The sequence below is a fragment of the Paenibacillus sp. FSL R10-2778 genome (assembly GCF_038593035.1).
Taxonomy (GTDB): domain Bacteria; phylum Bacillota; class Bacilli; order Paenibacillales; family Paenibacillaceae; genus Paenibacillus_AQ; species Paenibacillus_AQ odorifer.
On record NZ_CP151956.1, the window covers coordinates 403700 to 461370 of the forward strand.

Annotated in this window: 52 protein-coding genes and 1 riboswitch (2 of these 53 running past the window's edge); of the genes, 36 read left to right on the plus strand and 16 right to left on the minus strand. The window is 46.9% G+C overall.

Annotated features, from left to right (window positions below; genetic code table 11):
- Window positions 1–506, minus strand: the 5' portion of a protein-coding gene (locus NST40_RS01805) for a nucleotidyltransferase family protein (RefSeq protein ID WP_342410363.1). Its footprint begins 67 nt before the window's first position; 506 of the gene's 573 nt are visible here — the first part of the coding sequence; the start codon lies at window positions 504–506; its stop codon lies off the left edge, out of view.
- Window positions 507–710: 204 nt separating this feature from the next.
- On the opposite strand from NST40_RS01805, the gene NST40_RS01810 reads away from it, so the two are divergent.
- The 3 genes from NST40_RS01810 to NST40_RS01820 all read left to right on the plus strand — a co-directional run bounded on the left by NST40_RS01810 (window position 711) and on the right by NST40_RS01820 (window position 4423).
- Window positions 711–2315, plus strand: coding sequence for a sensor histidine kinase (locus NST40_RS01810; RefSeq protein WP_303047248.1), 1605 nt, complete (start codon window positions 711–713; stop codon window positions 2313–2315).
- Window positions 2312–3040 carry a LytTR family DNA-binding domain-containing protein gene (locus tag NST40_RS01815; RefSeq protein ID WP_076275969.1) on the plus strand — a complete coding sequence of 243 codons (729 nt, stop codon included), beginning with the start codon at window positions 2312–2314 and terminating at the stop codon, window positions 3038–3040. Before NST40_RS01810 ends, NST40_RS01815 begins: the two co-directional genes overlap by 4 nt.
- A 126-nt stretch (window positions 3041–3166) precedes the next feature.
- Window positions 3167–4423 (plus strand): OFA family MFS transporter, encoded by a 1257-nt coding sequence (locus NST40_RS01820; protein WP_139330079.1) that lies wholly within the window; start codon window positions 3167–3169, stop codon window positions 4421–4423.
- Window positions 4424–4766: 343 nt separating this feature from the next.
- Here NST40_RS01820 and NST40_RS01825 read toward each other — a convergent pair whose 3' ends face one another.
- Together NST40_RS01825 and NST40_RS01830 are read right to left on the minus strand one after the other, a co-directional pair.
- Window positions 4767–5210, minus strand: coding sequence for a hypothetical protein (locus tag NST40_RS01825; protein WP_342410364.1), 444 nt, complete (start codon window positions 5208–5210; stop codon window positions 4767–4769).
- Between the two features lie 161 nt (window positions 5211–5371).
- Window positions 5372–6283, minus strand: coding sequence for an AraC family transcriptional regulator (locus NST40_RS01830; protein WP_076275970.1), 912 nt, complete (start codon window positions 6281–6283; stop codon window positions 5372–5374).
- 190 nt (window positions 6284–6473) lie between these two features.
- Between NST40_RS01830 and NST40_RS01835 the strand changes: the two genes are divergently transcribed.
- The 17 genes from NST40_RS01835 to NST40_RS01915 all read left to right on the plus strand — a co-directional run bounded on the left by NST40_RS01835 (window position 6474) and on the right by NST40_RS01915 (window position 28296).
- Window positions 6474–7589, plus strand: coding sequence for a glycoside hydrolase family 88 protein (locus NST40_RS01835; protein WP_076275971.1), 1116 nt, complete (start codon window positions 6474–6476; stop codon window positions 7587–7589).
- 127 nt (window positions 7590–7716) lie between these two features.
- Window positions 7717–8763, plus strand: a complete 1047-nt coding sequence (iolG, locus tag NST40_RS01840; protein WP_339246024.1) for an inositol 2-dehydrogenase — start codon at window positions 7717–7719, stop codon at window positions 8761–8763.
- A gap of 42 nt (window positions 8764–8805) precedes the next feature.
- Window positions 8806–9636 (plus strand): 5-deoxy-glucuronate isomerase, encoded by an 831-nt coding sequence (iolB, locus tag NST40_RS01845; protein ID WP_076219003.1) that lies wholly within the window; start codon window positions 8806–8808, stop codon window positions 9634–9636.
- Window positions 9637–9817: 181 nt separating this feature from the next.
- Window positions 9818–10828: a LacI family DNA-binding transcriptional regulator gene (locus tag NST40_RS01850; protein WP_076219002.1), complete on the plus strand. Its 1011-nt coding sequence runs from the start codon at window positions 9818–9820 to the stop codon at window positions 10826–10828.
- A gap of 240 nt (window positions 10829–11068) precedes the next feature.
- A complete protein-coding gene (gene iolC / locus NST40_RS01855; protein WP_076219001.1) occupies window positions 11069–12079 on the plus strand; it encodes a 5-dehydro-2-deoxygluconokinase in 1011 nt (336 codons plus the stop codon).
- A 130-nt stretch (window positions 12080–12209) separates the two neighbouring features.
- Window positions 12210–13670 (plus strand): CoA-acylating methylmalonate-semialdehyde dehydrogenase, encoded by a 1461-nt coding sequence (locus NST40_RS01860; protein ID WP_076185626.1) that lies wholly within the window; start codon window positions 12210–12212, stop codon window positions 13668–13670.
- A gap of 26 nt (window positions 13671–13696) precedes the next feature.
- Complete coding sequence (iolD, locus tag NST40_RS01865; protein WP_339246031.1) at window positions 13697–15661, plus strand: 3D-(3,5/4)-trihydroxycyclohexane-1,2-dione acylhydrolase (decyclizing); 1965 nt, start codon at window positions 13697–13699, stop codon at window positions 15659–15661.
- A 39-nt stretch (window positions 15662–15700) separates the two neighbouring features.
- Window positions 15701–16597, plus strand: a complete 897-nt coding sequence (gene iolE / locus NST40_RS01870; protein ID WP_076185696.1) for a myo-inosose-2 dehydratase — start codon at window positions 15701–15703, stop codon at window positions 16595–16597.
- A 281-nt stretch (window positions 16598–16878) separates the two neighbouring features.
- Window positions 16879–19128, plus strand: coding sequence for a helix-turn-helix domain-containing protein (locus NST40_RS01875; protein WP_339246033.1), 2250 nt, complete (start codon window positions 16879–16881; stop codon window positions 19126–19128).
- 376 nt (window positions 19129–19504) lie between these two features.
- Window positions 19505–21115, plus strand: a complete 1611-nt coding sequence (locus tag NST40_RS01880; RefSeq protein WP_076124659.1) for an extracellular solute-binding protein — start codon at window positions 19505–19507, stop codon at window positions 21113–21115.
- Between the two features lie 74 nt (window positions 21116–21189).
- Entirely contained in the window at window positions 21190–22092 is a 903-nt protein-coding gene (locus NST40_RS01885) for an ABC transporter permease subunit (protein ID WP_038568353.1), read from the plus strand.
- Between the two features lie 25 nt (window positions 22093–22117).
- Window positions 22118–22990 (plus strand): carbohydrate ABC transporter permease, encoded by an 873-nt coding sequence (locus NST40_RS01890; RefSeq protein ID WP_038568356.1) that lies wholly within the window; start codon window positions 22118–22120, stop codon window positions 22988–22990.
- Window positions 22991–23024: 34 nt separating this feature from the next.
- Window positions 23025–23975 carry a TIM barrel protein gene (locus NST40_RS01895; RefSeq protein ID WP_076275977.1) on the plus strand — a complete coding sequence of 317 codons (951 nt, stop codon included), beginning with the start codon at window positions 23025–23027 and terminating at the stop codon, window positions 23973–23975.
- On the plus strand, window positions 23975–24661 hold the full coding sequence (locus NST40_RS01900; protein ID WP_339246037.1) for a hypothetical protein: 687 nt from the start codon (window positions 23975–23977) through the stop codon (window positions 24659–24661). The genes NST40_RS01895 and NST40_RS01900 overlap by 1 nt, the downstream gene beginning before the upstream one ends.
- A 28-nt stretch (window positions 24662–24689) precedes the next feature.
- Entirely contained in the window at window positions 24690–26438 is a 1749-nt protein-coding gene (locus NST40_RS01905) for a hypothetical protein (RefSeq protein ID WP_341000972.1), read from the plus strand.
- Window positions 26439–26764: 326 nt separating this feature from the next.
- Window positions 26765–27373 carry an RNA polymerase sigma factor gene (locus NST40_RS01910; RefSeq protein WP_076192703.1) on the plus strand — a complete coding sequence of 203 codons (609 nt, stop codon included), beginning with the start codon at window positions 26765–26767 and terminating at the stop codon, window positions 27371–27373.
- On the plus strand, window positions 27334–28296 hold the full coding sequence (locus NST40_RS01915) for a hypothetical protein (protein WP_342410365.1): 963 nt from the start codon (window positions 27334–27336) through the stop codon (window positions 28294–28296). Before NST40_RS01910 ends, NST40_RS01915 begins: the two co-directional genes overlap by 40 nt.
- Before the next feature lie 402 nt (window positions 28297–28698).
- Here the strand turns inward: NST40_RS01915 and odhB are convergent, their stop codons facing one another.
- Window positions 28699–29985 carry a 2-oxoglutarate dehydrogenase complex dihydrolipoyllysine-residue succinyltransferase gene (gene odhB, locus NST40_RS01920; protein WP_076219722.1) on the minus strand — a complete coding sequence of 429 codons (1287 nt, stop codon included), beginning with the start codon at window positions 29983–29985 and terminating at the stop codon, window positions 28699–28701.
- A gap of 52 nt (window positions 29986–30037) precedes the next feature.
- Complete coding sequence (locus NST40_RS01925; protein WP_339246043.1) at window positions 30038–32905, minus strand: 2-oxoglutarate dehydrogenase E1 component; 2868 nt, start codon at window positions 32903–32905, stop codon at window positions 30038–30040.
- Between the two features lie 470 nt (window positions 32906–33375).
- A riboswitch (cyclic di-GMP riboswitch) is annotated at window positions 33376–33460 on the plus strand.
- 27 nt (window positions 33461–33487) lie between these two features.
- Between NST40_RS01925 and NST40_RS01930 the strand changes: the two genes are divergently transcribed.
- A complete protein-coding gene (locus tag NST40_RS01930; protein WP_232061118.1) occupies window positions 33488–33643 on the plus strand; it encodes an anti-repressor SinI family protein in 156 nt (51 codons plus the stop codon).
- 107 nt (window positions 33644–33750) lie between these two features.
- On the opposite strand, the gene NST40_RS01935 is transcribed toward NST40_RS01930, so the two are convergent.
- The 8 genes from NST40_RS01935 to NST40_RS01970 all read right to left on the minus strand — a co-directional run bounded on the left by NST40_RS01935 (window position 33751) and on the right by NST40_RS01970 (window position 40545).
- The gene (locus tag NST40_RS01935) at window positions 33751–34080 is read right to left on the minus strand and encodes a helix-turn-helix domain-containing protein (RefSeq protein ID WP_036682795.1); all 330 of its coding nucleotides are present in this window, start codon (window positions 34078–34080) and stop codon (window positions 33751–33753) included.
- 169 nt (window positions 34081–34249) lie between these two features.
- The gene (locus NST40_RS01940; RefSeq protein WP_036682781.1) at window positions 34250–34858 is read right to left on the minus strand and encodes a TasA family protein; all 609 of its coding nucleotides are present in this window, start codon (window positions 34856–34858) and stop codon (window positions 34250–34252) included.
- Between the two features lie 90 nt (window positions 34859–34948).
- Entirely contained in the window at window positions 34949–35539 is a 591-nt protein-coding gene (locus NST40_RS01945; protein ID WP_076124645.1) for a signal peptidase I, read from the minus strand.
- Between the two features lies 1 nt (window position 35540).
- Complete coding sequence (locus tag NST40_RS01950; RefSeq protein ID WP_076219723.1) at window positions 35541–36716, minus strand: hypothetical protein; 1176 nt, start codon at window positions 36714–36716, stop codon at window positions 35541–35543.
- A gap of 400 nt (window positions 36717–37116) precedes the next feature.
- Window positions 37117–38094, minus strand: a complete 978-nt coding sequence (locus NST40_RS01955; RefSeq protein WP_076124641.1) for an aldo/keto reductase — start codon at window positions 38092–38094, stop codon at window positions 37117–37119.
- Between the two features lie 52 nt (window positions 38095–38146).
- Window positions 38147–38362, minus strand: a complete 216-nt coding sequence (locus NST40_RS01960; RefSeq protein WP_051491260.1) for a hypothetical protein — start codon at window positions 38360–38362, stop codon at window positions 38147–38149.
- 90 nt (window positions 38363–38452) lie between these two features.
- Window positions 38453–39019 carry a PadR family transcriptional regulator gene (locus NST40_RS01965; protein ID WP_036682773.1) on the minus strand — a complete coding sequence of 189 codons (567 nt, stop codon included), beginning with the start codon at window positions 39017–39019 and terminating at the stop codon, window positions 38453–38455.
- 5 nt (window positions 39020–39024) lie between these two features.
- Window positions 39025–40545, minus strand: a complete 1521-nt coding sequence (locus NST40_RS01970; RefSeq protein WP_036682771.1) for an MDR family MFS transporter — start codon at window positions 40543–40545, stop codon at window positions 39025–39027.
- Window positions 40546–40811: 266 nt separating this feature from the next.
- On the opposite strand from NST40_RS01970, the gene NST40_RS01975 reads away from it, so the two are divergent.
- The 9 genes from NST40_RS01975 (at window position 40812) to NST40_RS02015 (ending at window position 49092) form a co-directional block, all read left to right on the plus strand.
- Window positions 40812–41159: a metal-sensitive transcriptional regulator gene (locus NST40_RS01975; RefSeq protein ID WP_076124636.1), complete on the plus strand. Its 348-nt coding sequence runs from the start codon at window positions 40812–40814 to the stop codon at window positions 41157–41159.
- A gap of 53 nt (window positions 41160–41212) precedes the next feature.
- Complete coding sequence (locus tag NST40_RS01980) at window positions 41213–41413, plus strand: copper ion binding protein (RefSeq protein ID WP_076124634.1); 201 nt, start codon at window positions 41213–41215, stop codon at window positions 41411–41413.
- 113 nt (window positions 41414–41526) lie between these two features.
- Window positions 41527–43989, plus strand: a complete 2463-nt coding sequence (locus NST40_RS01985; RefSeq protein ID WP_076192712.1) for a heavy metal translocating P-type ATPase — start codon at window positions 41527–41529, stop codon at window positions 43987–43989.
- Window positions 43990–44020: 31 nt separating this feature from the next.
- Window positions 44021–44773 carry an oxygen-insensitive NADPH nitroreductase gene (gene nfsA / locus NST40_RS01990; RefSeq protein ID WP_076304312.1) on the plus strand — a complete coding sequence of 251 codons (753 nt, stop codon included), beginning with the start codon at window positions 44021–44023 and terminating at the stop codon, window positions 44771–44773.
- A gap of 195 nt (window positions 44774–44968) precedes the next feature.
- Entirely contained in the window at window positions 44969–45877 is a 909-nt protein-coding gene (locus NST40_RS01995; RefSeq protein ID WP_076124631.1) for an ABC transporter ATP-binding protein, read from the plus strand.
- Between the two features lie 2 nt (window positions 45878–45879).
- Entirely contained in the window at window positions 45880–46614 is a 735-nt protein-coding gene (locus NST40_RS02000; protein WP_036682760.1) for an ABC transporter permease, read from the plus strand.
- Between the two features lie 4 nt (window positions 46615–46618).
- Window positions 46619–47773, plus strand: a complete 1155-nt coding sequence (locus NST40_RS02005) for a sensor histidine kinase (RefSeq protein ID WP_312149648.1) — start codon at window positions 46619–46621, stop codon at window positions 47771–47773.
- On the plus strand, window positions 47770–48372 hold the full coding sequence (locus NST40_RS02010) for a response regulator transcription factor (RefSeq protein ID WP_036682756.1): 603 nt from the start codon (window positions 47770–47772) through the stop codon (window positions 48370–48372). Before NST40_RS02005 ends, NST40_RS02010 begins: the two co-directional genes overlap by 4 nt.
- 18 nt (window positions 48373–48390) lie before the next feature.
- Window positions 48391–49092, plus strand: a complete 702-nt coding sequence (locus NST40_RS02015; protein WP_076124628.1) for a histidine phosphatase family protein — start codon at window positions 48391–48393, stop codon at window positions 49090–49092.
- 521 nt (window positions 49093–49613) lie between these two features.
- On the opposite strand, the gene infC is transcribed toward NST40_RS02015, so the two are convergent.
- Window positions 49614–50132, minus strand: a complete 519-nt coding sequence (gene infC, locus NST40_RS02020) for a translation initiation factor IF-3 (protein ID WP_342410366.1) — start codon at window positions 50130–50132, stop codon at window positions 49614–49616.
- A 61-nt stretch (window positions 50133–50193) separates the two neighbouring features.
- The gene (locus tag NST40_RS02025) at window positions 50194–51099 is read right to left on the minus strand and encodes a LysR family transcriptional regulator (protein ID WP_342410367.1); all 906 of its coding nucleotides are present in this window, start codon (window positions 51097–51099) and stop codon (window positions 50194–50196) included.
- A gap of 109 nt (window positions 51100–51208) precedes the next feature.
- On the opposite strand from NST40_RS02025, the gene NST40_RS02030 reads away from it, so the two are divergent.
- From NST40_RS02030 to NST40_RS02055, 6 genes are all read left to right on the plus strand, one after another.
- Entirely contained in the window at window positions 51209–51613 is a 405-nt protein-coding gene (locus NST40_RS02030; protein WP_076185657.1) for a tautomerase family protein, read from the plus strand.
- 1 nt (window position 51614) lies between these two features.
- Window positions 51615–51944 (plus strand): carboxymuconolactone decarboxylase family protein, encoded by a 330-nt coding sequence (locus NST40_RS02035; protein ID WP_076124622.1) that lies wholly within the window; start codon window positions 51615–51617, stop codon window positions 51942–51944.
- A gap of 84 nt (window positions 51945–52028) precedes the next feature.
- Window positions 52029–53603 carry a sigma-70 family RNA polymerase sigma factor gene (locus tag NST40_RS02040; RefSeq protein ID WP_312149643.1) on the plus strand — a complete coding sequence of 525 codons (1575 nt, stop codon included), beginning with the start codon at window positions 52029–52031 and terminating at the stop codon, window positions 53601–53603.
- Between the two features lie 265 nt (window positions 53604–53868).
- Window positions 53869–54585 carry a hypothetical protein gene (locus NST40_RS02045; protein WP_342410368.1) on the plus strand — a complete coding sequence of 239 codons (717 nt, stop codon included), beginning with the start codon at window positions 53869–53871 and terminating at the stop codon, window positions 54583–54585.
- Between the two features lie 66 nt (window positions 54586–54651).
- Window positions 54652–56259, plus strand: coding sequence for an FtsX-like permease family protein (locus tag NST40_RS02050; protein WP_342410882.1), 1608 nt, complete (start codon window positions 54652–54654; stop codon window positions 56257–56259).
- Window positions 56260–56361: 102 nt separating this feature from the next.
- Window positions 56362–57339 (plus strand): phosphotransferase, encoded by a 978-nt coding sequence (locus NST40_RS02055; RefSeq protein WP_339246063.1) that lies wholly within the window; start codon window positions 56362–56364, stop codon window positions 57337–57339.
- Window positions 57340–57386: 47 nt separating this feature from the next.
- Here NST40_RS02055 and NST40_RS02060 read toward each other — a convergent pair whose 3' ends face one another.
- A protein-coding gene (locus NST40_RS02060) for an AraC family transcriptional regulator (protein ID WP_342410369.1) crosses the window boundary here: on the minus strand, window positions 57387–57671 show its 3' portion. The gene runs 609 nt beyond the window's last position; only the last 285 of its 894 coding nucleotides appear in the window; its start codon lies beyond the right edge, outside the window — the gene reads right to left on this strand; the stop codon is at window positions 57387–57389.

The following is a 57671-nucleotide window of genomic DNA, read 5'->3' on the forward strand; positions in this document are numbered from 1 at the left end:
TAAATAGGGAGTAAGTTCGGATTATTGTTGAAATGAGGGGTAGCCCGTAACACTACATTAATAACATCTGCAATCCCATGCGGAGCGGTTAGGATAACCTTACCGTATTCATCTAAGGAAAGCCCAAGCGCTGTAGCTGTTTCCGGAAACTTGGAGATGGCATCTACAGATGACGTATAGGGCGCAAGGTTGTTAATGGTATGCATTCTTGCTTCATTCTTAACGGACCATGGCACATGGGGATTTAAATTTCTTAGTTTTGCCTCCCATTGCTTTTCCACTTCCTCATGAAGATTGCTGCCGTCATAATAAATAACATCAATATCTGGCAAAGGGGTCCGCTCTTCAAAGCCATGTAAGGTATCCCAGATTTTTGAACGTACAAACCCAGCACAAACCCACCAGTCAGGTAACTGTAGCGATCTGGCATTTTCTAAAATATCCATCATCCAGGGATCATTATGTACAAGCTGAATGATATCTGCCTCGAGTTCTATCTTGTGCAAACTGCCACCTCCGAATATTCATGCTTCCAATCTGTTAATATCATACAACAAGAGTTTCAATAGAGGTATAAAGGGACAGGCTGAATGGACAGAGGCATGAACTATCTTTATAATGAATCGACATCGAGACCTTTGGAGGCGGTGACCGTGCAATATACGTTTACTATATTACTGCAATTGTTGGAAAGAGCTGCGTTATTGCTGATGTGTCTGTTTGTATTGACTCGTCTGCCGCGGTTTAAAGAGGTTTTTCAAAAAGGGAGTTACGCTCCGCAAGAGCTTGCTATTGCAACGATGATCTTCAGCTTATTTGCCATTTTCGGCACTTATAGCGGGATTAATGTGGAAGGTTCGCTTGTGAATGTGCGAATTATCGCCATCGTATCTGGCGGGATTTTGTTCGGACCATGGGTTGGACTTATAACAGGCATCATCTCAGGGGTTCACCGTTTTCTGATTGATATCGGAGGGGTAACCTCTCTTCCTTGTCTGATTACGAGTATCACCGCAGGCATAGTGTCTGGGATAATCTATCGCCGCACCTCTGGTGAACGTCGCTGGATAGCAGGGATTTTGGCGGGAATGGCCTGTGAGGCACTGACGATGCTGCTCATTCTAGCGATGGCTCAGCCGATGTCGCTGGGTGTGGATATCGTGTCCAAGATCGCTTTTCCGATGATTATGAGCCAGATTAGTGTCGGCCTGATTGTTGTGCTAGTGCAGAGCGTGGAAGGTGAGAAGGAACGGATCGCGGCTAAGCAGTCCAAGCTGGCGCTTGATATTGCCAATAAGACCTTGCCGTATTTTCGCAATATTAATCAGGAGTCGCTGCACACCATCTGCCAGATCATCAAAGAGGATATCGGTGCAGACGCTGTAGCCATTACCGATACTCGGTTTATTCGTGCCTATGTTGGCGTGGGTGAGGAGGATTATGAGACAACTAACGATATTATCAGTGAGGAAACTAAAGTAACGTTGTCCAGTGGTGAAATTACCATCCGTAACGATGATAGTGATTACGTGAATCCGCAGATCAAGTCGCTGATCATTATTCCTTTGAAGGAAAAGGGTGAGGTGACGGGAGCGCTCAAAATCTATTACACCAAAGCCCACAAGATTACCTATTCGCTTCAAGCTATGGCCGTGGGTCTGTCGCAAATGATCTCTACCTTGATGGAAGTGTCGCGGGTGGAAGGCATTAAGGAAATGGCGAACAAAGCGGAGCTGAAGGCACTGCAGACCAGCATTAACCCGCATTTTTTGTTCAATGCACTGAATGCGATTGCGTCCTCGATTCGAATTAATCCGGATAAGGCACGCGAGCTGATTGTGAATCTGTCCGGTTATATGAGATACAATCTGGAGCTTACCGATGAATTCATTGATATCAAACGAGAGCTACAGCAGGTCCAGCAATACGTAGAGATCGAAAAGGCGCGTTTTGGAAGCCGGCTTAACGTGCTTTATGATATTGATGAGGTTCAGGTTCGGATTCCGAGTCTGATCATTCAGCCGCTTGTAGAAAATGCGATTATACATGGCATACTGAAGGTAAGAGGGACAGGAACAGTAACGATTTCTGTAAAAGACCAAGGGGATACCGTACGGGTGGGCATTCGCGATACCGGAGCTGGCATCAGCGAGGAAACGATAGAGAAGGTCTATACTGGCGATATGCCGGAGAATAAAATCGGGCTGTTTAATGTACACCAACGGGTAAAGCTGATCTATGGGACTGGACTTACCATTCAGAGATTGGATAAAGGGACGAACATCTTTTTTGATGTTAAAAAGGAGGACCAATGAGAGCGATCATTGTAGAAGATGAAGAGCTGGCAAGACAGGAGCTGGCTTATTTAATAGAGACGCACAGCGGGATCGATATAACGGCACAGTTTGAAGATGGGCTGGACGCGCTTAAATTTTTGCAGAGTGATACGGTAGATGTGATTTTTCTGGATATTAATATTCCTTCCATCGATGGGGTGCTTTTGGCACAAAATATCAGTAGATTCTCGGTAAAACCCTACATAGTGTTCATCACTGCGTATAAGGAGCATGCCGCTGAGGCGTTTGAGATTGAAGCTTTTGACTATATTCTTAAGCCTTATAGCGAGGTACGCATCAAAGCCATGCTGCACAAGCTGGAAAATGCGTTTGCCAGCCGTGGACGACAGGGGGAAGAAGAGCGTAATCCGGTCAGTGACAAGGTTAATCTGTGGAAAAATGAAAAGATTATCGTAGTGAATGCCGACGATATTTATTACGCCTCCGCGCAGGAAAAAAGTACAAGTGTGATGACTAAAGGTGAGGAATACAGCATGGCACTTAGTATTAGCGATTTCTTTCAGCGGCTGCCGCAGGATCGTTTTTTTCGCTGCCATCGTTCCTATATTGTTAACCTGTCCAAGATCAAGGAAATCATCCCGTGGTTCAACAATACGTATTTGCTGCGCCTGCATGATTTAGGTTTTGAAGTGCCGGTAAGTCGTAGTAAGGTAAAGGAATTCAGGCAGATTATGCGCTTATAAATGCAATTCATTCTTCATTTCCGTCATCTCATGCCGGATTTCTCTCAACATCGGCTGGTTTAGCTACAATAAAGAGGCGATAGAAGCTCTTGTAGCAGACAACGAGAGAGAAAGAAGGAAAAGACCATGACTACGACAATGGACAGCAAAAGCACCAAACGGTGGCTAATCGTATTAGGTACAGTAATTATGCAAATGGGCCTAGGTACCATCTATACATGGAGTTTATTTAATGCGCATCTGGTAACAAAATTTGGCTGGGAGCTTAACTCCGTTTCGATTACTTTTTCTATAACGAGCTTTGCACTCGCTTTCGCGACTTTGTTCGCAGGGAAGCTGCAGGATCGTTTCGGGCTTCGCCGTTTGACTGCTACTGCTGGGATTGTGCTCGGACTAGGGTTGATTCTTAGCTCTCAAGCCAATTCACTCTTCATGTTCTATTTATTGGTTGGGGTGATCGTTGGTTTTGCGGATGGGACAGCTTATATCACTTCATTATCTAATTTAATTAAATGGTTTCCGAATAATAAAGGTTTAATCTCCGGCGTGTCCGTTGGTGCTTATGGAACGGGGAGTTTGATCTTTAAATATATTAACGGCGGGTTGATTGACTCAGTGGGTGTGTCTAATACATTTATGTATTGGGGTTTGATTGTTATGGGCATGATTGTAATCGGTTCCTTGCTCGTAAGAGAAGCTCCGGTTCAAGCGGCCCCAGCACCAGCGGGTTCAACGACAGCTACAGTAATGAGTTCACCGAAAGACTATACGGTCAAAGAAATGCTGCGGACAAAAGAAGCTTATCTGCTATTTATCATCTTTTTCACCGCTTGTATGTGTGGTCTGTATTTGATCGGTATTGTAAAAGATATCGGCGTGCAGCTGGCTGGACTTGATGTACAGACAGCAGCTAGTGCGGTGGCTATGATTGCGATCTTTAATACAGCGGGACGTTTAATTCTGGGTGCTTTATCTGACAAAATGAGTCGCTTGAAGCTGGTAGGCGCATCGCTTGCTGTAACTGCGGCGGCTATGCTGACCCTCAGCTACGCGACCCTGAATTTCGGACTTTTCTTCACTTGTGTAGCAGCCATTGCGTTCTGCTTTGGCGGGAATATCACGGTGTTCCCCGCCATTGTCAGCGACTTCTTCGGACTGAAAAATCACAGTAAGAACTACGGAATCGTTTACCAAGGTTTTGGTATTGGTGCCCTTTCCGGTTCGTTTATCGCCGTCTTCCTAGGCGGATTTAAACCAACCTTTGTTATCTTTGGCCTCTTGTGCCTGCTGGCCTGCATCATCGCGATTTCTCTGAAACCGCCAGTGGCGAAGTCGAAAGAGAAAAAAGCGCTGCGTCTCAAAGCAACGGAACGTACGGCTTAAGATGTAATTGAAGTTAGAACCAGGCAGTGATTCTCCCGTTAGTGGAGAATCGCTGCCTGGTTTTTTTGATTTGTGGTGGCTTGCTGAGCTGTGACTTGTTTGGGCGGATTATCTTCAATTGGGAGAAGGAGTTTTGATGGGATCTGAGAAGTAACTGCATTCAGTGCAACTATTCCGTATGAAATAGTGAATCTTCGGATTTTAGTTGTATTCTGTACAACTAAAAACTCGAGATGTAGCTTATAGGCGAAAAAACCAAGGAAATAGTTGCACCAAATACAGCTATATCTAATGGTGGCGTGATGCGTGAAAAAATAGTTGTATGAAATACAGTTAAACGTGACTACCCTTGCACCAGCACCAGCACCAGCACCAGCACCAGCACCAGCACCAGCACCAGCACCAGCACCAGCACCAGCACCAGCACCAGCACCAGCACCAGCACCAGCACCAGCACCAGCACCAGCACCAGCACCAGCACCAGCACCAGCACCAGCACCAGCACCAGCACCAGCACCAGCACCAGCACCAGCACCAGCACCAGCACCAGCACCAGCACCAGCACCAGCACCAGCACCAGCACCAGCACCAGCACCAGCACCAGCACCAGCACCAGCACCAGCACCAGCACCAGCACCAGCACCAGCACCAGCACCAGCACCAGCACCAGCACCAGCACCAGCACCAGCACCAGCACCAGCACCAGCACCAGCACCAGCACCAGCACCAGCACCAGCACCAGCACCAGCACCAGCACCAGCACCAGCACCAGCACCAGTACCTGCATCTATACCAACATGTGTGTGCCTGCACCATCACTTTTGCTATCCCTTCGTCTCTCTTTTGCGTCTAAACATTGCCTCTGTTACTGCTCAATATAGTTACTTAGAGGGTAGATAGATTTGTCGGACGCACAGCGGATTTTTTGTAACTAGGTAAGCAAGTACATCAATAGGAAAATGTGGTTGAAGCAGTGTTGGATATGACCTGGTTCTTGCGGAACTCGGATGGGGACATCCCGCTAAGTTTATTGAATATGCGGTTGAACTGGGAGAAGCTGTTGAATCCGCATTGCCCGGCGATCTCGGAAATCTTCAGGCGGGTGTAGATCAGCAATTGCTGGGCATTACGGACCCGGGTCATCTGAATATATTCTGTCAGCGTGGAGCCGGTAATTAACTTAAATTGGTGTGATAAGTAATAGGAGCTGATAAAGAACTCTTTAGCGAGGAAATCAAGGGACAACTCGCTGCTGTAATGGCTATGGATGTATGCGGTGATCGAGTAGATTTTTTGCATAATGGCATTTCCAATCTCCTCTGGGACATAGCTGTTCTGGTCTCTACGCTGGTATAAAGCACAGAGGAACTGTTGGAAAAGGCTGTGAATCAGTACTGGATTTAACGGTGAAGTGCTGTGTGACAAGGTGAAGATAGCGTTAAGAGGATCAAACACGGCTTTGCGCAACTCTTTTGGCAAACGGTAGATCGGTATTTCTTCCCAAAATGAGAGAAACATACTTTTGTAAGCGTTATCTAAACCGGGTATATCCTTGGGCATGGCGAAGTTTATGATCAGCCGCTTAAACGGCGGCCCTTCCGGATATTGTGTCTTATGCAACCGATAAGGACGCAGGAGCACGATGTCATACTGCTGGAGGGCGCAGACATTCCCATCGATAATATGAGTGGCTCGGGAATCCATCAAGATATGAATCTCGTAAAAATCATGAAAATGCTGAAACTCCATATTGATATCGTGAGAACGCTGGTCATAATCAAAATAATAAAAAAGGGGATCTACGGGCGTGTTGATACGTACGCTATACCCTTGTTCGTACAGTAAGTCGCTTTCAAGCAAATGCTCTCACCGCCTTATTCTGTAATATGCACTTATTATAGGTTCAGAAAAGCAAGATTTGCAATATATGAGGGTTATTACAGCAAATATAAAGTAGTTTTTGTATGGAATGGTTTGATATATTACGGGTGAATGGAACTACCCAACATGAGGGAAGACCCAAAATGGCAGGCGAAGGGGCGCAAAACAGATGAACAACAGCCGGATTAGTAAAGTTGAGATCATTGAAAAGCTGAACCGCGTGACGGATAAGCTGCTGAAGCTGGAGCGGCCGGAAAACGAAGCCGAACTGCAAAATTTAGGGGAGGATGCGGGACGAAGGGGGTATTTTGCCCGTGATTTTGGCATGGAGGAATGGGATTGGCCGCAGGGAGTGGGGCTTTACGGACTTCAAAAGCTTGAGCAGCATTTCAAGGATGAGCGTTATCAAGAATATGCCAAGCTTTGGATGAGCAAGCAATTGGGCAAGGGACTGCCGAGCCGGAATATCAATACAACAGCACCGTTGCTGTCATTAATGGAACTGAAGGAAGCGGAGGAATTAAGCCTGGAATGGGTACAGTGGTTGATGCATGGCCTGCCGCGGACGGAGGAGTCTGGTTATCAGCATGTTACAACAGGAGCGAGCAAGGATGAAGTTACGCTCAATGATAATGAAATCTGGATTGATACGTTATTTATGGCTATTTTGTTCACGGCAAAAATGGGTGTCAAATACGATAATTCCGCATGGCGGCAAGCGTCGCTTTACCAACTGCTGCTGCATATCAAATACCTGTATGATAAAAAGACGGGGCTGTTTTTTCATGGCTGGCATTTTGGCGGCCGGCATAATTTCAGCGAAGCCTTCTGGTGCCGGGGCAATAGCTGGTTTACACTCGGCCTGCCTGAATACCTGGAGTTGATGGGGCCGTATCTGGACAGTGGAGTGTTTGAATATCTTCAACAGATCCTGAACGCACAGGCAACAGCTTTATTAGCCTGCCAGAGCGGAGACGGATTATGGCATACGCTGCTGGACGACTCTAACAGTTATACTGAAACGTCAGGCTCAGCAGCTATCGCAGCGGGTATTTTGCGTAGCGTACGCAGGGGGTTGTTGCCGGAATCGTATGCAGATCATGCCCTGAAAGCGATCCGGGCGGTGCTGGACAGAATTGACGATGAAGGCACGGTGCTTGGTGTATCCGGCGGCACTCCGATTGGTGCTGCAAAAGAAGATTATAAGGAAATCATTATTGCCCCTATGGCCTACGGGCAGGCCATGGTTTTAGTCGCACTAGGTGAAGCGTTACATTACTGTTGAGGAGGAGTAGATAGCTAAGGAGAGAGTTAAAAAAGCTGGAGAAATATTTGCTTGTAACTTCACTTGTGCTTGGAGTATACTATTTTCGGAATGGTTAAGCGCTTACCTTGAAGGAGGATAAGCAAACATGGTAAATCCGATCGTAGTTGGCATTATTGGGGCAGGCAGAATTGGCCGGCTTCATGCAGATAATCTGCGTGTGATGCCGTCGTTTAAGTTGAAATCCATTGCGGAGGCTGTGGTAAGTGAGGAATTGCTGGTCTGGGCAGAGAGCCGGAATCTTGGCTCTGCATTTGTGAATGGGCAAGACATTCTGAATGACCCTGAGATTGAGGCTGTGTTTATCTGCACACCTACGGATACCCACGCCTCTTGGATTGAGCTAGCGGCCCGGGCTGGAAAACATATTTTCTGTGAAAAGCCGATCAGCCTGTCGTCAGAGTTTACCCACCAGGCACTGAAGATAGTGGAGGATGAGGGTGTATTGCTACAGGTCGGCTTCAACCGGCGAATGGACCCTAGCTTCCGCAAACTTAAGCAACTGGTTCAATCAGGAGAGCTAGGCAGTCCACATATTGTGAAGATCACATCACGTGATCCGCAGCCTCCGGGTGAGGCTTATGTGCGGTCTTCCGGCGGGATGTTTATGGATATGACGATTCACGATTTTGATATGGCCCGTTATCTGATGGGTGAGGAAGTAACAGAAGTTTATACCCGAGGTGCCAATCTCGTTGATCCGATGTTTGGGCGCTGCGATGATGTGGATACAGCTGTCATCACGCTGACCTTTGCCAGTGGCGCAATCTGCGTCATTGATAACAGCCGTAAGGCTGTATATGGTTATGATCAACGCGTGGAGGTGTTCGGTTCCTGCGGCTCAGCCACCGCCGATAACTGCCGTCCAACAACTGTAGAAGTTTCAACCGCTGCTTCGGTCACACGCGATCAACCGCTTCATTTCTTTCTCGAGCGGTATAACCAGGCTTTCGTGGAAGAGGTTGCCGCATTTGCCCGGGCAATCCGCCTGCAGGAGCCTATCATTTGCAGCGGGCTTGACGGGCGACAGGCGGAACGGATTGCCGAAGCCGCTAAGGAATCCTATCTTACCGGGCTTCCGGTCAAGTTGTCTTCTTGTGCCGGAGAGGGAATATCGGCGACACAAGCTTTGTAAGCGGATGCAGATGCTGAAGGAAGATGGGTGAGGTCTGTGAAGATGTCCAATCTAATCATAAAAGCCGGAGCACCCGGCAAAGATGGACTTGTAGCGGCAGTTAGCAAGGAGAGCGCTGGATGGGAGTATGTAGGTTTTGAAGTGTACCAGCTGCAGGTTGGGGATACGCTGAGCCGCAGCGCGGAAGGGAATGAAATCTGTCTGGTGCTGCTGGCGGGCAAGGCGGATGTGAGAGCAGGCGCCCAGTTGTTCGCCGGGATCGGTGAACGTATGTCTGTATTTGAGGATTTGCCGCCGTATGCGGTGTATATTCCGGCGGGAGGGCATTATGAAGTTACGGCCTTGACGGAGCTGGAACTTGCGGTTTGCCTTGCACCAGGAACGGGTAAATATGCGCCGCGTTTGATCGCTCCGTGCGATACTGTGGCCGAAGCACGCGGTTCTGGCAGTATGTCACGGCGAGTGGTCAACATTTTGCCTGAGCAGAGTGAAGCCGAGAGCCTGCTGGTCGTGGAAGTACGTACGGGTGGCGGCAATTGGTCCAGCTATCCTCCGCACAAGCATGACTGTGACAATCTACCTGCTGAGTCTTACCTGGAAGAGACATACTACCACCGGGTTAACCCGGCTCATGGTTTTGTAGTGCAGCGGGTGTATAATGACGATCGCAGCCTTGATGAGACGATGGCCGTGTCTGACCGCAGTATTGTATTGGTTCCGGAGGGCTATCATCCTGTATCGGCACCGCCGGGTTATGATTCTTATTATCTCAATGTGATGGCAGGTCCGGTCCGCACATGGGTTTTTCATAATGATCCGGAACATGAATGGCTGTTCGAGATGCAGCAACACCAGAAGGATAAGAAGAAATAGTGTAGCAGCACGCACGAAAAGGGGGCTTCCGCAAGGCGGAGGCTCCTTCTTTGTGTCGATGTATTGACCAAATGCTCGCCACAGTAACAGAGTCTCTTGCACCGCTGAATAGACACTGTCAGAAGAGTTCCTTATAATCTAGGTATAGGATTGTACGAACGTAAAGGCGGGCTCACTAACGATGAAACCTACGATATATGATGTGGCACGGGAAGCGGGAGTCTCCATCGCTACGGTGTCCAAGGTGTTGAACAAGAATGGGAGAATTAGCGATAAGACACGGGAGAAGGTTCATCGGATCATGGAGGAGCTGAATTACCAGCCGAGTCTGGTGGCCTCTGCGCTGACGAGTCGCCGAACGGGAACGATCGGGCTGATGATTCCCGATATTTCCAACCCTTTTTTTGCTGAGGCGGCCCGAGGTATTGAGGATTATGCTCAGGAGCAGGGAAGCGACTTGATTGTATGCAGTACTGACCGGGATGATGAGAAGGCGGCCCGGTATATCTCACTGCTCCTGCGTAAACGGGTGGACGGTATAATCATTGCTTCTCATACAGGGAATCCGGATATGGTCCGCCGCCTGCTGGCTGATCACGTACCGCTTGTGTTATTTTCGGCTGATATCCGGAGGATGGAGAGCAACAGCGTCACGGTGGATGACTATAAGGGAGGCTATCAGGCGACAGAATATCTGTTGTCCTTGGGCCATCGCAGGCTCGGCATTATCTCTGACAATTTACCGGGGAGTAAGCTGCGCGTGGAAGGCTTTATGGATGCGCTCAAGGCAGCGGGTGTTGGCTTTGACAATCCGGCTAATCTCACGCATACCTCAGCCACACTGGAGAACGGCCGCAAAGCGGCTGCCGCGATGCTGGCTCAGGCGCAGGAAGACCGGCCGACCGCCATATTCGCCTGCAATGATCTGCTCGCGATTGGGATATTGAAGGAGGCGCGCAGCGCAGGCTTGTCAATTCCCCGTGATCTGTCCGTAGTGGGTTTTGACAATACAATGCTGGCTGAAATTTGCCATCCCACCTTGACCAGCATTGCTCAGCCTCTGCGTGAGATGACGGAACAGGCGATGATTCTGCTGAACCAATCTATCGACAATCCCGATAGTCCTAAGCGCAAGATCATGCTGATGCCGGAACTGATAGTCCGCCATTCCACCGGACCGGCACCGAATTAGGAAGACACAAACTCTACAAACGGAGTAAGAACGCCGACTCCTATCTGAAGACCTGTACCTCGCTTAGCGGCGAGGTACAGGTCTTTTCTTTGTTTTTTTCTGGTACATAAGTTCAGGATTGCCAAACTCCAATTTCTAAACTATACTAATGGAAATTAGGTTAAGCGCTTAACCCATTCCCCGATGATTGTTGTATCTCATTAATCCATTTTACTGAAGTTTTCTCAAGGAGGCCTCATAATGAACGGTTTACAGTTCGATCCTGCACGACCGCTGGATTTAATCGCTGTCGGTCGGCTCTGTATTGACTTAAACGCTAATGAAACCGGAAGACCAATGGAAGAGACACTGACGTTTACCAAATATGTCGGCGGCTCTCCCGCCAATATCGTAATTGGAGCAGCACGGCTAGGGATGCGCACTGGCTTTATCGGTAAGATATCCGATGATCAGATGGGCCGTTTTATCCGAACTTATCTGCAAAGGAATGGCATTGACGATAGCCAGGTGAGTGTTGACCAGACCGGTGCAGTGACTGGGCTTGCTTTTACTGAAATAAAGAGTCCTCAGGAGTGCAGCATTCTGATGTACCGGGATCATGTGGCTGATTTGCTGCTGAGTACGGAGGAGATCTCGGAAGAGTATATTCGGAAGTCCAAGGCACTGCTGATCTCAGGTACTGCACTGGCACAAAGTCCGTCCCGTGAGGCTGTGTTTGTCGCTTTGGAGTTCGCCCGCAAGCACAATGTCACTGTATTTTTTGATCTGGATTATCGCCCCTATACTTGGAAGTCAGCCGCAGAAACAGCGGTCTATTATAATCTAGCAGCTGAGAAATGCGATTGTATCATCGGTACCCGTGAGGAATTTAATATGATGGAGAGCCTGTACAATGTGACAGATGCAGATGACGAAGCAACAGTTAACCGCTGGTTCTCGCACCAAGCAAAGCTGGTCGTTATCAAGCATGGCGGGAGTGGTTCAATCTCCTACACGGCGGATGGGCAGAAGCATCGGAGCGGTATTTTTCCCGCTAAAGTATTGAAGACATTTGGAGCCGGAGATTCTTACGCCTCAGCCTTCATTCACAGTCTAATGCGGGGAGAAAGCGTCGGTGAGGCCATGCGCCGCGGCAGCGCGTCGGCATCCATTGTCATCTCCCGCCACAGCTGTTCGGATGCCATGCCAACCTCGGACGAATTGGAAGCGTTTTTATTGTCTAACGAGGAAATCACTTCAGGTGCAGAGTAAGTAGGCAGAGGTTGGAGAGGACACAACTCAAACAACCCCAGATCGAATAGCTATGCAAGATTAGATTAGATTAGATTAGATTAGATTAGATTCGCGGGATCGCATTAATAGAGATGAAGGAGTGAGTAGAATGGCACAGCAAACCGTGCAAGTGCTGAACAACTATATTGACGGGCAGTGGGTAGAGGCGGCTACGGAGCACTCAGAAACGGTATACAATCCAGCGTCTGGAGAGGAGATGGCAAGGGTTCCGCTGTCCAGCAGAGTCGATGTTGATCGGGCGGTGGCGGCGGCAAAGGCGGCTTTTGCAGGCTGGTCCAAGACACCGGTGCCGCGCAGAGCGCGGATCTTGTTCAAATATCAGCAGCTGCTGGTGGACCATTGGGATGAACTGGCGAAGACGATCACGCTGGAGAATGGAAAAAGCTTCAAAGAGGCCTACGGAGAGGTGCAGCGCGGCATTGAGTGTGTGGAATTTGCGGCAGGTGCGCCGACGCTGATGATGGGCCGGCAGTTGCCCGACATCGCGACAGGCATCGAGTCTGGGATGTATCGCTATCCCATCGGTGTAGTAGGCGGGATCACACCGTTTAATTTTCCAATGATGGTGCCTTGCTGGATGTTCCCGTTGGCCATCGCCTGTGGGAATACCTTTGTGCTGAAGCCCTCCGAACGCACACCGCTGCTGGCAGCACGTTTGGTCGAATTGTTAGAGGAAGCCGGGCTTCCGAAAGGTGTGCTCAATCTGGTTAACGGTGCGCATGAGGTGGTAAACGGCCTGCTGGAGCATCCTGATGTGAAGGCGATTTCCTTCGTTGGCTCACAGCCAGTGGCCGAATATGTCTACAAGAAGGGAACGGCGTGTTTGAAGCGGGTTCAGGCGTTGGCAGGGGCGAAAAATCATTCTATTGTGTTGGCAGACGCGAACCTTGAGGCTTCAGCAACACAGATTGTCAACGCAGCCTTCGGCTCGGCGGGAGAGCGCTGTATGGCTTGCTCCGTGGTAACGGTGCAGGAAGAGGTTGCTGATGAGCTGATCTCCATCCTCCTGCGTGAATGTGAGCAGATGAACATCGGCGATGGTTTGGACGACGACACGTTTCTTGGGCCGGTTATCCGCCAAAGTCATAAAGACAAAACGGTCGCTTATATTGAACAAGGCATGGCCGAGGGTGCTAAGTTGCTAAGAGACGGCCGGGCGGATGCTGCGGTGCAGGGACAGGGTTATTTTATCGGCCCAACGTTGTTTGATGGAGTGACCCGGGAAATGAAAATCTGGCAGGAGGAAATTTTCGCGCCTGTCCTGGCAGTGATCCGTGTCAAGGATGTAGAAGAGGCGATTGAAATTGCCAATACCTCTCGTTTTGCCAACGGGGCTTGTATTTTTACGAATGACGGCGGGAAAGTGCGCTATTTCCGGGAAAATATCGAGTCAGGCATGTTGGGTGTCAATGTCGGAGTGCCAGCCCCGATGGCCTTTTTCCCTTTCTCCGGCTGGAAGGATTCCTTCTATGGCGATCTGCATGCGAATGGAAGCGACGGGGTTGAATTTTATACACGCAAAAAAGTCGTCACTGCCCGCTGGCAGTAACAAAAACGGCGAAAGGGAGGTTTCACGTGGATACGATTAGATTAACGACGGCGCAGGCGCTGGTGAAATTTCTGAACCAGCAATATGTGGACTTTGGCAATGGACCGGAGCGTTTTGTACACGGTATATTCACCGTTTTCGGCCATGGCAATGTACTTGGACTGGGGCAGGCACTTCAGGAAGCGCCGGGTGAGATGACGGTCTATCAGGGGAGGAATGAGCAAGGAATGGTGCATGCGGCGACTGCCTTTGCCAAGCAGAGCCGCAGACGGCGAATCATGGCCTGCACCGCTTCGGTAGGACCGGGTTCAGCTAATATGCTGACAGCCGCTGCCACTGCGACGGCGAATCAGATTCCCGTGCTGCTGCTCCCCGGCGATACCTTTGCCACCCGTCAACCGGATCCGGTACTTCAGCAAATGGAGCACACCTACAATCTGTCGATAACGGTCAACGATGCCTTCAAAGCGGTGAGCAAATATTGGGACCGGATTTATCGGCCAGAGCAGCTGATGACGGCATTGCTGAACGCGATGCGTGTGCTGACTGATCAGGCAGATACCGGGGCAGTTACGATTGCGCTGCCGCAGGATGTGCAAGGGGAGGCCTGGGACTACCCACTTGAGTTCTTCCGCAAGCGCATCCACCGGATCGTTTCCCGTACTCCGCATCCGGATGAGCTTGCTGCGGCAGCTGATCTTATTGCCAGCAAACAGCGACCTCTGCTGGTCTGTGGGGGTGGAGTCCGGTATGCGGATGCAGGAATGGAATTACGTGCGTTTGCGGAGAAATTCGCCATCCCATTCGGTGAGACGCAAGCTGGAAAAAGCGCCGTGGCAAGCGACTGTGCCTACAATCTCGGTGGCATAGGAGTTACCGGGAATGGCTGTGCCAATGCGCTGGCCACAGAAGCGGATCTGGTGATCGGTGTGGGTACCCGGTTTACGGACTTCACGACAGGTTCGAAGAGTTTGTTCGCCCATCCCGAGGTGGAGTTCCTGACAATTAACGCTTCCCTTTACCATGCCTCCAAGCTGGATGCGCTGGCTGTGGTCTGTGATGCTGCCGAAGGTCTTAGGGCGCTGTCTGCTACGTTGGAGAAGCGCGGTTACCGCACCGCTTATACAGATGAAATTGTAGTGGCAAAAAAGGCATGGGAAGTGGAAAGAAAGCGTCTATCTGACGTGGAGTATACGGTGAATCAGGAGGCAGATCGTCCAGATCGTTCTTCAGTTTCCTTCGTGCCGGAAGTTGCCGGACATCTTGATGAGAAGCTATCTGAATATGCGGCGAAGTTGAACACTTCGCTGGCGCAAACACAGGTACTAGGGATCCTCAATGAATATCTTCCGAAAGACGCCATTGTGATAGGAGCCGCAGGCAGCTTACCGGGCGACATGCAGCGGATGTGGAATTCCACTGTGCCGGATACTTACCATATGGAATATGGCTTTTCGTGTATGGGGTATGAAATCTCCGGTGCACTCGGTGTGAAATTGGCGGAGCCGGACCGGGAGGTATATGCATTGGTGGGCGATGGCAGCTATCAAATGCTGCATTCGGAACTAGTGACGAGCCTTCAGGAGAACAAGAAGATCAACGTCATTCTGCTGGATAACATGGGGTTCGGCTGCATCAACAACCTGCAGATGGAGCAAGGACTGGATAGCATGGCGACTGAATTCCGCTACCGGGGCCCGGAAGGTCAGCTGAGCGGCGAACTGATAGGCATAGATTATGCAGCAAGTGCCGCGGGATATGGAGTGAAGACCTTTCGTGCGTCAACGGTTGAGCAGCTGCGTGACGCTTTGAGGGAGGCTCAGCTGCAGGATCGTTCCACCCTAATTGACATTAAGGTGCTGCCCAAGACAATGACACATGGTTACGGAGCATGGTGGAATGTTGGTGTTCCAGAAGTATCCGGCAGTGAAGCCGTTCGGGCTGCCCACGAGCAGAAGCTTGAACAGCTTGGAAAGGCCCGCAGTTATTAGTATTAGTAATACTGTGAAACGGAAGGGGTAGAATCGATGATGTTCAAAGAACATGCGGTCAAGCTGGCGATTGCTCCTATCGCTTGGACTAATGATGATATGCCTGAACTGGGAAAAGACAATACCTTTGAACAGTGCATTAGCGAAATGGCGCTTGCCGGGTTTCAGGGAAGCGAGGTGGGCAACAAGTATCCACGCTCTCCGGAACGGCTGCACCGGGCACTGGAGCTTCGTGGACTTGAGATTGCCAGCGCTTGGTTCAGCGCATATCTAACTGTGCGGCCATATGAGGAGACAGTGGAGGCTTTTTGCGCGCATCGTGATTTTTTATATGAGATGGGTGCGAAGGTGATTGTCGTCTCAGAGCAAGGGCGGAGTATTCAGGGACAAATGGATACGCCGCTATTTGCTAATAAACCTGTATTCACAGAAGCGGAGTGGGCCGCACTTGCCGATGGACTGGGTGGGCTTGGCCGGCTGGCTGCTGAAAAAGGTATGGCGCTTGTATACCATCATCATATGGGGACAGGGGTGCAGACTGGGGCCGAAATTGCTAAGTTAATGGAGCTCACGGAACCGGAAGAGGTGTCTCTGCTGTTCGATACCGGTCATCTAGCTTTTGCCGGTGAGAATCCCTTAGAGGTGTTGCGCATCCACTTACCTCGGATTAAACATGTCCATTTAAAGGATATACGTCCGGAGGTTGTTCAGCGTGTGCTGCGGGATCAGCTCAGTTTTCTCCAGGCTGTAAAAGCGGGCGCATTCACCGTACCTGGCGATGGATGTATATCCTTTGCGGAGATTTTCAGCGAATTGGCAAGTTACTCTTATACGGGATGGTTTGTAGTGGAAGCGGAGCAGGATCCGGCACTTGCCGATCCGCTGGAATATGCGATCAAGGCGCGCCGTTATATCAGAGATCTGAGTGGTTTATAGGCCGAGGAGGACTACCACTAGGTGCTTGGCGGCTGCTCGGACAGATTTATATGCGGGGGTTCACGGCTATGGCTGTGCGCACCTCGCCTTTTTAATGAGCAGGTGTAAAATACGAATGGCTTCGTTGGTCGGGTTCATGTTGTATGTGTTATAATGGCAGCAAATTAGGCGGAAGAGTTTCCATTTCCATGATGGTGCAGCCAAATATCTATGAACTACTCGTGCATTAACGGCTGAACCGTGGCCGGGTATCCTAACGGTTGTACAGAGGGGGTTATCTATTGTTCCGTTCCTGGTATCGCCGATTGCTGCTGTCCTACTTTCCTATTTTTTTGCTTACTGTGACGATACTGATTTTTGCCTCTTTTGTATTTATTAATGATATTTCACGAATGGAAACTAAAAAAGCGGACCGTATCACCGCCAGTTATCTTATGGATAATGTGGACCGAACGATCAAGGAAGCTGAACTGTCAGTGCTGGAGGCTGCTGAACGCAGCGATGCTTATAAACGTTATTTTAACAATCATGGCCAGATTGATATGGCGACCGTCTACGCTGTTGCCCAGAATCTACGCAACCTGACGCGTGAATCGCCCTATATTCAGTCCATCTATCTTTATGACAAGAGAAATGAAAGCGTTTTAACAGAAACTGGATTAAAGGACCTTTCAGGATTTGTAGACGAGGATTGGATTGGCCGCATCACCTCCGGCTCTTTATCGGAAGGCTGGCAGCCTGTTAGGGAATACAAAGATGAATTTCAGCGTACGTCTATACGTGTGCTTACCATAAATAAAGGTATGCCGCTGCCCTTCGGCTCGGAGGGAGTGCTCGTAATTAATCTCAAAATGAGCGGAATGGAACAGATCGTTGACGGTATGGTCAATGAACAGTTGTCCTTTCTGACCATATTTGGTGCAGATGGACAGGTGGTCTATCAGGCGCATTCGGACAGTGAAGGTGCCAAGAATGGGAAGCAGTTGAACACTTTATATATGGAAAGGCTTGGCTGGACGTTTACCAGCGGGATCAAAACGGGCAGTCTATTCAGCTGGGTGTCAGTGATTTCTTACCTTTGGGTAGCTATTGCCTTAGGTACGGTTGTGTGCGCGATTTTTTACCTGATCTATGTTACGCGGCGGAACTATAAGCCAATTCAGGTGATTATGAACCGGATTGAAGGTCATCAAATTCGCAAGCTGGACCAATCCAGCGACAGACCGGACGAAATGATGCTCATTGACGGGGTGCTGGAAGATCTAATCAACCATATGACGGATTATGATAAGAAAAGCAGAGAGAATTTGCTGTTACAGCGCAGCAAGCTTTTCAACGATCTCTTGCAAAGTGAGCGGTTGGACAATGTCGTCCAGCGGATGGAAGAGCTGTCGCCGCTCTCCGGAGCTCATTCCACAACCCGCTTTATGGTTGTGCTAAGCGAAATCAACCGCTACGACAAGGTTTTTCAAGATCGGTATACAAGGGGAGATCAGAACACGCTTAAATTTGCCCTGATGAATGTCTTTCAAGAATTGGCGCGGAGTGCGGAATTGCAAGCTTGGGCGGAGTGGATAGGGACTGACCGGGCGGCAATTCTCTTCCTGACCACAGGAAGTGATGAAGAGATGGCAGAGAAAATCCGTGTATTCGCTGAGGACTGCCACACCTGGGTGGAGCAGAACTTGCGCCTCTCCTTAAGCTTCGCTATCGGGCCAGTGGCGGCTGGGCCAGGGGAGATCCGGGATTCCTATGCGGCAGCGGAGAATGTGATGCAGCACAAGCTTTTAATGCACGAAGACATTGCTTTAACGGAATTTGGAGAAACGCGCCAGCCGCTTCTTGAGACATTCAAGTATCTACAAATGATTGCCGAGTTTGTTAAGCAGTTCCGGATGTCGAGCGGCCAATGGCGGGAACTGCTGGAAGGTGTTTTTGATGGTTTTAAACAGGATTATTTACAAGATGATGATATTCGCTCTCTAATTCAGGCCATGCTACAGATGCTGAGCCGGGAAGTGGCTGTCATGTCTGAGCAGCTGCAGGATGAGCTGTCAGCAGAAAATGCGGAGAAGCAGCTGAAGCGGCTGGAAGAGGCAGAATCCATAGATGAAATGAAGGAGATTTTGTTTGAGTATTTGACTGATTTATTCCGCACTTATGTTTCTGTCAGTGAAACTAAAAGCTACCGGGCGATGGTAACCGAGATGAAGAATTATATTGAAGAGAATTTTACAAATCCCGATCTTTCCCTAAAGCATTTGAGCGACCGGTTTCAGGTATCCGGCAAATATGCCAGCTATCTATTTAAAACAGAATTTAAAATGAAATTTGTTGATTTTCTTACAGAGCTACGCATGAAGGAAGCCGAAAAGCTTTTAGTGGAAACGGAATGTTCGCTGCAGGATATCGCACTTCAGGTGGGGTATGCGAATGCAATTACATTCGGCAGGGTATTCAAACGAGTATTAGGAATCACGCCGGGTGACTACCGTTCTTTAAAGCGCGGGCGCGGGACCTCCAGACTATAGCTGCCGACTTTATTAATCCAATAGCACGTGAACAATAGTTTTTATAACCGCATCTGTGCACGCCAACCTCTATGATGAGGGCGCGAACACCGATGCGGTCTTTATTTTCACACTTTTGAAAGCGGTTTATTCTACGAAAATGGTTGTATGGATAAACCGGAAGTCCGATTTTGCTGGGATATGAGCATCCGAAAGAGGTTTATTGTCAGACTGCCGAAATTCATGAAATACTGTGGGCATCCAGAACAACAAGCGACCCAGTAGCACGGCAGTAAAAAGCATCACGTGATATGGATTCCGCTGGGGATGGATAGAGTTAAGGCTAGGGGATCATAAATACACCATTAAAGCCTGCAAGGGCGAAGGGGATGGAAAAATGACAGTGAACGTACATCAAGGAGTTCTGAAGAAAGCAATCGGGATCGGATTAACCGCAATAATGGGCGTTTCTCTGCTAGCAGGCTGTTCCAATGATTCTAAAAACAACACAGCATCCGAGGGTGCCCCAGCCGGCGAAAGTGCCAAGCGCGTTACATTAAAGGTGGAAGTGTTTGACCGCGGCAACAGCCCAGCCCCTCATACCATTACCAATAACTACTTAACTAAACTAGTGCAGGAAAAGTTCGGAGATCCGAATAACATTGATGTAGAATTTGTACCTATCCAGCGTTCTGAGGAAGTTACCAAGCTGAATGTTTTGATGGCGAGCAATACGGATGTGCCCGATATCGTATTTACGTATGATTCCAGTGTGTTTTATCGGTATGCCCAGCAAGGTGGCTTGACTGATGTCGGAGAAATTCTCGATGAATATGGCCCGAATCTGAAAAAGTTTATTGGCGAGGATACGCTGGCGTTCGGCCAGCTTGAAGGTCAGCAGTATGCGATCCCTGGTAAACGGGCGATCACAGGCCGTTATAGCTCCTACATCCGTCAGGATTGGTTAGATAAATTAGGACTGCCTGTGCCAACGACGACCGATGAGCTGTACACTACTTTGAAAGCGTTTAAAGAAAAGGATCCGGGCAATCTCGGCAGCAAAAACATCCCGATGGGCATGGCACTGGCACCAGCCCAATTCGAGACGTTGATTTTCTCTTTCATGAAGCCGATCAGCGGCGATCTGACCTACAGCCAACGTTATGAGCTGCCGCTGCATGAGGGCTTTAAGGATGCCCTGCAATTTCTTAATAAGCTCTACAATGAAGGGATGATCAGTAAGGACTTCAGTCTGGACGAGGATAAAACACAGTTGGCCAAGGATATCCAGAACGGCAATGTAGGCTACTGGTCGGAGGATGTGGATGTCTTGTTCTATGCCGATGGTACCCTGGATAATCTCTACAAAAATGTAGAGGGAAGCAAGGTGCTGCCGGTAGACGTCTTAACCAACGCCAACGTTGATAACAAGCACATTAAATCCCGGTATGCCTCCAACGGCATGTACATCATGATTCCGAAGAGTAGTAAACGCGCCGTGGAAGCCGTTAAGTATCTCGATTGGATGGCTTCGGATAATAATCTGATTGATATCCAAAATGGCGTTGAAGGTGAAAACTACGACCTGGTAGACGGTATTCCAGTGGCCAAAACAGATGTTTCCCAGGAGTTCGCCGATCGTCTATTTAATGCTGGCGACATGGCCATTATCTCCAACGGCAAAAACATCGGTGATCAGGCCACTAATGAAAAAGCATGGGCGCTGGGCTTTCCGGAACGTAACCGGGAGATGCTGACTCAATCTATCGCTATCGCCAACGCTGACACGGTGGGGCCGCTCGTCTTCGGCAAGCCGATAGAAGCGGAATCGCAATATGGCACAACGCTCAAAGATAAGCTCAACGTAATTATTGTAAAGACGGCAATGGCCAAACCAGAGCAGTTTGAAGCGGTTTACGAGCAGGAAATGAAAGATTACATGACTTTGGGCGGAACCAAGCTGAAAGAGGAACTGGAGAAGTCGTTTAAGGAACTTTCGGCTCAATAAACAAATATATAGTGAAAACCGGGGGGAGATGGTGCTGCGCTCCACCCGGTTTTTCTCCTTAGGAGGAAAACGACTTGAGCAAAGCGACATACTTTAGACGGTATTGGCAATTGTACGCGCTGCTTTCGCTGCCTATTATTTATTTCCTGATCTTCCGCTATGGTCCGATGTATGGTGTGCAGATTGCTTTTAAGGATTTCAATTTGTTTCAGGGGATTGGAGGCAGCGAGTGGATTGGCTTTGATGCGTTCCGCGAGGTTTTTGGAATGAGAGAGTTCTACACCACCTTGCGCAATACCTTTATGCTGAATTTTCTGGATTTACTTGTCTCTTTTCCGGCTCCGATTATCCTGGCGATTATGCTGTTCGAAATTCGTTCGGTGTGGTTCAAAAAAATATCGCAGACAATTTTGTATATCCCCCACTTTATTTCCTGGGTGATCATCGGGGGGATCGTATATCAATTGTTCGGCAACCAGTCCGGTATGGTGAACGGTGTGCTGGAGAGCTTAGGCCTTACTCCCATCCCGTTTCTGACTGAAAAAAATCCGTGGCTGATCACTTATTTATTCACAGGCGTCTGGCAAAGTGCCGGTTGGGGGACTATCCTTTATCTGGCGGCGTTAACCGGTGTCAACCGAGAGCTGTTTGAAGCTGCTGAAGTGGATGGAGCGACAAGGCTGAAGAAAATCCGCTACATTACGCTTCCTAGCATAAAACCAACCATCGTGACGCTGCTTATCCTCAATCTGGGAAAGATGGTCAGCATCGGCTTTGACCGCCCTTACATTATCGGTAACACTGCTGTGCGTGAGTATTCTGATGTGCTCAGTACCTTTGTGTACCGGGTGGGTCTAGAATCCGGACAATATACGTTGGCTACTGTAGTCGGATTGTTCCAGGCCGTGGTGGGACTGGTGTTTATTTTTGGCTCCAACTATATTTCGAAAAAAGTGACCGGAGACGGTATTTTATGATAAAGAAAGAAGGAGGCGGAGTGCTATGAGTGAACGTACCTCAAACCGGATATTCGATATCGTCAATATAACGTTTGTTGCCTTGTTCGTTTTGTTCTGCTTGGCTCCGTTTTTGCATGTGATTGCCGTGTCGCTTAGTTCCAACCGGGCAATTACTTCTGGAGAAGTAACGATTTTCCCCATTGAATTGAACTGGAATGCATACATTAATGTTTTTTCCAATAATGCGATGATCCGCTCTCTTGTCTTTACGGTTATTCTGACGTTTGCCACAACGGTGCTGTGTATGCTTTTCACTGTGGCAGCAGCTTATCCGCTGACCAAAAGAAAATTGAAGGGCCGTAAATTTTTTATGTATCTGATCGTTATCACTATGTTTTTCAGCGGCGGTATTATTCCTGAATATTTGTTGATCCGTGATTTGCATTTGATTAATTCGGTCTGGTCGCTTATCCTGCCAGGTCTGGTCAGCCCCTTTAACCTGATTATCCTGATCTCCTTTTTCAATAACATTCCTGCCAGCCTGGAGGAATCGGCCGAAATCGATGGCAGTTCCCATCTTCGTACCCTGATGAGTATTATATTGCCGCTATCCATGCCGGTTATGGCCACATTGGCGCTTTTCTACGCAGTGGGAAGGTGGAACGGCTTTCAGGATTCTTTGATGTATATCAATAATCCGGATTTGTATCCGCTCCAGCTCAAGCTGTTCCAGATGGTGCAGAACAACATGGTATCCGAACTGACACAAATGGAAGGTGCCAACCGGACCCCACTGACACCAGAGAGCCTAAAAGCGGCCACCGTTATCTTTGCAACAGTACCGATCCTTGCCGTATATCCATGGCTGCAGAAATATTTTGTCAGCGGTGTAATGCTTGGTGCCGTAAAAGGTTGAACCGTAAGCTGTAACAAGGGAGGAGAAAATAATTATGGAGGACAAAGGCATGTTTTCGTTCTCAACTTGCTGGAATATTAAGCGTCATTCCATCGGCAGTGAAATGCTGCGGGAAATCCGCGATCTGGGCTTTCAGCGAGTGGAGCTGAACTATAATGTGACTAAGGAAATGCTGGAAACGATCGAGCCGATGCTTGAGCGGGGGGAGGTGGGGATCTCCAGTGTCCACAACACCTTCCCGCATGTGCAGGACTCCGATTATGGCACAGATTCCGTGCTGCTGGGTTTTGAGGATGAGGAGAAGCGGCAGCGGGCGATTGAGCTGCTGATTGGCTCGGCTAAGTATGCTCAGCGTTACGGAGGAGAAGCTGTTGTTGTGCATCCCGGTGAGGTACCCTTTCCAAATGATATCAGCAAAGAGCTGGAGCAGATTTATAACGGAGAGGGTAGAGATTCTAACGCTTATCGCAGCAAATGGGCGGAACTGATGGAGCGGCGGGAAGCCTATAGCGCCGGCTATGTGCAGAAAATTATTGAAAGCCTAGATGAAGTATGTAACCGGGCAGTTTCTGAGGGGATAAACGTACGCTTTGGTATCGAAACACGTTCCAAACCGCAGCAGATTCCGACGCTTGCGGAAGCCAAAATGATTATTAAGGCGCTAAAAGGAGCGCCTGTGGGCATATGGTATGACACCGGGCATGCCATTATGATGGACCGTTTGGGTTTGTACGACAGTGTGGGGGAAATGGAAGGTCTGATGGATGATATTGTAGGTGTTCACATTCATGAGACTATCGGTCTGTCTGATCACTGGTGCCCTTATGTAAACAGCGGGAATATGAAATTCTATGATGCTTATCTGCCGATGATTGAACGGGCGCGGGTCAAGGTGTATGAGTTGAAGGCAGCTTGCCAGCCGGAAGAAATTGATGAAAGTCATCAGCTGCTTATGGCCAAGTTGGCGCGTAGAGGACAGGTCTGATGTTGAACGATGAAGACCGTAGGTTAGCTATGAAGTATGCTCCGCGCTTATTATTCGATCAGAACGAGCCATTTTTTCCGGTACGTCTCGGTATAACGGTGATGCGGCAGGAGGAAGAGTCTCCTTCCTTCCGGCGCCGTCTAGCTGTGAACCGTCCGGATGTGCTGGCCGTTGTGGAATACGCGATTTATTACGATTATGATATTCAGCATTTATATGATCTGGAGCATGTGTGGGTTTACATCGGTAGAGACGGGGAAGTGGTGGATGCCGAAGCGAGCTTTCACGGGAAATTCCTTAAAGCGCTGCTGCGCGGGGGCAGCAATCTAAGCGGGACACGGGTGGACCTCTATGTCCAACCCGGCAAGCATGCTCTTGCCCCGTTCCCTGAAGTCTTTGAGCTGTTACCGGGATTCGCATCCAGTACACAGGATGGAGCAGGTGCGGAGGGTCTGATTTATGGCGACTTTTTTCACGGCATTCTGGCGTCCGATGGAGAAACTGACCGTCTTGTCCACCGTTATCTGAAAACCTGCCGGTTCACGCCTTCCCTGTCCTATTCGTGCTGGGAATATGCGGACCGGGAGGAATTGTTCGTTTCTTGGAATCAACTGTTCACGGAAATTCCTGAACGTATCCGACGAGAGCTGGCGCGGCTTCAGCTCATGTTACCACCCAGACATTGAGCAGATTGTTAACATGGAGGGAAGTATAATGTACAAGCAACTGGTAGCCAGTAATGATAGAGCGGCAGTGGAGGGATTATCCCGGCAGGTGCTTGATCCGACGAGCCGCTATTATGGAGGGACAATAGATCCGGGTACTGGCGTTGCCTGGGTTAATCATACGACCGGCACACCAACCGATATGTGTTATTGGGGAGCGGCTCTGGTTAACCCGGATTCCGCATTCTACCGTGATGAGCTGCTGCTGGCCCGCCTGCTGCTGGCGACGGAGTTCGTGCTGCGTTCACAACATGAGGATGGCTCGATCTCTCCGGGCTGGACGAACTATCATTCTCCCCCGGATACAGCCTTTGTCATCGTCGGCTATGCTCAGCTATACCAACTGTTGGCGTCGCAGGATTGGGCGCCACTGCAACAGGTGCTTGATAATATGCTCTTGTTTCTTAAGCGAACTATTCCCGTCATGCTTACAGGGGGCTGTCACACGCCGAATCACCGTTGGGTATTGTGTGCAGCACTGGGGTTTCTGCATGAACTGTTCGGACTGGAGGAGGCTGTCCAACGGGCGGATCAGTGGTTGGCTGAAGGGATGGATATTACACCTGATGGAGAATGGACGGAGCGCAGTAACGGTATTTATAGTGCGGTCAGCGACATCATGCTGATTCATGCCGCTCGTCTGCTGGATCGGCCGCAGTTGCTGGAGCCAGTTCGTCTGAATTTACACATGATGGTCTATTTGGTGCATCCTAAGGGCGAAGTTGTGACCGATTATTCTGGACGCCAGGATCTGGGGAGCTTTCACGACCTGTCTCCATATTATTTACCGTACGCTATTCTGGCCCGTTCCGATAAGGAGCCATTGTTTGCGGGGATGGCCGAATGGGCAGGCAGAGCACTGGAAAATCCGGGGGTCTGCTCTGTTAACGTACTTGTACGTATGCTGCTGGAGCCGGAGCTTCAGCAACCTTTTGAAGATTCGGCAGCTCTGCCTGTAAAATATGAGAAAATACTGAACGGCGATTTTCCGCGACACGGCTATCTGCAGGATATGGAGAAGTCCGGCCATCAAGGGCGAATTTACCACAGCCGGCTGCATACTGATTTCGGAGCACCGGTTGTGCGCTACAGGGACGGGAACACTAGCGTGACCTTAATCACGGAGACGCCGTCTTTTTTTGCACTCCGTCACGGTGCCGTCAGGCTGCTTGCAGTGCAACTGGCTTCTTACTTTAATCCGGGCTATATCCCGATGCAGAAAATGATCAAACTACCTGACGGATACCACCTGTCAGGAGAACAAAAGAAGGGTTATTACGGTCCTGTAGAAGGTGAACTGCTTCCACCAACATCTGGGGAGCCAGTAAGCCCTTGGTATCTGCTACCGCATCAGAGCCGCGCACTTACGCATGAACAGACATTCCGTGTGGAGACGGAGGTTCAACGCACGGACAGAGGGTGGACCCTCCGGTTGCATGCTGAGGAACCTACAGAGGTTATGACACAGCTGTCTTTTATTTTTGGACGGGAAGGATGTTTCACATCGGGTGAATTGCAGGCTGTCGGAGAGGACCATTATCTCTGGAACGGCGGTAACCTCCGCTATAGTTGTGAAGAGGACTGGATTGAACTGACAGGGGGCGAGCTTGGCCATCTGGCGGCTACGGTGCGTGAGGCGAAGCTACAGGATAACTGCAAGGCGGTGTTGGTCAATTTTATGACCCCGTTCGATAAGACGATTACGATCACTCTATCTCCTTCCATGATAAGAGAGTAACCTTTGCAACAATTTACAATTTAGCAGACGTTGACGTTACACCTCAGTCTTAGAATAATAAGCCTTATTAAAAAACCTTCCATTAGAAGCAAACCTGGAGTTATCAGGTCTAATGGGAGGTTTTGTTATGCATCTGCTAAGCATAGACTCACCAGATTTTAACCGTGCATAATGGTATAAGTAAGAAATCCGGGGACACCAGCCGTCAGTGATTCAAACATTCTCCGAAGCCGTGACTGTCAGCTTTTATAAAATTTCCTTTAGTTTGGTTTACATAGGCACTTTTTTCGGTGGTCAAGTGTTATAGAGATATAAGGGTTAAGGAGGTGCTTACATCGCCACAGGATTCGCTAGACTCGACAGAGTTGGAAGAGCTAATCGTTAGGATTCAAAAGGGAGATTCCGAGCAGTATGCTTTAATTGTCAGGTCATTCCAAAAGCCGATCTATCGATATTGCTATCGTTTGTTAGAAAACAAGCAGGATGCGGAGGACGCGGTTCAGGATATTTTGGTAAAGGGTTATCAATCTATCCGGCAATACAAATCGCAAATGCATTTCTCGGCATGGCTCTATCGTATCGCATATCATCATTGCTTAAATCTGCTGCGCAGGCGTCGTCTGCATAAGCAAGTCATGCGTATTTTTCGTCCGGAAGTACTGTCTGCAAGTCCTGAACAGGAGCTGGATGCTCGGTTGTATAGTCCTTCATTGTCTGCGGCTTTAGCGGGATTGTCGCTTGAGGAGAGAAACATGCTTATTCTGCGGGTGTTTGAAGAACAAACTTATGCAGAGATAAGTGAGATTCTAGGGGTCAGTCCCAATGCGCTAACTAAAAGAATGAATCGGATCAAGCTAAAGGTTCAGGAAGCTATGAAGTCAGAGGAGGAGATCACATGGAAAGAAACAAAATCAGCAATGAATACCAAGATATAATTTATGCCTCGGCGGGCAATGAACTTTTGGATGAGGTAGATGTAGAAGATAAGGTCATGGGGCGTATTACTGGCATAACAGGTCGAAAGCGATCGTTCTCGCTGAGGGTGATGAATAAAACAACGGCAGTGGCCAGTATGTTAACGCTGTTTCTGCTGATTTCTGTGACTGCGTATGCTGCGTCTGAATATATCCAAATCCGCAATAGTGAAGGAGTAGTGAAGGTCCAACATGTTGCGCCGACTGAATCTGCAGAAAGGGCTTCTTATGATAAATATGCGCAGCAAGCAGAAGAGTTCGCTAAACCGGGTGAATTGATCGCTTATCTTGTGAAAAATAAAGCAGGTGCAGCAGGCTTGGCGACAGAATTGCAGTTTAAGTATAAAGAGCAGCGGATAGATGCGTATTCTGATTTTTTAAAAGAAATCAAAAGAACAGGGGCGCCAATGCTTCCCGAAACGGCAGCGGGGTACGCTTTTAAATATGGTGTAATCCATCCTAATTCTCCGACTACGGATACAGCTAAGCCAGGTTCTCTGTATAAGGAAACATTAAATGATCTTACCGCTCAGGCAAATAAGGACAAGGGGACCCGCAATTTGTTTATGAAGGCTATACCGTGGTCCGAGCCAGGGGGGCTAAGTGTAACATATTCGAAGAACAATGCTTTTATAGGGATCTCAGCAACGCTCATGCATGGCGGCAAGGTTTTCGTGGAACAAACGCCTGAGAATCAAGCTAATAAGCTCACAGTTGCAGGGACAGAAGTTATCTATAACAAGGTGGTAAGGGAAGAAGTCTGCTATGATTATCTGAACTGGTATAACGAGAAGCAGGATGCGTATTATACACTCACCAGCTATGGAGATAAGATTTTGACCCAGGAGCAATTTTTACAGCTGGCTGAGGAGCTATTGAAGTAGAGTTTTGAAGTTTGAAGTTTGAAGTTAGAAGTTTGAAGTTAGTAGTGTGTAGTTTGATGTTTGATGTTTGATGTTAGTAGGTGCATGTGCATGCGCTAAGTTAGTTGTATTATGTGCAATTAAAGTTCACCAATAGCTGTATATAGGCCCTTTAGTTGTATTTGATGCAGCTATTACTGGTTAAATTAGTGGAAATAGACGTTTTTACGGATTTTAGTTGTAGAGAATGCAATTAGAGAAGAGGCTATGAGCGGATCAGAAATAAATAAGTGTATAAAATACAGTTAAATCGTATGCAGGGAAGGCTGAAATTGGATCCAGATATAAAAAAAGGTATCCCCAAAGCGAGAGCTGTAGGGATACCTTCTTAATATTCTTATATCTTCGAAAATTCGAAGAGCGTTAGCCTTCTAGCAGTAGTGCTTCCGGATCTTCCAGCAATTCCTTCACTTTGACCAGGAAGCTTACCGCTTCAGAGCCGTCAACGATCCGGTGATCATAGGAAAGGGCGATGTACATCATTGGACGGTTTACGGTTCTTTCTTCGTCCAGCGCGATCGGACGCAGTTGGATCTTATGCATCCCTAGAATACCCACCTGTGGTGTATTCAGAATCGGTGTCGATAACAAGGAGCCGAATACGCCACCGTTGGTGATGGTGAATGTTCCGCCTTGCAGCTCGGAGAGGCTGAGCGTATTGGCACGTGCTTTGGAAGCGAGCTCGCCAATCTGGCGCTCGATTTCCGGGAAGCTGAGCCGATCCGCATCACGGACTACGGGAACTACAAGTCCTTCTTTCGCTGCAACAGCAATACCGATGTCGTAGAATTTCTTAACGACCAGATCTTCACCGTCGATTTCGGCGTTCAGCAGTGGATAGGTTTTAAGCGCACCGATCACGGCTTTGGTGAAGAAGGACATGAAGCCTAGTCCAACTTCATGTTTTTCTTTAAATGCATCCTTGCGGCGCTTGCGGATGTCGAGGATCGCTGTCATGTCCACCTCGTTGAAGGTGGTAAGCATGGCCGCGGTCTGCTGCGCTTCGACCAAGCGGCTGGCAATCGTGAGCCGTCTGCGTGACATGCGCTTGCGCTCCACGTTTTTGCCCTCGTCCGGCGTGGCTTTGCCCGCTGCCGGCTTCGCTGGTTCCGGCTTGCCTTGCGGCGCCGGAGCTACCGGTGCAGCGGCCTGCGGCGCTGCTGCACCATGACCGGACACATCGGCCTGACCAATCCGGCCGATAGGATCACGGGCGCTAACCTCGCCGAGGTCGATGCCGCGCTCCCGTGCCAGCTTGCGTGCGCCCGGCGATGCCAAGGCAGCATGGCTGTCGCCACCTGCTGCAGGCACTTCGGGCGCAGCTACAGGCGCGGCGGCTGCAACTGCGTTGCCGCCTGCCGGAGCCGCTTTAGGCGCTTCGGCTTCGCTTTCAGCGGCCCGTGGCGTACTGCCGCTTGCGGCTCCAATGATACCGATGGCTTCGCCAACGGCTACGTTCTCGCCCGCTTGACGCAGGATGGTGGAGATGACACCCTCCACCTCTGCACTAATTTCCAGATTGACTTTATCCGTTTCCAGCTCAGCAAGCACATCGCCTTGACCTACCGTGTCGCCTTCTTTAACCAGCCATTTGTAGATGGTTCCTTCGGATATGGATTCTCCCAGATCGGGTACTAAGATTTCTGACACAGGCCGTTTCCTCCCCAAACATAATGGTTTACGCTATTGTGATACCGTCCTCTTAAGAGGACGGTACAGCCGCTTGTACGTTCGAATTTGATTTTAGGGCTTCTGTTACAATTCTACGTTGTTCGAAGCTATGCACATCTGCATAACCACTGGCCGGGCTGGAACGTTCCGGACGGCCGATATATCTTACGCCGGCATTTTTCGGTGCGATGGCGCGTAACCGAGGCTCACTATAGCTCCAGCCGCCCATATTTTTCGGCTCTTCTTGCACCCAGACAATTTCCTGAAGGGAGCTGAAGGAGTTTAAATGTTCGCTTAACTCTTGTTCCGGGAACGGATAAAGCTGCTCTAGGCGAAGAACATGCAGCCATGACCAATCCTTATCCGGTGCTGCTTCCAGTTCTGTTTGGATGTCGATAGCGACTTTACCGCTGCAGACTACGAGCCGTTTAACTTCACTTGGTTTCTGGCCAAGCAAAGATTCAGCTAATACAGGCTTGAATTGTCCTGAAGCCAGCTCGGTTCCGGCAGAAGTGCTGCGCGTATTCCGAATGAGACTTTTCGGCGTCATAATGACTAGCGGTCTAGCATCTTCCTGCCCGCATAACGCTGCTTGGCGCCGCAGCAGATGGAAATATTGCGAAGCGGTAGTCAGGTTAGCGACCGTCCAGTTCTCCTCAGCGGATAGCTGCAAGAACCGTTCCAGCCTACCGCTGGAGTGCTCAGGTCCCTGTCCTTCGTAGCCATGCGGCAGCATGATGACGAGATTGCTGCGCTGTGTCCATTTGGCGCGTCCAGCGGCAATGAACTGGTCAAAAATAACCTGACCCGCATTGGCGAAATCACCATACTGTGCTTCCCAGATTACGAAGGTTTCCGGTGCAAACACATTATAACCATATTCAAAGCCTAATACTGATGCCTCTGACAATGGACTGTTGTATACGCCAAAGGAGGCACGGGAATCGCTTAGCTGATGCAGAGGAGAGAATAAATCTCCTGTTTTACTGTCGTGCAGCACCAGATGGCGATGTGCGAAGGTTCCGCGCTGGGCATCTTGACCGCTCAGTCGGATGGGCGTTCCATTTTTCAGAATGGTAGCGAAGGCTAATGTTTCAGCCAGTGCCCAGTCGACCTTTTCACCCTCATTCAGTGCATCTTTACGACGTTGTAAAATGCGCTCCAGCTTCGGATAAACCTGGAATCCAGCAGGAACCGTCAACAGTTCACGATTGATCTCCTGCAGGCTGGAGATGGATACCGCTGTAGTGTTTGCCGCTGCGCGGTCCGTTTGTAGAGGAATGAAGGCTTTGGGTTCTTTTTTCTTATGATTGCCTTCCTTCATAGTATCGTACGCACGCTGCAATACGCTTTCTGCTTCAGCATTCATCCTTTGTACGTCTTCGGCGGTAAGAACCTTTTCGTTTTTCAGTCTCTCTGCATAGACCTTGTAGACGGTTGGATGATTGCGAACCTTACCGTAGACAATAGGTTGTGTGGTTTCAGGATCATCCATTTCGTTGTGACCATGACGGCGGTAGCCGATGAGATCAATTACGAAATCTTTTTTGAATTGATGGCGGTATGCGCTAGCTAAACGTACAGCTGCTACGCAGGCTTCTGGGTCATCAGCGTTGACATGGACTATTGGGATTTCATACCCTTTGGCGATGTCACTCGCATAATGCGTAGAACGGGAATCTTCACTTTCAGTCGTAAAACCAATTCGGTTATTAACAATGATATGGATCGTCCCACCATTTTGATAACCTTGAAGTTTGCCGATATTAAGCGTTTCTGCAACAATGCCTTCACCTGGAAAAGCAGCATCGCCATGCATCAGCACCGCCATAGCTTTACTGGTATCAATCTTCGGCAGTCCTGCAGTGCTCCGATCTTCTTGTGCGGCACGAGTGAAACCTTCCACAACAGGATTGACGAATTCCAAGTGACTTGGGTTATTCGCTAGTGTTATTCTTGTGCGTACGGTTTCTCCTTCACGGACAGCACGGTCTGCACCGAGATGGTATTTCACATCACCTGTCCAACCATAGTTAATGCCTGTGGAGCCTTCGGAAGGGAAAAGCTCCTTGTTCGGAGAATGATGAAACTCTGAAAATATGATATCATAAGGTTTGCCCAAAATATGTGCAAGAACGTTGAGGCGGCCGCGATGCGCCATGCCCATCAAAATATGCTCCGCACCGTCATGTGCAGCAGCACGTACGATTTCATCTAACATCGGCACAAGAGCATCATTGCCTTCAAGACTGAAACGCTTCTGACCTACAAAAGTCTTGTGGAGGAAGGTTTCAAATTGCTCTACCTGAATCAGGCGGTTCAGGAGCTCTTTGCGTTCTGTATTATTTAGGGGTGCTGGTGAGCTGGTGGATTCTGCCTGCCTATTTAGCCATTGCAGTTCTTTTTCTTCATGCACATGCCCGAATTCATAGGCGATAGTCTTGGTGTATGCCTGACGCATACGTTGCACGGCATCCCATCCGGTATGCACATCATTCGGCGCATTTTCCCATATAAGCGTGGCAGGCAGTGCGATCAGGTCTTCGCGGGTCAGCCCATAGGTTTCAAGCTCAAGATATTTTGCCATGGGATTCTGATCGCGTACCAGCGGATCAATTTCAGCGGCCATATGGCCATATATACGAATATTGGCGATTAGCTTGGAAGCTCTTACTGCTTTTCTAAGCCATTCGGTGTCTCCCGAGATGCGCGGCTGAGGAGCCGGTTCGCTATCCGGAGTTAGGGGAGGAGGTCCCGAATTTGTAAAAAGCTCGCGATAATTATTTTCTACGGTGGAGGGATCTTTCACAAACTGTTCATATCTTTCTTGAATGTAGCCTAAATTGGGTCCGTAATACTTACTCCAAATGGATTCGTTATAGGGCTCTTTGGCTGCCATGAATACATCCTCCTTAACGGATGAACTCCATACGTGACATTTTGTGTCAACGCTTACTGGAGCTGTGATGATTGCGGTTTCATTTCTCATCTTATTGTGCTACTTTCGGCCACTGTAATCAATTCATTCTTTCGTCCAATACGTTCGCAAAATGGTATGGGTTAGCTTGTTCTAATGAAAAGAAGGGTGTTTCTTCTCATTACCCATTCTAAAGGCCTATTAAAATGATTCTATTATCCTTATTTTTAACTATTAGGTCAGTAAATATTTATTTTGCTAGTACAATTTATTTTATGTAACGGACGAGTATCGTGATAATCGGACAAGATCTTTGAAAAAAAATCTTTTATTTTTCGTTTTTAAAATAGAAAGTAACCAGGAATCGACACACTTTTCCGCTTTCTTTTTGTATAATGTTATTGCAGATAGTAATTTTATAGTTTTTTAAGTAGATCCTTTCGTGAAAAGGGTCCAGTAAAAGGTAAACTTGCCGAAAGGCAGGGGCACAAAGTCGCGGGTCTAAGGTAGAGATACTATGACAGCCGGATTGCCTGGGGACGTAAAATCTTAGGGGGAGATTTTTTGGAAAAGTCCAACCAGGGTAGCAACAGAGAACAGCAGTTTATTGATCTGGATCAAGAGTGGGTACATTTATTATTAGCAGCTAAGAAGGCTGGCATTAAGGCAGATGAAATCCGCCAGTTCTTTCATGAGAAAACTGTGCAGATCGTGCAGTAATACATTAGAGGGGTTACATATCGAAAAAGGGCACAGCGGTTCTTCGCTGTGTCCTTTTTCGGTATGATTTAGTAGAAGAGAGGATCGTACCAGATTAGTAGGAAGTATTAATCCTTTTGATCGAGCTTCCATTTCTGATAGTCCAGAAATTCTTTGAATTCGCGTTTGCTAATGCCTGAGTCCATAGCTTCCTGCACCAATCGGAACCATTCCGAATCTAAATGTGATTCCTCTGCATCATTGGGTTCTCCATAGAGTAGGGCATGAATGGATACCTGAAGCGCGTCAGCGATTTTTTCGATAAACTGGATGGATGGATTGGATTGGATGTTTCTCTCCACGTTGCTAAGATACGACTTAGCCACATCTGCTCTGTCCGCAAGCTCAGATAGGGAGAAACCCTTGTCTAGGCGGAGCTGCTGGATACGTTGGCCCATATTCTGTGGCACTATGCTGACGCCCCTCCGTAATTTTTGTTATTAGTATAGCAAATATCAATAAATCGGACAAAGTTTATTGTAAAGAGAAGAGCAGCAATCTGCTTATCCGTGGCCGGATTCAGGATCTGCTGCTCTTCGAGTATTTTATTAAATTACTTTATTGATCTTAGTAGTCTTTTTTCGCACCTTGTTTAGCTACGAAATCCCAAGTCAGTGTTAAGCTATCGCCTTGGAAAATATTTTGATCTTGGTTATTTTCCACAAATTCGAATTGGACGGAGAAGCTGTCGTTGGTACCGGCTTTAATACCGGATGCTTCGGTAAAGAGTTGATCCCAACCTGTATTTTTTACGAGATCCGGATGCTGACTTTTTAAAGCAGCAAGTGTAGTCTCATAAACTACATTTTCAGGAGAGACGATAGGTACTCCTTTATCATTATTTCTAAGGAATTTAACTTTAATGAACTCGGCTAAATCCAGGTAGTTATCTCCTTTAGCATCCGTGATTTGAGTCGATGTATTCAGAATAATAGATCCGATATCGAGCGAACCATCGTTTTTCAATTTGAAGGATTTAGTTACCGTATCACCTGGTTTCAGGTTAGGAATATTAACGATGACAGAAGGGTCGGAGTTCAGATCGAGCGTGCCCGCTGCGAATGTAGCTGTGCTTTGCGCAGTGTCGCTAAAGTATGCGAAGGTTCCTCCGCCGATTAATGATAAACCCAGTGCTGCAGATGCTACGCCAAGACCCAATGTTTTCTTGATACCCATAATAAAATTCCTCCTCAAATTTGTGTTTGAATTTTTTATAAAATTTATATATTGTATCTTCCGGTTCGTAAGCGGAAGTGGACAATCAACTTAGGGCTGTGTTTCTGTTGGGGGCGGTGACGCTGGCAGTAGGGCAGCATTTTTCTTTTCTAATGCAGCTACAGCCTTCCAAGAGGTATACAGAGCATAGAGCAGAAGCATCAAGCCAGGCACGATCATGAGGACTACACTTCCAGCTTTGGAAACCGCGAAATTCATAGCGTAACCGACATAGGGTACAGTGACCCCGGTATACTGAGCTACAACATTCACAGAACTGGTAGGGTTCATGTCGGGCGCGTCGTTGTTATCGCCTTTAGTGCGATAAACAGCTTCACCAGTAGCGTTATTGACGGTCGCTTCTACAATCCGGTGAGTAATGAGCAGATTATCTTCATTCCTAAAGGTGATGACATCGCCTGGTTTGAAACGATTCATATCCCCTCCGGGTTTTAATGCGACAATTGAGCCTGTCTGAATTCCTGGTTCCATCGATCCTGAGAGTACGGTTTTGATCTCATATCCGAAGAAAGCAGGTTCACCGCCGGAGGCCTTGGATAACACTACGGCTGCCACCAGCAGAATAAAGATCACAAGCATTAAGCTCGATAGGGTATTATTGATAATTTTTTTAATTCGCATCTTATTCTCCACCTTTCTCAGGTTGAGGGTCCGAAGGAGCTTGGGTTGCTACCGGCGGGGTAGTCGTACTGTCTTCCGCCTTTGGCGTCTCTTGTGGAGCCTCTTGCTGAGGGACATCTTTTGGAATTGTGAGCTCTTCGTCAATTTCCGGCTTTACCGGGTCAGTGGCTGGGGCTTCAGGTTGTTCTTTATTTGGGGCTTCCGGAGCAGTTTCGCCTGATGTTGGAGGGGTTGCCTCAGCTTTCGCTTTATCCTCGGCTTCTTGTTGCTTTTTCTCCTCAGCCAAACGTTCTTCTTCTTTTTTCGCTTCTTCTTCTTTCTTTGCTTGCTCTTCTTCTAGCCGAGCTTTTTCAAGCTCTTCTAGTTTTTGCTCGCGAGTCTGACTGATCAATTGGAGTTTATCTTGAAGGGTAGTGATACCTGAGGTTGCCGATTCTTTATGGTTAGTCAATTCGGTATTTAGAGCTTCATAAGATGAGGTGAGGTCGCTAGAGATCACGCCGTCTGGTTGAGTGAAGGTAATCAGGAATGGCAGTGGCTGTGGGAACTCTCCTTCGCGTAATTCAAGTTGTCCATAAACATCACTGGTAACTACCGAAGCGAATGGAAGACCGACATCGTGTATGGAGGTTAGGTAACTAATAACTCCATTTAAGGAAGCATTCAAGGATTCCGAGATCACACCGCTTTGATTCAGGCTGCTTTGTAAATCTCTGAAAAATTGCTCGTCCTTGATTTCTAGACAGTTGGAATCTAGAGAAGTCATATATCCTCCTATCTGGAAGAGTAAGGCTGCTGCTGCACTTAGCTCATTGTGGATTTGATTCCAAATTTGGCTGTTAGCCGCCAGTTGCTCGTTAACGCTATCTATTTGGGATTGAAGCGCCGCTATTTGCGAAGAAATCTCTTCTGCAGCGACATCAAGCTCTTCCAGCGACATCCCTTCTATTCCCGAAACGTCCGAGTAGTTAGCTGATGAGGAAAAGGGCTGTAGTGATTCTTTTAAAGTGAGCGCTCGATTAACATGCTCTTTGAACTCTGTAAGCAGTGCCTTGATCGAATTCGGAAATACTTCGCAAAAGCTAATCGTGCTAGTGGTTTGCGTAGCGGCTCCAAAGCCTCCATAGGTACCACCAACTTGCTGCGAGGTATATAGAAATAAGACGGAGACAGCCATTCCTGATTGCAGTATACGTAATCCGATTTTCCTGTTTCTTCTAGGTCTTCTCCTTGCTGATCTGGGTCTTCTCCTTGCTGATCTGGGTCTCAGAGGAATACCTCCCCTCAATGTCTGTTTCTTTGGTTCGTTATTATCGTTCTTTATTAAGAACAACTTCTGTAATGAATCATACATGGAATAAATCAAAAAGAAAACTGCCAATAACGCGCATTTGTACTCTATAAAGAACGAAAATGATAATTTATCTCTAAATAACTCCATATATCGCTCGATTACTAAATATATTCTCAATAAAGAACGGTAAGTTAGAGTGATTCGCAAAAAAATACCCGGCTCGCAGTAGTAACGCGAGCCGGGCATAAGCGGAGTAATGAAATTGAGAATATAAATGTATATGTTACGGAAGTTTTGAACCGCGTGAACTAACATACAGGTCATACCATTCCTTACGGCTAAGCTCCAGCTTGTCCGCATCGGCACAGGCAGTAATACGCTTCGGATTCACAGTTCCAATAACAGGCTGAATGGCAGCTGGATGTGTCATTAGCCAAGCCAGTACAATGGCTTCGGGTGTTGTTCCTTTTTCATCTGCGAGCTGTTGGACCATAGCTGCTGTTTGGACGATATTCTCCGGTTGATCCTCTAATGAACGCCCGCTAAATAGACCTTGGGCGAGTGGCCCCCAAGCTTGAAGCTGAATGTTCTCCATTCGACAATGTTCAAGGGTTCCCTCAGGGAAGATAATATCCTTCCAGGGTTCACGATTTACACTGATTCCAGCATCCACCCAGCTGATCTTAGCCAAGCTCATATGCAGCTGGTTTACGATAAAAGGTTCATCGCAATAAGTCTGCAGCAGCTTGATCTGAGCGGCGCTCATATTGGAAACCCCGAAATGACGAACCTTACCAGCGGCCTTCAGTTGATGTAATGCGGAGGCTACTTCCTCGGGATCCATTAAGGGATCAGGTCTATGCAGTAGAAGAATATCAATGTATTCGGTCCCAAGTCGTGACAATATTCCATCTACACTGTTCAGAATATGTTGGCCAGAGAAATCAAACGTATTAGTGCTGTCTCCAGGCTCCATTAGCTTAATTCCACATTTAGATTGAATTATGATTTCTTCACGTAGTCTTGGACGATCCTTAAAAATCTGACCGAATACCTTCTCCGCCTTCCCACGAGTATAGATATCTGCATGATCAAACATGTTGATGCCGATAGAAAGGGCGGCATCAACCGCTTCATGTCCCTGTTTAACATTCTCCGCAGTAATCGGCTCATGGTCCCAGTCACCGCCTAGCCCCATGCAGCCTAAAGCAATGCGGCTTGCGGGAATCCCGCGCTTGTTTAAAGGTAACGCTTTCAACAATGTGATTCCTCCTTGGAAATTATGATTGCGTACTTGTAGATATTGTACACTCTCAGAAGCCCGTATGGTATTTTTTGTCGCTGGAAGAGCGGTGTTTGGTCTCTTCTTTATTCTTTTCTTCTTGCTTTTCCAGCGTCAAATCTTCCATCGGAATCGGGTCTACATTCTGCTCACTTTCATGAAGATCGAATAGACTTTCTTTTTCTGTTGGATATTGTTCCGGGTGATCCCGTTTGTCACTATTCAGCTGATGTTTTTCTTGAGTCATTTTTACCGCCTCGCCTTTCTTTGAGATTTAATGGCTATTGTGCTCGTTAATAAACGTATTTTGACTCCCTTAAACAGAAAAAAGAGGCCATTAGGCCTCTAAATTCAACGGTGTCCCTATGTCTTTTAGCTTGCGTGCTACAACATCATCGTATAGGCGCTGCAGCCATTTCAGCTCAGTCAGGGTGTGCTCATATGTACCGTACATTAGATGCAGGGCAGAACGAGGCACGATGGAGATATGCTCCTCGTATACCTGATAAGCCAGATTAACCTGATGTTCTGTTTCCCGGAGGCGTTCCTCGAGCAGCTTCTCAACCTTGCTCTGATCGATATGACGGGACATAGCCAGGGCCATATACATCGGATGATAGAAGGGTTCGTTTTTCTTAATTTGTTGCAGGATAAGCTGTTCGAATAAAGCTTTACCTTGCTCCGTTATGGCATAGATTGTTTTGTCCGGCCGATCACTGCTGCGGATGACCTCTAAAGCTTCTATATAACCATCTTGTGCAAGCTTATCCACAGCATAATAGAGTGATCCCATCTGCAGCTTCGTGATCCGGTCCATGGAACGTTCCTTCATCACTAATGTGATTTCATAGGGATGCATGTTCCGCTCCAGCAGTAAACCTAAAATGGCTAATTTCATGGACATAATGGTTACCTTTTGCCCTCTGACGCCTGAACAGCTTTAGCAGGAATGGTAAGACGGTCTTTTGGCATGAGCAGTACAAAGACTAGACCGAGCACTGCAGGAATCAAAGCCCACATAAAGGTTTGTGCAATAGAGGTGGATAACGCACTTGATATTTTTTCTAATATTTCAGCAGGGATCTTTGCTCTTGCTTCAGGTGTTAACGCAGCGCGTGGATCTCCGAAAGCTGCTGACTGTTCACTACCGCCAAAAGCATCGCTTAGACTGTTAGTAAAGCTATTCCGCTGAATAATCCCGAAGATCGTAATTCCCAGCGTCATTCCAAGGGAGCGCATGAAGGTACTGGTCGATGTTGCCGACCCCCGTTGGCGCATATCGAAATTATGGATAGCTGCCATACTCAGCACGGAGAAGGAAAAGCCTACGCCGAACCCAGTCAGAGCCATAAATACATTAAGCATGAGGCGGGAGGTATCTGGTGATAAAGTGCTTAGGCTGTAGACCCCTGCGACAAAGCAGACTGCGGATAGGATCATAATGTTGCGGAAGCTGGTTTTTGTTGTAAGCAGCCCCCCGGTCTGACTGCCAACGACCGTACCGATCATCATCGGCATAAGGATCAGCCCTGAGTTCGTAGCTGAGCCGCCAAATACACCCTGCACAAAGATAGGAATGTAAATAGTAGCTACGATAAAAGCAGAGCCATAAAATAGGCTGGTCACACTGCTTGTTGCAAACAACCGTTTGCGGAACATAGCGAACGAGATCACAGGTTCAGCAGCTACTCTCTCAATAAGGATAAACGCCAGCAAGAGAACAGCAAAACCTACGAATAAGCCAAGGATGGCACTGGAATCCCAAGCATATTGATTACCACCAAGTTCCAGAGCGAACATTAGGCAGATAATCGCGCCAACCAGAGTGAAGGCTCCACCCCAGTCAATGCGCTGTTTAGCGTGGGAGATCGACTCCTTATAAGAAGTTGCAATCAGGAACAGTGCAATAATTCCTAGCGGCAGGTTAATGTAGAATACCCACTGCCAACCAACATAGTCGGTAATATAGGCACCGAGTAAAGGTCCAAGTACACTGGAGATTCCGAAGACGGCTCCAAAGAGACCGGTCAATTTTCCTCTTTTTTCAGGCGGGTAAATGTCGAAAACGATGGTGAAGGCGATTGGCATTAGTGCACCGCCGCCGATCCCTTGAATGGCACGGTAAATACTGAGCTGTGTGATACTGGTGGCAGTACCGCACAAAGCCGAGCCAATCAGGAATACAATCAATCCGAAAATGAAGAAACGTTTACGTCCATACATATCAGAGAGCTTGCCGAAGATAGGGGTTCCGGCCATTACCATTACCATGTAAGCGGAGGTTACCCATACGATTTTATCCAGACCGCCAAGATCTGAGACTATCGTTCCCATAGCTGAAGCTACAATGGTATTGTCCATTGCGGACATAAGAATACCAAGCAGCAGGCCAACCACTACGAGTTTAAGATTACTTTCTTTAGTATGCATGCTTCGCAGCTCCTTTTTCTTAATAGTGATAGTGATAGTTCTGTTCGGAAAATGTTCATAATTAGAAGCAAAATTTATTATATTCAAATTTGAATAGGGAGGCAATAGTTTTTTTGAAAAAATAGAGATGTATAGCCAACCGTAGAAGAATACGGCGGTAATATAGGGACAAACTACCCGTGGAGATCATCTGTGGATGAATTAGGAATGCCTCTTGACATACCCTACGGGGGTATATTATATTATAACCAAGGAGGCTGATTCTTATGTCTACTGCCAAGAAAGAGCAAGCTGCAGAATCCTGCGACATAAATTGTCATTCTTCATCATCAGGAGAACGAAAAAGTCATCATTCGGCAGAATTCAAGAATAACTTGAATACGCGCCTCAACCGGATTGAAGGCCAGATCCGCGGGGTAAAGGGTATGATTGAACGGGATACCTATTGTGATGATGTACTCAACCAGCTCGCAGCGGTACAGGCGGCGTTAAATGGTGTCGGTAAGATGCTGTTAGAAGGACATATGAAAAGTTGCATTGTTGAGCGAATCGAAGCTGGCGAACATGAGGTTATCGACGAGCTCCTAATTACGGTTAACAAATTAATGAAATAATAAGCTAATGCTTCTAGAGCATAGCTTCACAACATTTATTGGAGGTTATATTAATGTCAAACGCTACATTAAACGTTGAAGGAATGTCTTGTGGTCACTGTGTTAACTCCGTAGAGAAAGCCGTAGGCAATCTTGGAGCCACAGCTAAAGTTGATCTTGCTGCTAAGAAAGTTTCCGTCGAGTATGATGAGAACAAAGTAAGCCTTGGTGCGATTAAAGAAGCAATTGTAGATCAAGGGTATGACGTAGTTTAATTTGAAGCACAGTAATAAGGCTTGGAGTGATATGGGGAAGCTACCCAAAGCTCCAATGCCTTTTCTTTTAGAAATTATCATACCCTATAGGGGTATGTGGAGGCGTGGAAATCATGGATAAAACCAAAACAACAGCTTCACCAAACGAACAGCAGGCAACTGTACAGATTACAGGCATGACCTGTTCCGCTTGTGCAACCCGAATTGAGAAGGGTTTGTCCCGGATGGACGGCGTATCTCGTGCGAATGTGAATCTAGCCTTGGAACAGGCTACAGTTGGATTTGATCCGACAGTATCAGGGTTGCCACAAATTGAGGATAAAATCCGTTCTCTTGGTTATGACACTATTAAAGAATCTGCGGATTTTGATATATCGGGGATGACCTGTGCTGCGTGTTCCTCACGGATTGAAAAAGTGTTGAGCCGTACACCGGGTATAGCAGCAGTTAATGTGAATTTAGCGCTGGAAACAGCACATGTAGAATATACACCCGGTAATATCAGTCCAAGGGAGATCATGGAGAAGGTAAGCAGTATCGGATATAAAGCTTCTCTTAAAGAAGACCGCAAGGATCATGTGGATCGTCGTGGAAAAGAAATTCAGCATAAAAAGTGGAAATGGATCATTTCTGCAATTCTTTCGTTCCCATTGTTATGGGCGATGGCTGGTCATTTCTCCTTCACCGGCTGGATTCCAACACCGGATATATTTATGAATCCTTGGTTCCAGCTTGTACTGGCTACCCCTGTGCAATTTATCATCGGTTGGCAGTTCTACGTCGGTGCTTATAAAGCCCTTCGTAACCGGAGTGCCAATATGGATGTGTTGGTCGTATTAGGGACGTCGGCAGCTTATTTCTACAGTCTTTATCTGACCATTGATTCCTTAAGCATGAAGGGAATGAATCATACTGTAGAAATGTATTATGAGACGAGTGCTGTACTCATTACACTTATCCTTGTCGGTAAATGGTTTGAGGCGCTGGCGAAAGGCCGTTCCTCTGACGCAATCAAAAGCTTAATGGGTCTTCAGGCAAAAACCGCCCTCGTAATTCGGGATGGGCAAGAAATGAATATCCCGACAGATGAAGTTATTCCTGGTGATATTGTATTGGTGAAGCCCGGAACAAAGGTACCTGTGGATGGCGAAGTTGTCGAGGGGTCTTCTTCTGTGGATGAGTCGATGTTGACCGGAGAAAGTATTCCTGTGGAGAAAAAACCAGGGGATACCGTGATCGGTGCCACTATGAATAAGAACGGTATCTTGAGAATCAAAGCCAATAAAGTGGGTCGCGACACTGCGCTGGCTCAAATTATCCGAGTAGTGGAGGAAGCTCAAGGCTCCAAAGCTCCGATTCAGCGGATTGCCGATGTAATCTCAGGGATTTTTGTGCCGATTGTTGTGGGTATTGCCGTAATAACTTTTCTGATCTGGTATTTCTGGGCAGCCCCTGGCCAGTTCGCTGATGCCCTCGAAAAAGCCATTGCAGTGCTCGTAATCGCTTGTCCATGTGCGCTAGGTCTGGCAACGCCAACCTCCATTATGGCAGGATCGGGCCGGGCAGCAGAGCTTGGAATTCTCTTCAAGGGTGGGGAGCATTTAGAGGGAGCGCAAGGGATTCAGACCGTTGTGCTAGATAAAACAGGTACAGTGACGAATGGTAAACCCGTGCTTACCGATGTTGTGACTACTACTGGAATTGCAGCTTATGGAAAAGAAAACGCGGAAAACCGATTGTTAGCTTTAACTGCAGCTGCTGAAAAGCTATCTGAGCATCCACTTGCGGAAGCTATTGTTGCTGGCGCTGCTGATAGAGGTTTGGCTTTGCCTACTGCTGAGCAGTTTGATAATGTGCCCGGACGTGGAATTATGGCCGTTGTCTCCGATCAGCAGGTTATGGTAGGCACGCGGCGGATGATGGAAGATCATCAGCTTGATATCACAGAATGGACTCCAATTATGAAGAAGCTGGAGGAGTCGGGAAAGACAGCTATGCTAGTAGCGGTAGAGAGTGAAATCGCTGGGATTGTGGCCGTTGCTGATACGATTAAACCGACCTCAAAAGCGGCTGTAGCCGCGCTCCATGATATGGGTATTGAAGTCGTAATGATCACTGGTGACAATAAAATTACAGCTGAGGCTATTGCGAAGCAGGCAGGGATCGAGAAAGTGTTAGCAGAGGTTCTGCCAGAGGGCAAAGCCGAAGAGGTTCGCAAGCTCCAACAGAATGGGACTAAGGTTGCCATGGTTGGGGATGGGATCAACGATGCTCCGGCACTGGCTACTGCCGATACGGGTATGGCGATTGGGACAGGAACGGATATAGCTATGGAAGCAGCAGATATTACGCTGATGCGCGGGGATTTGAAGAGTATTCCTGATGCGATTATGATGAGCCGCAAAACGATGAGAAATATTAAACAAAATTTGTTCTGGGCGCTTGCTTACAATACAATAGGAATACCGATTGCTGCACTTGGGTTTCTAGCCCCATGGCTGGCAGGAGCTGCGATGGCATTTAGCTCCGTGTCTGTTGTTTTGAATGCACTTCGGCTACAGCGGGTAAAGCTGTAATATCACTATCACTATTTAGGGAGTGGCCACAGTGCAAGTAAATAACGATACAATTTCTCTGTTAATGAAACATGCATCTGTCCGCAAGTTTCAGGATAAGCCAGTAAGTGAAGATCAGCTTAGCGCTATTATTGGAGCAGCTCAGATGGCTTCAACCTCAAGCAATGTTCAGGCTTATAGTGTTATTGCAGTTACTGACCCGGCACTAAAGACGGAGCTTGCGGGACTAGCGGGCAATCAGGCTTATATAGAACAATGCCCAGTATTTTTGGTCTGGTGCGCTGATCTGTATCGGCTGCGCGAGGTGACGAAACCTCATTTGCAGGGAGAGACTTCTTATGAAGATTCTGCTGAGAACCTGATTGTAGCTACCGTTGATGTTGCGCTTGCTGCACAGAATGCTGCAGTGGCTGCGGAATCACTAGGACTTGGAATTGTATATATCGGTGGAATCCGTAACCGGATCGCGGAGGTATCGGAATTGCTGGGACTGCCTGAATTGGTCTATCCGATATTCGGGATGTGTGTAGGTTATCCTGACGGAGCTTCGGGCCTGCGTCCGCGGCTTCCACTAGAGGCTGTTCTGCATCGTAATCGCTATAATGCGGAAACCACTGTGGAGCAGGTCAAAACGTACGATAAAGTCTCCTCAGACTATATGCGTGAGCGGACCCACGGCGCCAAAGACACCCCTTGGTCGGCCATTATGGCGGAGCGATTGTCACAGCCAGCACGGCTGCATATGAAGGAGTTTCTGCTGGAAAAAGGATTCCTTCGGAGGTAACTAAACTTTCTTCACCTAAAGAGGCTGCCTTATTAGTAGTTTATTCTACTGATAGGGCAGCCTCTTTTTTTTATTCGAAGCCAGGAAGGTGACAGTTGTCATCTTAAAGAAATGACAGTCCATACTAATGTCATGTCTTCTTTTTCCATATGATTGAAATAGATCAAACGCATTCGGAAGCGGAGGGATTACGTTATGGATAATATTATAGAAATGCACGGGGTCAGCAAAATATATAAGGATAAAAAGGCCGTAGATAATATCAGCTTTAACATTGCTAAAGGTTCGATTACAGCTATTCTGGGACCGAACGGAGCGGGGAAAACAACGGCATTAGGCATGCTGCTGGGGCTAATAGAGCCTACCGAGGGTACAGTGGAGTTGTTCGGTCATCATCCGAAGGATAAAGCAGTACGTGAAAAGACTGGAGCGATGCTGCAGGAGGTAAGTGTAATGGATCGGCTAAAGGTGCGGGAGATCATTGATCTGATCCGCAGCTATTATCCAAAGCCTATGGATATGGAGTTTCTAATTAAGGCTACTGGACTTGCGCCAGCCGATTTGAATAGATACGCCGAGAAGCTCTCGGGCGGTCAAAAGCGTAGTTTGGGCTTTGCGCTAGCCCTCGCGGGTAATCCGGAGCTGATCTTTTTCGATGAACCTACAGTCGGACTTGATATTACTTCCCGGCGGCGGTTCTGGGAAACGGTTCGTGGACTTGCAGAGCAAGGAAAAACGATTGTGTTCACGACCCATTATTTGCAGGAAGCAGAAGATATCGCGGATCGTATTCTATTATTCAGTAAAGGACACTTAGTTGCGGACGGAAGTCCAGATGAGATTAAATCGCGGATTGTGAAGCGTTCCGTGTCCTTCCTGCCTGTGGGTGATCGCTCGCAATTGCGCAGAAACCTGCTAGACCTAGCTGCTATAGAGGATTGTTATGAAAAAGATGGCCGCATTCACGTGACCACAGAGGATACAGATGAGGCGCTTAAAGCGATTTTTGTGGCTGGACTTCCTGTGAAAGATGTTCGAATTGATCAGGGACGTTTGGATGAGGCTTTTGAACAATTGACCATGAACCAAGAGGAGGCTGTCTAACCATGAGACTAATTACTGTACAGTGTAAAGCGGAAATGCTGCGGATCATCCGTAATCCCTATTATGTGTTCTGGTCTTTGCTCATGCCCATCATGTTTTATTTCATCTTCACCCGGGTGGTCAATACAGGTAGCGATGACCTAACGTGGCGTGCTCATTATTTAATGTCTATGGCGACCTTCAGTGTAATGGGCTCAGCCATTATGACGCTTGGCATCCGGTTGGTGCAAGAACGAACACAAGGCTGGACCACCTTTATTCGGATTACACCGCTGCCGGGATCGATCTATTTTTTCGGAAAAATGTTCGGACAGACGATGATGCATCTGTTTTCGGTCATTTGTATTTTTATCGCAGGCTATTTAATCAATGGCGTCTCTTTATCCGCAGGTCAATGGGTGCTTAGCGGGCTGTGGATCCTGATCGGTTCTCTACCATTTTTAGCGATTGGTACGCTTGTAGGTGCTATGAAACGGGTGGATACAGCCAGTGGAGTCAGCAACGTGATTTATATGGCTCTTGCTGTAGCAGGAGGCATGTGGATGCCGATTGAGATACTGCCACGATTAATGCAGCGGATTGGTCATTGGTTGCCTTCCTATAACTATGGGAATGGAGCCTGGGAAATCGTTCGTGGCTCAGCTCCGACATGGAGTAATGTCTTGATTTTACTCGGATATTTGGTAGTTTTTATGTTACTATCGGTCTATATTCGAAAAAAACAGGAAGCGGTGTGAATGAATGTCTGAGCGTGCGAAGTTCCGGTTATTTCCACAAAAACAGGGTTTTTTCCCTTTTGTATGGGCTGTTTATCTGGTTTTGCCCATCCTGAATTTGCGCGGGGAGACTGGAATGAAGCTCATCCTGGGCGGGATTATGATAGCGGTGTTTGCCATCAGCTATCGCCAGCTGTATTGGGTGCGGGGTGGAGTGTTTAATGTTTGGTTATTTATTCAAATGTTAATCATCGTGGTGCTTAGTGTGTTCTATACCCCCTATAATCTGTACATGGGCTTTTTTACCGCAAATTTTATCGCATATTATACGGAGAATAAAGGGTTCAAAATTGCATTTGCTTCTTTTGTGATCATGATCCTTTCGGTGCTGGTCTTAGTGGGTCGTGAGATGGAGTGGGGTAGCGTGATGTTTTTAGCTCCGTTTATTATTATTATGTTGATTAGTCCGTTCGGAGTGAGGTCCATGAATCGGAATCAGAAGCTGGAGAAAGAGCTGGATCAAGCCAATGAGGTGATTAAAGAGCTGGTGAAGCGTGAGGAACGAATGCGAATCGCCCGTGACCTGCATGATACCCTTGGTCATACCTTGTCCTTGATTACGTTAAAGAGCCAACTCGTAGAGAAGCTGGTGACGAAAAATACGGAGCGAGCCCAAGAGGAGGCGCGGGAAATTCAGCGCACTTCACGGGCTGCGCTCCGTCAAGTACGTGAGCTAGTGTCGGAAATGCGTGCGGTCTCAGTAGCAGAGGAACTGGCTGAAGCTGGAGAGATGCTGCGAACGGCAGAGATCGCCTTAGAAGTGGAAGGGGATATCTCTCTGGAGGGGGTATCCGACCTGACGCAAAATATCCTTAGCCTCTGTATCAAAGAAGCAGTGACTAATATCGTAAAGCATAGTAGAGCGGACAAATGCTTCATAGGAGTGGCAAAGCTGGCTGGAGAAGTGCGAATTACCGTTAAGGATAACGGCATTGGTCTACAGCATGGGGAGAGAGGGAATGGTGGGCTTAGCGATGGAAATGGCATGAAGGGAATGGCAGAGCGTCTATCCCTGATTGATGGCTCCCTGTCGCTAAGCTCAGCTGAGGGTCAGGGAGCTACGCTGATCGTTACCATCCCGCTAATCGTAAAAGATGCACAAGGGGGTGAGACTGCATGATAAGCATTGTTATAGCGGAGGACCAACGTCTGCTTCGGGGAGCGATGGCTTCTTTGCTGGATCTTGAAGACGATATCGAAGTAGTCGGAGAAGCTTGTGATGGGGCGGAGGCGTTAGCTTTAATCGACAAGCTTCAGCCAGATGTCTGTCTCATGGACATTGAAATGCCGTTCAAGAGCGGGCTGGAGGTTGCAGAAATATTGCGGAGTAAGGGTTGTCCGACCCGAATTATTATTTTGACCACCTTTGCCCGTCCAGGGTATTTTGAGCGTGGAGTAAAGGCTGGTATTCAAGGGTATTTGTTGAAGGACGAGCCTGTAGATAAGCTAGCTGAATCTATTCGTCGTGTCATGGCTGGACATCGGGAGGTATCTCCTGAGTTAGTCTTCGGCAGTCTGCGGGAGGAGAATCCATTAACAGCACGGGAGCGCGAGATTTTAAAACTGGCTGGAGAAGGGCAAACCGCGAGCGAGATAGCCTTTTCGCTGCATCTCTCTTATGGCACTGTCCGCAATTACATCTCTGAAATACTCAATAAGCTGGAAGTGAAAAGCCGGATTGAGGCGGTACGGCTGGCGGAAGAAAAAGGCTGGATTTGAGGGGAGGAGGGCATTGTTATGCAAATATTTCTGATTCGTCATGGTGATCCGGACTATTCCATAGATGATCTAACGGAATTCGGGCATCAGGAAGCAGCGGCATTGGGAAAACGCATGGGATCTATCGGACTGGATGAATTATATGCTTCACCATTGGGTAGAGCACAGACAACAGCAAGTTATGTGGCCAAAGAGACGGGACTTGTAATTCAGACAGAACCTTGGACTTGTGAATTGGATTGGACAGGGGTTATGTTGGATGGACAAATGGCGCCTATATGGGATAGTCCCGGAGAACATATTAGTGAACTATCGAGTGGAAAAAGAGAATGGTCTGATCAAACAGATCATTGGTTAAAACAAGAGGAATACAGATTGCGGTTTAGCGAACTACAAGCGGCTTCAGATCAATTCTTGCTTCGCCACCACTATAAAAGAGAAGATGGCCTATATCGTATCCTCGAGCCTTCTACCAAGAAGATTGGAGTTGTGTGTCACGGTGGCTTTGGCCTTGCATGGCTAGCCCATTTATTGCAGATTCCTTTAGCCTTGGCTTGGTCCGTATTTTGGCTTGCTCCAAGCTCGGTAACGACGATCTTGTTTGAAGAGCGCAGCGAGCACTATGCAGTTCCCAGATGTATTGGATTGGGAGATGTCTCCCACCTCTATGCTGGGGGTATGAACTATCGCCCAAGGGGATTAATGGGTAATCATGTTTAAGGTGACTGATTAAGAGCGAGCAAGAACATTGTCTATGAAGTGAAAGGCCATCCCGCAGAGGATGGCCTTTTTTAATAATACAAGAAAGTATAAGTTTGGCACGAGACATTATCCTTCTATTTCTCGCATAAACGCTTACCGTCCTTTAGGGGCACCGAAGGCGCTTTTGCTTGCATATAAGAATCATGCCCCTTGCCCAGTTCCTGATTTCCACTTGCTATTGTGCTAACGGACTTAGATGCAGCTATTTGTACATTTTAAGCCTTTTGGAGGAAGTTGCGGACTCGAGAGATCTTATTTTCCATAAATGGAGGGAATATCGTGCTATTTTAGTGATATAAAGTCTCTGAAGTCCGTTAGCATCCCAGAACAGCGAAATAGTTACGAATAAGGGCTGTGGTGTCCAAACGCAATTCTGAATTCTGCTCGCAATAAAGCTACATTTGCTGATAGCAGCAGCTTTTTCATGAAATGGTCTACTAATTTTGGTTTTGAGCCTAAATTATCTGAAATTCCACTCTTCACCGTGGATTTAATTTCACCTGTGAACCTTTGCCGCCTGTCTGGATGCCGGTATCTTTGACTCCGACTTCCTTGAGGTCAGCTACGAGGCGTTCTAGTACCGTCTTTGCGGCAGCAGCTTCCTTCGCACCGGATACTTTGACAACTAATTGCACCGGCTTGCCGGAGCGGAGATGCTTCTCAGCCTGACGGAGCTTGGTATCGTAGTCGTGCTCTTCAATATGAGCAGTGAAGCGGAGCTCTTTGACCTTCTCCTTGCTGCCGCCCTTTGCAGCTGAGCCACCACTGGCCTTGCGTGCTGAGGCTGCTTCTTTCTGCGCGGCCGCTTTTGCTTTGCCCTTTGCAGTTAGGCTGCAGGGCGGTGGGCTGCTCATTAGCGAGGTGCATACCAGATCAGCTCCCGCTGATCTGGCCATGGCCAGCGCCTCTTCCCGTGAGACGATACCCAGCTTCTCACCCCTAAGTCCTGTAAGAACTACTTCGGATGCTCTGATTTGTTCATTGATTAATACTGCCACTTCTATGAATCCTCCCCTGATAACGATGATAAAGCTATCATATATGGAACTAGCTTGAGGTTCAAATGTGGAGCGTAGGATTAGCGTTACTAATCCTCTCAATTTCTTCTTTTATGATTTGTAGGATTAGTTTTTTAGATGATGTTGCTAGATATTCTCGGTTGCGCCGCTGCAATATACCCACTTGAATGAACGGCTCGCTTAGTTCAACATCTATTTTTACGATATCTGTCATTAAAGCTGTCGAATCAAGCACTACCCCCACCCCAAGGTTCTTTCTTACAAAATGAGGAATAGCAGAAATTTGGCTTATGGTGGATAAAGTGGGCTTTGATTCGAATCTCGAAAATTGCTTAGCTAACCGAAGGTAATATAAGCAGGTGCGTCCTCCAGCTATAATTGGATATTTAAGAATTTCTCGAAATGAAATATCGTCTCGTCCGTTTAAAGGATGATTTTCATCTACTATAAAAGCGATTTTCTCGTGATAAAGCGGTTCGAAATAAAAGAAAGACAGGTCGGACGGCTCACCGCAGATGGCGAAATCCAGTTCTCTTTGTAGAACAAGTTGTGAGAGGGAATCAGTGTTACCCTGAATGAAGTTACATGCCATCTTTGGTTTTTGCTCCTGAAACTTTCGCAAGGCGTTCGGTAGGACGGATTCCATCATGGATTCAATGCCTCCGATATGAAGTGTGCCAATTTCGTCATGCTGTAAAGCTTTGGTGAGTTCTGTTACATAGTTCCAATGTTGAATAAGGTTATCGATTTCCGCTGCAAAAACTTGCCCGGCACTTGTCAGTTCTACTTCCCAGCCTCTGTGAAAGAGTTGTATGCCCAGTTCCTTTTCAAGTCGTTGAATTTGGTTGGTAATGGTAGACTGCGCATAATTCAACTTCTCGGCAGCGCGTGAGAAAGTGCCTTCTTGAAGAATGGTCTTAAAAGCCATCAGTTCTTTTAGATCCATCGATTGTCACCCCTATCGGTATAATTGATTAAGATTATTATCTTATTCAATTATATAAATCAAAATACTGAGAGTACAATAAAAGAATTCAAAGAAGGAGTGAATTAAAATGCCATTCATTAGAGTCAGTTATCTGGAGCAACAATACGACATTCATCAGCTAGAAGGAATATGCAGAGCGATTATGAGCGCGTTAATTCAGCATTTCCATGTACCGGAGGATGATATGTTTCAGGTTTTTCATGCGCATAAAGCGGGGGAATTTTTTTATAGTAAAGATTATTTAAATATTGAACGAAGCGACGGACTGATATATATCCAAGTTACGCTAAAATCCGGAAGATCAACGGAACAGAAGAAAAGCTTTTACGCGAGGCTAGCCGAGGAATTATCGATGACGCTAAACATCAGAAAAGAAGATATATTCATTGTGCTCGTCGATACGGAATTCGAAGATTGGTCGTTTGGTAACGGTGTTGCTCAAATGCTACAACCTCCGGTTAGGGAGGTGTAATATGGCGCATCAGAAAATCGTCACAAATGTACGGGAATCGTTAGGGGAGTTCGCTCCGGCATTCGTCGACTACTCGGAAAATGTGTTATTTGGGGACTTATGGAGACGTGAGCAATTATCACTTCGGGATCGTAGCATGATTACGATTTCTGCTTTGGTGATGGGGGGCATGACGGAACAACTCCCCTATCATCTGCACTTGGCTTTAGAGAACGGCTTACAACTTGAAGAAATCGTGGAGGCCATCACCCACCTTTCTTTTTATGTAGGTTGGCCGCGAGCCTCTTCAGCTCTAGAGGTTGCAAAGGATGTAATAGGAAAAAATAAATAACGTCTGACTTTTCAATCCCATCCGTAACCTTTAGAAACTTCATTGGCACTTGTATATAATACGGAAGAAGGGAGCGGAGGACAGATGCTTCAGTATATAGAAGAGGCTAAACAAGGAGACCGACAAGCTTTTGAACAGATTGTTAAGCACTTTACACCGATGGCCAATGCAGTTGCGTTCGAAAAGCTGCGTGACTATCAATTAGCGGAAGATGCTGTGCAGGAAGCTTTCACAGAAGCCTTTTTGCATTTGAATAAATTACGAGCAGTAGAGGCATTCCCGGGCTGGTTTAAAGCTATTGTGGTGCGGCAATGTTATCGCATCTTGCGAAGAAAGCAGCATCCTGCATTACCCTACGAGGAAGCTGCGCAAGCGACAGAATCTTCATTTTCTATAGCAGATATTATTGAAAAAAAGGAAACCCAGCGGCTGGTTCACGAGTCTATAGCTGCATTAACTTCCAATATGCGGATTGCCGTTCAATTATATTATTTTCAAGGCTACTCACTACAAGAGATTGCTGACTTTCTGGGGACTTCGGTTTCGGTGTTGAAGAAGCGACTTTTTGATGCCCGCCGCAAGCTGAAAGGTGCATTGCCTGTGGCAGATGTTCTTTCCGTATTCAACCATTTGTACGAAGGGGGAAAAGCTGTGCTTCACATTGTAAATGGAGATGTAGTGGGAGAGAAGCTGCGGCAAGGAATCGTGAAAGGTGATGTACTAGTGTGGAGAGAGGTATATTCGCATGGGCCGGTATTTTTGGATCCTGCCGATGGAGATAACCGCGCTGTTCGAGCGCAATATTTGGAACAAACGATGGGGATTCCGCAGAGGGAATTTATCGCCAATAGTGAGAGGCAAGAGAAGATTTTAGCTGATTTCCATAAATATGAAGAAGTGGTGTTATGGTTCGAGCATGACCTTTTCGATCAGACGATGCTCAGTTATTTACTCCATTGGTTCTCGAAGCAGAAAATGTTAACCACCAAGCTAAGCTTACTATGCATTGGAGAGTATCCGGGAATAAAGTTATTTCGAGGACTTGGACAACTTTCTATAGAGCAGATGGAAACATTATCAGGCACATGGAAGCTAATCGGAGCCAAAGAATTAGAAGCAGGTCAAGCACTCTGGGAAGCCTATGTATCACCGAATCCAGAATTGCTGCAACAACGATTAACTACAGATACATCGGCTTTACCCTTTGCACATGACGCCTTCCGGGCGCATTTATCGCGCTTTCCTTCTACTACAAACGGACTTGGCATCGTAGAACAAATCACGCTGGAGATGATCCGTGAGGGAATAAAATCACCCTATGAGCTGTTCAAAAATGTGGGTGATAAGCTTAACATCTTAGGAATGGGCGACCTGCAATATTGGCATATCCTAAGAAAGATGGTACAAGGCACGTACCCTTTGCTACAAACCCATGGATGCAATGAGTTCCCTGTTTATAACGATTCAGTAATGCAATTTAAAGACTGTGAGCTTGTATTAACAGAGCTAGGTAAGAGTGTAATAGCTGGAAACGAAGACTGGGTGCAGAAGAATGGCAGCGATGAGTGGTTTGGAGGTGTACATCTGCAAGGATTGACTCCGCGCTGGCGGTGGAATCCGTTGGTCGGTGCGCTTCAGGAGAGAAGTGCCGAGGCGTAATTTATTAATCTAAATGTTTGCTACCCAAGGCATATTGAGCATAAAAAGACTTCCGCTAACTTGGAGATACTCAAACGCTCCAGAGGGGGAAGTCTTTTTTGTTGTATCCATATATTATATGAATAGTAAATATAGTATATATCATCTATTTAAAGGGTGATTGATCTTTGTTGGAGAATATTATCTATAGAATAAATAGTGAAAGTATTCACTTGATGATGCAAAGGGAGGAATATTCGTTATACGATAGGAGGATGATGTATCAATGTCCATACAGAATAAAACAGCAATGATAAGAATTGCAAAAGCAAATTTAAAAGCGGAAAAAACCAAAAATTACTTTGTAGGCAGTGTGATAGCTTTAGCTGCGTTTTTATTAACTGTTGTAATGACCTTTGGTTATAATTCTTTTACTAACCTACAACATGAGTCGAATTTCCAGGCTTTATTCTATAATCTCAATAACAATGAAATCTCACGATTGAAAGAAATAGAGGGAATTAATAAAATCGGACTCTATAAGGAAATAGGCAGAGAGAAAAAAGAAGAACGCTTATTGTCCATTCTCTACACGGATCAAGCCATGATGGATTTATCAAATGCCAATATCGTTCTGGGGAAGTTCCCTACAAAAGAAAATGAAATTGCAATAGAAAAAGACTTTCAGTTATCTGATGATCGAAGCCTGGGGCTTGGCGATTCTATTTCTTTGCAATTTAGAAACAATGCCAGCAAAGAATTTCAAACCAGCCAATTTGTGATTTCTGGAATTCTGCAAACAACCGCATCAGGTAACGAGAATCGAATCGGCTACAATGCTCTGGTATCAAGCGCGTTCGTTGAGGCAGATCCGTTTCTTTCCAAAGAGGATTACTCCGCGGCAATTAGCATCAACAACAGCAGCAGTTATTCCAACGAGGAACTGAAGTCAAAAATCAAAGAAATAGGGCAGCGAATGGGTATCTCTGAGAGAAATGTTTAGATCAATAATGTGAATGTGGACAGTAATAATCTGTCAGGAAGCACTGTGATATCCATCTTGTCTATCATGCTGATTATCGCACTGGCTTGTTGGCTTGTCATCTACAATATCTTTTATATTTCAATTACTAAGCGAATTAAACAATACGGACAACTTAGAGCAATCGGTGCAACAAAAAGGCAGATAAAACAGCTAGTTCTATATGAAGGGAAAAATCTTTCAAGAAAATATATCCCTATTGGAGTTATTTTTGGATGTTTAATGAGCTGGATTTTAAGTGGCTTTCACTGGAATGCAGTTCCAAGTTTTTCACTTGCCTTTTTAGCCGGTTTGCTCACCAAAGTAACAGTTAGAGCTTCATTAAACGCACCATCTAAATTCGCATCAAGAATCTCTCCTATAACAGCGATTAGACATGTAGATGCCGATGTTAATACAAAAAAGGAGAAAAGAAACTCGAAAAGACTCACACCATTTTCTTTAGCTGCATTGAACTTATCAAGAAGCAGGAAAAAGACGGTGTTAACTTTGCTGTCTCTTTTTTTAAGCGGAACGCTATTTGTTTCCTTGGGGACATTGTTAAACTCGGTCGATCCAATCTCAAAAGCAGAGAAATATTTTCCGAATCATGGTCGGTTTGATATTCAAATTAATAATGAGTTGTATTCTGAAGCAACCTCATTAAGTGATCTTCAGACGGAAGGGCAACTATCTACTTCTTTAAAAAATAAAATCCTAGCTATAAATGAAGTTGAGGACGTAATCGAACATCAGTATATTGAAGCTGCTATCGAAGGAATAAAAACGGATGACGGGGCCGCGATAGTCAGTATTGAGAATATCCCTACGTTAAACAACGAAAGATGGAGTAGTCATTTGGCTGAGGGGAAGATCCCGGATGTTGATTCGTCGGATGCATCCTACATTCTCCTTAACAGCGCCAGTAGTGACTTAGATTATTACGGGGCTCATTACGCTGTCGGTGATCATATTTCATTCATAATTGCTAATGATCAGGAGAAGGTTAAACATGATTTTGAGATCATTGGAGATATTACGGATAAGAATTCAGGAACTTCATTTTATCTTCCACCCAAAGTAATGCAAACTGTAGCCCCTTTTAATAGCAATAAGAGCTACGAAGTTATTACTATGGATAAATCGAATGAAGAGTTAATAAAGAGTGAGTTAGAGGGTGTGATTCTCAATGAGGATACACTCAAATTATTGTCTTTTTCCGAAGTTGTGGAATCCAATAGAATTGCTTTTAGAACTATCACTATTTCAGTGTATAGTTTTATGGTTTTTATAGCAGTATTCAGTATGATCAATCTCTTGAACACCATAATCACCACTATTTCTGCAAGAAAAGGGGAGCTAGGCCTTATGCAAGCCATAGGAATGAGCCGAAAACAATTAATGGCTATGTTAACCTATGAAACAGGATTTTTAGTGGTTGGAAGCTTTACGATGGCTCTTTTTACGGGCAATCTAATGGGATACATGATAAGTAAGAGTGCAGGGAATATGGGGGGGCTTTCCTACATTCAATACCAATTCCCTTGGAGTGCTATTTTCCTGTATTTCTTGGTTATTTTACTTGTCCAGACTGGTATGGTTCAGTTTGTTAGACGATCAATATCGAAGCAGAGCATTATAGAGCAATTAAATTAACGATGCGGAAAGTTTAACTATATTTAATAAATCCCTCGCCTTTATACGGGCCAAACGTGAAAATAAATAGTGAGTAGCAATTAACGTTGAAGGGTGATTTATATGCTGAAACTACCGGTGTATCATTCCGTAATTTCTTCCCATGCCATAGTACCCGTAATTAATGATCTTTATGAAATCGGGGATGTTCTGGAGTGTGGTTTTTATGAGAACGGACTTAATGATACCTATTTACTAAAGACCTCTATTGATAAATACATTCTTAGGATCTATAAAGCTCATTGGCGAAATAAACATGAGATTGATTTTGAACTGGAGTTATTGAATCACTTAAATAAGAAGAATATCCCGGTATCGGCTCCGGTAATCAGCAGGGAGGGTGGTTACCTAATTGAGCTGGAGGCTCCTGAAGGAACACGTTACGCAGTTCTGTTTACTTTTGCAAAAGGCAATTATTCCGATGGAAAAGCTAGCTGTGAATTATACGGTGAACAAGTGGCTAAGATGCATCTGGCTATGGATGATTTCGAATGTGGGCAGCAAAGATTTACGCTTAATCTGGATCATCTGCTTAAAGAACCGCTTCAATCGATTCGCAAGCCTTTATCCCACAGGCAAGAGGATATCGATTATCTAGAATCTTTGTCGGAAGTATTGGCAAATAGCATAGCTGAAATCTCATCAGAGCTGGATTGGGGGGCATGTCATGGTGATCTTCATGGAGCGAACGTACATTTCTACGAGGATACCCTGACTCATTTCGACTTTGATTGCGGAGGCTTTGGCTGGAGGGCCTATGATGTTTCCGTGTTTTTGTGGTCAAGGGTTAGAGGGAAAGAACGAGAGCATTTTGACAATGAACAATGGACTGTTTTCCTGGATTCATACCAAAAGCATAAAGTATTATCTGAGAACGATTTAAAGGCAATCCCTATATTTGTTGCTATCCGGGAGATATGGTTGATGGGTCTGCACACAGGGAACGCACAGGTTTGGAGTTGTGGGTGGCAAAACGATCATTACTTCAATACTAATCTGCAATTCCTACGTAATTGGTGTGAAGTTCATTCTATCCAATAGACAATACCCAAACAAGAAGCCACTCCATATTTAGGGGTGGCTTTACTTCAGTCATTATTCATAAACGTCTTATGATAAGCGTTACGATATTGGGTGGGCGTCATGTTTTCGTATTTTCGGAAGAGGCGCATGAAATATTTATCGTCGGTGAATCCCGTCTCTGTCGCGATGTCCCTCACGCTTAATGCGGTTCTGGTTAGTAGCTCCTTCGCTTTAGTCACACGTACTGAATGGATATATTCCAATGGCCCCATGGAGGTATGCTGTTTAAATAGCCGAGCTAAATAGTCCTTGTTGTAATTGAATTTATCCGCGATGATGGCCACGGTAAG

Bases quoted from the DNA above. Each gene is read 5' to 3' on its own strand.
- NST40_RS01950 (WP_076219723.1), bottom strand. From the start codon at position 36,716: ATGGCTGTCTCCGTCTTATTTCTATATACCTCGCAGCAAGTTGGTGGT.
- NST40_RS02015 (WP_076124628.1), top strand. From the start codon at position 48,391: ATGCAAATATTTCTGATTCGTCATGGTGATCCGGACTATTCCATAGAT.
- NST40_RS01995 (WP_076124631.1), top strand. From the start codon at position 44,969: ATGGATAATATTATAGAAATGCACGGGGTCAGCAAAATATATAAGGAT.
- NST40_RS01935 (WP_036682795.1), bottom strand. From the start codon at position 34,080: ATGGGCCAACGTATCCAGCAGCTCCGCCTAGACAAGGGTTTCTCCCTA.
- NST40_RS01925 (WP_339246043.1), bottom strand. From the start codon at position 32,905: ATGGCAGCCAAAGAGCCCTATAACGAATCCATTTGGAGTAAGTATTAC.
- iolE (WP_076185696.1), top strand. From the start codon at position 15,701: ATGTTCAAAGAACATGCGGTCAAGCTGGCGATTGCTCCTATCGCTTGG.
- NST40_RS02025 (WP_342410367.1), bottom strand. From the start codon at position 51,099: ATGGATCTAAAAGAACTGATGGCTTTTAAGACCATTCTTCAAGAAGGC.
- NST40_RS01810 (WP_303047248.1), top strand. From the start codon at position 711: ATGTGTCTGTTTGTATTGACTCGTCTGCCGCGGTTTAAAGAGGTTTTT.
- NST40_RS01860 (WP_076185626.1), top strand. From the start codon at position 12,210: ATGGCACAGCAAACCGTGCAAGTGCTGAACAACTATATTGACGGGCAG.
- iolC (WP_076219001.1), top strand. From the start codon at position 11,069: ATGAACGGTTTACAGTTCGATCCTGCACGACCGCTGGATTTAATCGCT.
- NST40_RS01985 (WP_076192712.1), top strand. From the start codon at position 41,527: ATGGATAAAACCAAAACAACAGCTTCACCAAACGAACAGCAGGCAACT.
- NST40_RS01905 (WP_341000972.1), top strand. From the start codon at position 24,690: ATGTACAAGCAACTGGTAGCCAGTAATGATAGAGCGGCAGTGGAGGGA.
- NST40_RS01965 (WP_036682773.1), bottom strand. From the start codon at position 39,019: ATGTCCATGAAATTAGCCATTTTAGGTTTACTGCTGGAGCGGAACATG.
- NST40_RS01980 (WP_076124634.1), top strand. From the start codon at position 41,213: ATGTCAAACGCTACATTAAACGTTGAAGGAATGTCTTGTGGTCACTGT.
- NST40_RS01835 (WP_076275971.1), top strand. From the start codon at position 6,474: ATGAACAACAGCCGGATTAGTAAAGTTGAGATCATTGAAAAGCTGAAC.
- NST40_RS02000 (WP_036682760.1), top strand. From the start codon at position 45,880: ATGAGACTAATTACTGTACAGTGTAAAGCGGAAATGCTGCGGATCATC.
- NST40_RS01895 (WP_076275977.1), top strand. From the start codon at position 23,025: ATGGAGGACAAAGGCATGTTTTCGTTCTCAACTTGCTGGAATATTAAG.
- iolG (WP_339246024.1), top strand. From the start codon at position 7,717: ATGGTAAATCCGATCGTAGTTGGCATTATTGGGGCAGGCAGAATTGGC.
- NST40_RS02050 (WP_342410882.1), top strand. From the start codon at position 54,652: ATGCTGATTATCGCACTGGCTTGTTGGCTTGTCATCTACAATATCTTT.
- NST40_RS01825 (WP_342410364.1), bottom strand. From the start codon at position 5,210: ATGCAGGTACTGGTGCTGGTGCTGGTGCTGGTGCTGGTGCTGGTGCTG.
- NST40_RS01900 (WP_339246037.1), top strand. From the start codon at position 23,975: ATGTTGAACGATGAAGACCGTAGGTTAGCTATGAAGTATGCTCCGCGC.
- NST40_RS01975 (WP_076124636.1), top strand. From the start codon at position 40,812: ATGTCTACTGCCAAGAAAGAGCAAGCTGCAGAATCCTGCGACATAAAT.
- NST40_RS01915 (WP_342410365.1), top strand. From the start codon at position 27,334: ATGGAAAGAAACAAAATCAGCAATGAATACCAAGATATAATTTATGCC.
- NST40_RS02040 (WP_312149643.1), top strand. From the start codon at position 52,029: ATGCTTCAGTATATAGAAGAGGCTAAACAAGGAGACCGACAAGCTTTT.
- NST40_RS01820 (WP_139330079.1), top strand. From the start codon at position 3,167: ATGACTACGACAATGGACAGCAAAAGCACCAAACGGTGGCTAATCGTA.
- NST40_RS02055 (WP_339246063.1), top strand. From the start codon at position 56,362: ATGCTGAAACTACCGGTGTATCATTCCGTAATTTCTTCCCATGCCATA.
- NST40_RS02010 (WP_036682756.1), top strand. From the start codon at position 47,770: ATGATAAGCATTGTTATAGCGGAGGACCAACGTCTGCTTCGGGGAGCG.
- NST40_RS01890 (WP_038568356.1), top strand. From the start codon at position 22,118: ATGAGTGAACGTACCTCAAACCGGATATTCGATATCGTCAATATAACG.
- NST40_RS01970 (WP_036682771.1), bottom strand. From the start codon at position 40,545: ATGCATACTAAAGAAAGTAATCTTAAACTCGTAGTGGTTGGCCTGCTG.
- NST40_RS02005 (WP_312149648.1), top strand. From the start codon at position 46,619: ATGTCTGAGCGTGCGAAGTTCCGGTTATTTCCACAAAAACAGGGTTTT.
- NST40_RS01940 (WP_036682781.1), bottom strand. From the start codon at position 34,858: ATGGGTATCAAGAAAACATTGGGTCTTGGCGTAGCATCTGCAGCACTG.
- NST40_RS02035 (WP_076124622.1), top strand. From the start codon at position 51,615: ATGGCGCATCAGAAAATCGTCACAAATGTACGGGAATCGTTAGGGGAG.
- NST40_RS01945 (WP_076124645.1), bottom strand. From the start codon at position 35,539: ATGCGAATTAAAAAAATTATCAATAATACCCTATCGAGCTTAATGCTT.
- NST40_RS01815 (WP_076275969.1), top strand. From the start codon at position 2,312: ATGAGAGCGATCATTGTAGAAGATGAAGAGCTGGCAAGACAGGAGCTG.
- iolB (WP_076219003.1), top strand. From the start codon at position 8,806: ATGTCCAATCTAATCATAAAAGCCGGAGCACCCGGCAAAGATGGACTT.
- NST40_RS02030 (WP_076185657.1), top strand. From the start codon at position 51,209: ATGCCATTCATTAGAGTCAGTTATCTGGAGCAACAATACGACATTCAT.
- NST40_RS01850 (WP_076219002.1), top strand. From the start codon at position 9,818: ATGAAACCTACGATATATGATGTGGCACGGGAAGCGGGAGTCTCCATC.
- NST40_RS02045 (WP_342410368.1), top strand. From the start codon at position 53,869: ATGTCCATACAGAATAAAACAGCAATGATAAGAATTGCAAAAGCAAAT.
- NST40_RS01960 (WP_051491260.1), bottom strand. From the start codon at position 38,362: ATGACTCAAGAAAAACATCAGCTGAATAGTGACAAACGGGATCACCCG.
- NST40_RS01880 (WP_076124659.1), top strand. From the start codon at position 19,505: ATGACAGTGAACGTACATCAAGGAGTTCTGAAGAAAGCAATCGGGATC.